The sequence below is a fragment of the Clostridium boliviensis genome, assembly GCF_033342255.1.
Taxonomy (GTDB): domain Bacteria; phylum Bacillota; class Clostridia; order Lachnospirales; family Lachnospiraceae; genus Lacrimispora; species Lacrimispora boliviensis.
The window spans coordinates 115344-173014 of record NZ_JAWONS010000099.1; the positions used below are offsets into that span (position 1 = coordinate 115344).

The following is a 57671-nucleotide window of genomic DNA, read 5'->3' on the forward strand; positions in this document are numbered from 1 at the left end:
CTTGGAACCACACTGCTTGCGGCTGTGAAAGGCAGGGATTATCCATTAATTTCGGCATGTACACTGATTATTACAGTGATGGTTTTACTGGCTAATTTATTCGTGGAACTGATTTATGGAGTCATTGATCCCAGGATCAAGGCTGCTCAGCAGGATTAGGAGGGTGAGTGATGAAAAACCAGATCAGACAGATTTTCCATTCCCCTAAATTTACATTGGGATTTACTATTTTTACATTTTTGTTTCTCCTGACGATTTTCTACCCTTTGATTGTGACGGATGATCCTTTGGAAATGGTTGGACAGGGGAACTTTTTTAAACCAGGAACCTATATTTCTGTTAAAGAAGCTGTGGATACAGATCCGTATACGTTAAATTTACATACGTCAACCAGCAGACTGGAAAAAAATTTAAGCATGGAAGAGCGAATGGCTATGGCAGACTGGCTGAAACAGTTTGCAGGTCTGTCTCCTAAGGAGCTGGATGTGACGGACGCAGATGAGCTTGTATCCCTGTGGAAGGACAATTACGATTCTTCAAGTGAGCAAAAGGGCTTAATTGCAGCCAGAAAAAAATATTTCAGCAGGCTGGATAAAAAGATTCAGGGACTGCTTGAAAACAGCGATGTTCTTGTGGCTGAAAAAAATGAGGAAACAGGGGAAATGTCAGTTAAGAAGACCATTCCATCGACTTCTTATGTGAATGTCTCCGAAGTTGGGAGCAAGCGGGTATTTATTCTTGGGACAGATAATTTTGGACGTGATGTTTTAACGGAGCTGGTGGCAGCCATAAAAACTTCCTTAAAGATTGGTTTCATTGCAGGACTGATCGCCACCACTATCGGGCTTTCTCTCGGTCTTATTGCCGGCTATCTGGGGGGATTTATCGATGACTTAATCCTGTTTATCACTAATTTATTTACTGTGATACCCAGCTTTATCCTGCTTATCCTCATATCCTACAGCATTGGTAAAAATGCCAGAGGGGTAATGATGGTGGCGGTTATTATCGGACTCACCTCCTGGACCTGGACGACAAGATCGGTCCGTTCCCAGGTAATCTCCCTTCGAAACAGAGATCATGTGAATCTGTCAAAGCTTTCGGGACATAGTCTGGTCCGGATTATCCTCACAGATATTCTTCCATATATCGCTTCCTACGTTGTGATGGCACTGATTTTACAGATATCTTCGGGTATACTTGCGGAGGCACAGCTGTCTATGATCGGACTTGGACCTGCCACGACATCGGTATCAACTCTTGGTCTTATGATGAACTGGGCAATGTCTTACAGTGCCCATTTAAATGGAGACTGGTGGGCTTATTTTCCTGTCATTCTTTCCATTGCACTGATTTCATTTTCCTTGAATCTGATGAATACGGGCCTGGATCAGATATTTAATCCGCAGCTAAGAGAGTAAGGGGGATAAAAAGTGGGAAAGACAATGCTGGAAGTGGATCATTTAAAAACAAAATACATAACAAGATTCGGAGAGAATATCTTTGCAGTTGACGGGGTGTCACTTAAAATAGAACAAGGAAAATCTCTTGGAATTGCAGGGGAATCAGGCTGTGGAAAGTCCACACTGGCACTGAGCCTGATGGGGTATTATTTTGCACCTCTTCATTATCAGAGTGGAACCATAAAAGTGGATGGGGTGAATATAACCTCTATGAAGCCGGATGAGATCAGAAAGAATGTCCTTGGGAATGAAATCGCCTATATCCCCCAGGCAGCAATGAATGCCCTGAATCCAACACAGAAGATTATTTCTTTTATTGAGGATGTAGTCCGGGCGCATGATCCCGGAGTCGCCAGAAAAGATATCTATGACCTTGCAAGAGAGCGGTTTGAGGTTCTGGGTCTTCCGGAGAGCGTTTTAAAAAAGCATGCAGTGGAACTGTCCGGGGGCATGAGACAGAGGACAGTCATAGCCATATCCACCATATTATCACCAAAAGTGCTGATTGCCGATGAACCTTCCTCTGCACTTGATGTGACTTCTCAGAAGATGGTAATTAAAATGCTTCGAAGCTTAATGGAAAAGGGGTTTATAAAGTCCATGATATTCATCACTCATGAGCTTCCTCTTCTTTACAATGTTACGGACGAAATCATGGTGATGTATGCTGGACAGATCGTGGAACATGGAACTGCCAGAGAGATGGTTTTTGACCCTCTTCATCCATATTCCAGAGGTTTAATGGGGTCCATTCTGGTACCGGAAGAGGGGGTAAGAGGGGCGAAGCTCACTGCCATACCAGGCACTCCGCCTAACTTAAAAAAACCGCCCAAAGGCTGCCGCTTTGCGGACCGCTGCCGCTACGCAAAGCCTGCCTGTATGCTTCATCAGATAGCGGAGAGCCATCTGGAAAACGGCCGGATGTTCCGCTGTTATCTGGAAGAAAAGGAATTAAGGGAGGTCTGCAAGGATGAATGATGAAACGAAGCAAAAAGAGACCCCTTCCTGTCTGAGCGGCTCCGGTGTAACTAAGATATTTGGAATGGGAAAAGAAAAAACGGTTGCAGTGGACCATGTAGATTTTCAGTTTCAGGAAGGGGAGATTGTATCCATTGTGGGAGAGAGCGGTTCCGGAAAAACCACCCTGTCAAAAATGCTCCTTGGACTCATCAGTGTTACGGAAGGAGAGATTTGTTTTCAGGGAAAGCCCCGGGATATCAAAGGATATAAAAAGAAAAAAGAGTACTGGAAAGGGATCCAGGCGATTTTTCAGGATCCGTTTTCTTCATTTAATGTCTTTTATAAAATAGATCAGGTTCTTTTAGACTGTATTAAAATGAGAGGGGGAGGAAGACTTCCGTATGAAAAGAAAGTGGAGATGATGACGGAGGCTTGCAGCTTTGTAAATCTCAAATTTGAAGAACTGACCAATAAATATCCCTTTGAGCTTTCTGGAGGTCAGATGCAGAGACTGATGATCGCCAGGATTTTTCTTCTGAAGCCGGCAATATTGCTGGCAGATGAGCCCACCTCAATGATAGATGCATGTTCCAGGGCTACCATACTGGATATGCTTTTAAAACTGAGGGATGAGATCAATATGACGATTATTTTTATCACTCATGATATTGGGCTCGCTTTTTATATTTCAGATTCCATCTACATCATGGAGCATGGCAAATTTGTGGAATCTGGTACTGCAGAGTCAGTAATTTTAAATCCCCAAGCGGCCTATACAAAAAGACTTATTAATGATGTACCCAAAATACATGAGGATTGGGATTTGTCGACGGTTTGACGCTGATTAAAGGAGAATAGATGTTAAAAAGGGAAATAGATAAAACTTTTGTAATGCGCATTGTATCAGAAGAGAAATGGTATCCGGCAACAGTACCGGGCAGCGTATATGGAGATCTTCTGGCTAATGGGGCGATGGAAGATCCTTACTGGAAAGATAATGAATTAAAGGCTCTGGAGATTATGAAGGAAGATTTTGAATACGTAGGCGTGTTTGACGGGAATGAAACGATACTTAATCAGGAAAAAGTCTACCTTCACTTTAATGGAATTGACACTCTGGCAGATATTTACTTAAATAACTCAAATCTTGGCAGTGTAAATAATATGCACCGGGAATGGGAGTTTGATGTAACAGATATTATAAGACAGAATGGGAATGAACTCCGGATCCTCTTTCATTCTCCGACCAGATATATAGAGGAAGAATATCAGAAGGAAAAAATCGGCGGTACCGAGGATGCTATGCGCGGGTTTTCTAAACTGAGAAAGGCGCACTGTATGTTTGGCTGGGACTGGGGTCCAAGACTTCCGGATGCGGGGATTTGGAGAGAAATTTACTTAATCGGTGTAACGGGTGCCCGTTTTAACAGCGTTACCGTTACCCAGCGCCATGAGCAGGAAGGGGTATATCTGGGATTTAAGGTTCTTTTGGACCGAATCAGAGATAACAGCCTGATTGATTGGGAAAAGTATGAAAAGGAGCTGAAGGAAGAAGGTTTTTCTCTTCGTATTACGGTTACAGATCTTACAGATGAAAGCTGCAGGACAGTCCGACTCTTTCATGGCAAAACAGATGAGATTCTTATTGAAAACCCGAGGCTATGGTGGCCGAATGGATATGGAGAGCAGAATCTTTATGCAGTCCTGGTTCAATTGCTAAAACATGATGAGGAAATTGATTCCTGGGAAAAGAGGATTGGTCTTCGGACTCTTACGGTGCTAAGAACAAGGGATGAGTTCGGGGAATCATTTGCCCATGAAGTGAATGGAATCACCTTTTTTGCCATGGGGGCAGATTATATTCCGGAGGATTGTATTTTAAGCAGATGCAATGAAAAGAGGACCAGAGACTTACTAAACCAGTGCAGGGAAGCGAATTTTAATGTAATACGCGTCTGGGGAGGCGGTCATTATCCTTATGATTCATTCTGGGATATCTGTGATGAACTGGGTCTGGTGGTATGGCAGGATTTTATGTTTGCCTGTGCGAACTATGACTTGACAGAGGAATTTGAGGAGAATATCCGCAGAGAGCTCATTGATAATATCCGGAGAATCAGACACCACCCCAGTCTTGGGCTTTGGTGCGGCAATAATGAGATGGAGATGTTTGCAGATGCAGGGATCTGGGAGAGTACACCCAGGCATAAAGCCGATTATATCAAGCTGTATGAATATATCATTCCTAAGATATTAAAGGAGGAGGATCCCCAGACCTTTTACTGGCCGGCCAGTCCCTCATCCGGAGGAAGCTTTGATAATCCAAACGATGAAAACAGGGGAGATGTTCATTATTGGGATGTATGGCATGGAAACAAGCCCATTACAGAGTATCGCAAATTTTATTTCCGCTACGTCTCTGAATTCGGATTTCAGTCATTTCCGTCCTTAAAGACAGTGGAAACATTTACGGAGGAAGAGGATAGAAATGTCTTTTCCTACGTTATGGAGAAGCATCAGCGCAATTCCACGGCCAATGGGAAGATTATGAATTACATGGAACAGACCTTTCTCTATCCGGGAGATTTTGATACGCTTCTTTATGCTTCCCAGCTGCTGCAGGCAGAGGCAATCCGTTATGGAGTGGAACACTTTCGAAGAAACAGAGGCCGATGCATGGGAGCTATTGTGTGGCAGCTCAATGACTGCTGGCCGGTTGCGTCCTGGTCCTCCATTGATTACTGCGAAAGATGGAAAGCACTTCATTACTATGAAAAACGTTTTTTTGCTCCTCTTATGATATCCTGCGAAGAAGAGGGAATCCTTACTCAGGATCCCAATCCCAATGCACAGCCGTATGAAGTAATGAAATCCATACGTCTTTGTGTATCGAATGAAAGACGAAAAGATGAAAGAGTGACAGCTATCTGGGAGCTGAGAAAAAATACCGGTGAAATAGTGAGAAGCAGCCAGGAGGAATACATGATTCCAAAGCTTTCTTCTTTGTGGTTTGAAAAAGTTTCCCTTCAGGAAGCAAGTCTATATGAGGATTATGTAAGCTATCAGATGGAGCAGGACGGGGAAATCGTATCTCAGGGGACTGTACTGTTCTGTCCGCCAAAACACTACCATTTTATTGATCCGGAACTGTCTGTCCGTTCAGAAGGGGATAGTCTGGTGGTAACTGCAAAGGCTTATGCCCGTTCTGTGGAGATCAGGAACAAAAAGGATGATCTTGTGCTGAGTGATAATTATTTCGATATGAATCCGGGGGAAAGAAGAGTAAAGATATTGAAGGGACTGCCGGAGGAATTAACTGTGAGAAGTGTTTATAACATCAGATAATTGTTAATCTGAATAGAAGGGATAGATAAAAATGGATATTAAAAAATTGATTGGGGAAATGACACTGGAAGAAAAGGCGGGATTATGTTCAGGAGCAGATTTCTGGCATACAAAAACCGTGGAGCGTCTGGGTATTCCGGCTGCCATGGTGAGTGACGGCCCCCATGGATTAAGAAAGCAGGATGAAAAAAGTGATCACTTAGGAGTGAACGACAGCATAAAGGCAGTCTGCTTTCCTACCGCATGTGCAACCGCATCCTCCTTTGACCGGGAACTGCTTACAAGCCTTGGTGCGGCGTTGGGAGAAGAATGTCAGGCGGAGAATGTCAGTGTCATTCTGGGACCTGCAGTAAATATCAAGCGGTCCCCTCTGTGCGGCAGAAACTTTGAATATTTTTCCGAGGATCCATATCTTGCTGCCCAAATGGCAGGAAGCCATATTAAGGGAGTACAGAGTAAGCAGGTAGGAACCAGCTTAAAGCATTTCCTTGCCAATAATCAGGAACACAGGCGTATGACTTCTGATTCTGTCATAGATGAAAGAACACTTCGGGAGATCTATCTGGCCGCCTTTGAAGGCGCAGTAAAATCAGCAAAGCCCTGGACTGTAATGTGCTCTTACAACAAAATAAACGGAACCTATGCATCGGAAAACAGACGGTATCTGACGGATATACTGAGAGATGAGTGGGGCTTTGACGGTTATGTTATGAGTGACTGGGGAGCGGTCAATGATCGCGTTGCAGGAGTCCAGGCAGGTCTTGATTTAGAGATGCCTTCCTCAGACGGAATCAATGATGCGTTTTTAGTTGAGGCTGTGAAAGAGGGTAAGCTGAAAGAGGAAGTTCTTGATCAGGCAGCAGCCAGAATTCTCAATATAGCAGACCGTTATTTAAAAAACCGGAAGCCTGATGCAAAATGGGATAAGGATGCTCATCATGACCTGGCGAGAAAGATGGAGGGAGAGTGTGCGGTTCTTTTAAAGAATGAGGAAATTCTTCCCCTTACGGATTCCGATGAAGTGGCATTTATCGGTTATTTTGCAGATCAACCCAGATACCAGGGGGGCGGCAGTTCCCATATTAACTCTACAAGAGTGGAGTCTGCAGTGGAGGCGGCCAGAGACAAGAGGGCAATTTATGCCCAGGGATATGAGATTGATGCAGATCAAATCAACAGTGCCTTATTAGAGGAAGCTGTGGAAGCAGCAAAGAAAGTGAAAACAGCTGTTATATTTGCAGGCCTTCCCGATTCCTTTGAGTCAGAGGGGTATGACAGAACCCATATGGCAATGCCGGAATGTCAGAATACCTTAATTGAGGCGGTAGCTGCTGTACAGCCCAATACAGTAGTGGTGCTTCACAATGGTTCACCTGTAGAAATGCCATGGATTGATAAGGTAAAAGGCGTGTTGGAAGCATATTTAGGCGGTCAGGCGGTCGGCGGTGCAATTGTGGATATTTTATATGGTCAGGTAAACCCAAGCGGAAAACTGGCAGAGACGTTTCCTCGTAAACTGGAAGATAATCCGTCCTATCTTTATTATGGAGGAGAAAAGGATGTAACAGAGTACCGGGAAGGCGTATTTGTAGGATACCGGTATTACGATAAAAAACATATGGAAGTGCTGTTCCCGTTTGGTTATGGATTAAGCTATACAACCTTTGAATACAGTAATATGAAAGCAGATAAACTCACGATGAAAGATGACGATACTGTGACCGTTTCTCTTGATGTTACCAATACAGGTAAGGTTAAGGGAAAAGAGGTGGTGCAGATTTACGTGGAAGCACCAGAAAGCCAGGTAATCCGTCCAGTGAGAGAACTGCGGGAATTTACAAAGGTTGAATTAGAGCCGGGAGAGACTAAGACAGTATCCTTTAAACTTGGTAAACGGGCTTTTTCCTACTATCATATGGAGTTGAAAGACTGGTTTGCAGAAACGGGGACTTATCTGATCCATGCAGCATCTTCTTCCAGAGATCTTCGTCAGAAGATAAATGTTAAGGTAGAATCTACGGTGAAAGAACCTGTAGTTTACAATCTGAACAGTATTATAGGGGATATTTTATCAGATCCGGATGCTGCAGACATAATTAAACCCCTGATTGACCGTTATAAAAAAGGAAATGCACTGGGAAATTCAGACGGAGAGGCTGCGAAGTCGGCAATTACACAGCAGATGGATGATGCCATGTTCCGATATATGCCACTTCGCCAGATATTAAGCTTTGCTCCTCAAGTCAGTTCTGTTAAAGAAATGCAGGAACTGGTAGCACGGATTAATGAAAAGAAGTAGTAATTTGGTAAAACTTAGCAAAAGAGCAAACTTAAATAAGCGTTGGATGTTCTTAATGGACATCTTAACGCTTATTTTTTTGTTTTGTCAGATATTCCAGTTAGCATTGAATTGTATAATATGATTTGGTATGCTGATAATGTTATAAGATTGTCAACTCAATCCGTTACGAACGCTTAAATATACAGGTTCGCAGTACGGTGTGGAAGAAGGGAGACTGTTATGGAAAACACGTTATATACGAAAGATAATATGGATTCACCCAATTACGAAGTATTTTATAAGGATAACATCCCCTCAGTGGATCATCCTCTCCATTACCATGATTTCCTTGAAATATATTATCATGCGGAAGGAGACTGCGATTATATCATTGACAGCAGAATCTATACTCTGAAGCATGGCGATATTGTATTGATCAATAATCAGCGTTTGCATCGGGCGGTGATAAAAGACATGACAAAACCGTATCGCCGGTTTGTTCTGTGGCTGGAATATAATTATATTGAAACATTGCTGGGCGGAAAAATTGAATATAATCAGATGATAGGAAGGGAAAGCAGGGCAGAGGTATTCCGGCTTCCCGGACTGCAGAGTGAAGAGATTGAATCCATTTTCAGAAAAATGTGTAAGGAGAGTGAGGGCACTGATTTCGCCAGCACCAGTCTTTTGGAGAACTATATCAGGCAGCTGCTTTTGCTTCTTTGCCGTTACAGTCAGAATTTTCAGTCAGTTGAAGAGACCACTTTTGAAAATGACGAGATGATTCAATCTATTATGGATTATATTGACCAGCATTATATGGAACCTGTCACTCTGGATATGATTGCAAATCATTTTTTTATGAATAAATATCACCTGATGAGAAAATTTAAAAAGCATACGCGGATGACAGTTATGGATTATTGTAAAAAACGTCGTCTGATTATAGCAAGGAATCATCTGATGGAGGGAGCAAGAATACAGGATATCTATAAACTAAGCGGGTTTGATGATTATTCAAATTTTTTCAGAGCATTTAAATCCACCTATCAGATGTCCCCCAGAGATTATAAGAATTATATGATTCAGAACCATAATAGTACGATACAGTTAGCGGTAGATCGTGACCAGATTAATAAGAGACATTAACCGCGTAATTTGTCAACATTTGCAATGTTCACGCCAGTTTTCGTTATTTATTCTCATTTTATAATGTTATAATTTATACAAGAGATGGTGATAGATCTCAAAGAAAAATGGCAATATATACAATGAGAAGGAGGATTATTTATGAAAAAGGTTATTAGTTTTTTATTGGCTGGTGTTATGGCAGCATCATTGACAGCTTGTTCCGGAGCTGCAAAAGAGACTGCTCCTGCAAAACAGGAAGAGACGAAAGCAACTGAACAGGCCAGCGAGAGCAAAGGCAGCGGGGAAAAAGTAGAGATCAGTTTTCTTGTGACAAAACCAGAAATTGTTCCTCAGTTTGAAGAAACATTCAATCGGTACACACAGTCACACCCTAACGTGACAATTACAGCGATTCCACTTTCAGGGCAGACCATATATGAAAAACTCACATCCCTGTATGCATCAGGAAATGCACCTACGATTACTATGGTGGGAGGTCCGGAATTTACATCATTTAAAGATAATTTTTTGGATATTACCGATACAGATTTTGCAAAAAAAGTTTACAGCTGGGCACAGGACAAGACTAAATCAGAAGGAAAAGTTCTTGCAATTCCCACTACAGCAGAAGGCATCGGCATTATGTATAACAAAAAGGTGATTGAAGATGCCACTGGAAAAGAATTTGATCCTTCTTCCATTAAGACAAGAAGTGATTTTGCAAAACTTCTGGAAGAGATTTCAAAGACAAAATACGCACCAGTACAGATCACCAATAAGGACTGGCTGTTAGGTTCTCACTTAACTTCCGTATTATATGGTTCTGTAAGCAAGAACTACGATGAGAGACAGGCTGTTATAGAGGCATGCCGCAAGGGAGAATATGATTTTGCAGGCAGTGAGGTGTTCAACAACTGGATAGATACGTTTGACCTTCTCATGAAATACAACAAGTACGCAAAATCACCTCTTGCCAATGCTTATGAGGATGACCAGCTGATGATGGCAAGTGATGAAGTTGCCTTCTGGCCGATCGGAAATTATATTTATCCAAATATCGTTGATATCAACCCGGATGCAGAGGTTGGTCTGATGCCTTATCCAATGGGAGATGACGAATCAACGGTTGGAAATAAGGAAATCGTATTGTCTTACTCCATGTTTGCCATTGATGCAAAACAGTCAAAACCGGAGCAGCAGGCAGCAGCCATTGATTTCTTTAACTGGCTGATTACTTCAGAAGAGGGCCAGGATTCCTATGTTAATACCCTTATGTTTGTACCGATATTTGAAGGTTTTGGTATTCAGCCAACGAATCCTGTAGCAAAACAGATTGTTTCTTATATGGAGCAGGGAGATACACTGGAGAGAATGAGTGATTATTTCCCAGCCGGTGTTATGAATCAGTTTGGTGCAACGATGCAGCAGTATCTGGCGGGCAAGATTACAAGAGCCGATGTTGCCAGTCAGTTTCAGGAAAAATGGCTGGAATTCTCCAATAAATAAAAGAGGATACGGGAGATATTATGTATAAAGAAAAATCAATTTTGAAAAGTTTTCAGGTATTTGCTACATTTGGGTTAATCCCTCTGTTGGTTTTTGGTATCGTAGTACTCATCCCTTTCTTTTCCGGTCTGTTTTTATCGCTTACGAATTGGAATGGTTCCATAGACGGCAAAATTGAGTTTATTGGAATCGGAAATTATATTTCAGCAGTCAGGGACCCCGCATTCTGGGGGTCCCTGGGTAAAACGTTTTATTATGTTTTCTTTGTTATGATATTAACAAATACATCTGCTTTTTTATTCGGTATGCTGGTAACCAGCGGTATGAAAGGACAGAATTTTTACAGGGCAGGGTATTTTACTCCTAATCTGATCGGCGGTGTAATTTTAGGATATATCTGGCAGTTTATCTTTTCCAGGGTATTTGTATATTTTGGAACGAAGACAGGTATCCCTTTTTTTGAAATGAGCTGGCTGACAGAGCCTCATGCAGCTTTATGGGCCCTGATCATTGTCGGTGTCTGGCAGAATGCTGGTTATATGATGCTGATTTATATTGCGGGATTTGTGGGCATTGATAAAAGTCTGCTTGAAGCAGCACGAATGGATGGAGCAAGTCCCCTTCAGATGCTTCAGAAAATTAAAATTCCAATGATGGTGCCGGCATTTACCATAACGCTGTTTCTCACCTTAAGAAAGGCATTCATGGTTTATGATGTGAACCTCTCTCTGACAAAAGGAGGACCTTACAATACCACAGAGCTGATCTCCATGCATGTGTACAATGAAGCCTTCTTAAACCAGTACATGGGCCCTGGTCAGGCAAAGGCATTTCTGCTGTTTTTACTGGTCGCAGTTATTGCGGTAGCTCAGGTGGCAGCATTAAAGAAGAAGGAGGTTGATGCGATATGATGACACAAAAAAGAATCAACTCCCTGATAAAACAACTATTTGCATTACTGTTCCTGGTTTTTATGCTTTTACCTTTCGGTCTTGTACTGATCAATGCATTAAAACCGAGAATAGAAATTATTAAAAACCCAATGTCCCTTCCTCATGCGTTATCTATGGCCAATTTTACAAAAGCCTGGGTGACAATGAAATTTGGAACTGTACTTTTTAATACCGCTTATATCACTGGCATCTCACAGATCGTGCTGATTATTTTTGGAGCTATGCTTTCTTATATGCTGGTTCGCTGGGATTTTAAAGCAAATAAGATAATATTTACAATATTAATTTGTGCAATGATCATACCGTTTCAGTCATTAATGATTCCATTTGTCAGCTTTTTCGGCAAGCTGGGAATGATGAACAGCCGGACGGCACTGATATTTTTCTACATGGGCTTTGGTATGCCTATGACTACGTTTATGTATCATGGCTTTATGAAGGGGATATCGAAAGAGATGGAGGAAGCGGCACTGATTGATGGCTGCTCGCATTTTTATTGTTTCTGGAAAATAGTATTTCCGAATTTAAAGCCGATCACGACTACTATACTGATTGTTAATATATTATGGATCTGGAATGACTTTCTTCTTCCTTCTTTAGTCCTCATAAAGGATAATAACAGAACAATTCCGCTCTCCACATTCTATTTCTTTGGTGAATATACAGCGGAACTGGGACTGGCAATGGCCGCATTGATTTTAAGCGTTCTCCCGGTTGTTGTGATTTATCTGTTCCTTCAGAAGCAGATTGTGACAGGGGTGATGGATGGGGCTATTAAATAATGGAGGTAAGCCGACTTGAATATATCAAACAAAATAATGCTGATTACTTATCCGGACAGCATTGGAGGTAATCTCCGTACATTAAAAAACGTATTAAATGATTATTTTAAAGATGCCGTAGGAGGGATACATATTCTGCCATTTTTCCCTTCCAGCGGAGATCGGGGATTTTCCCCCATTACCTATGAATGTGTGGAGCCTGCTTTTGGAGACTGGAATGATATAAAATTGCTGTCAGAAGAATATTATCTGATGTGTGATGTGATGGTAAATCATGTATCCAAAAGGAGTAAAGAATTCCTGGACTACCTTGAGAAAGGTGAGGCTTCCCCTTTTGCAGATATGTTTCTTGATTATGAGAAGTTCTGGGGAGAGGGAAGACCGGATGAACGGGACATAAATCTTCTTTATCGGCGAAAGGATGGAGAACCGTATCAAAGCTTTATACGGGATGATGGCAAGACCGTGAAACTTTGGTGCACCTTTACCAATGAGCAGATAGATCTGGATCTTCGGACAGAGACAGCAAAGCAATATCTGAGAGAGAATTTTAATCGTCTTGCGCTAAATGGCATCAGTATTATCCGTCTTGATGCACTGGGCTATGTGGTGAAAAAGAGAGAAACAAGCTGTTTTATGGTTGAACCGGATATCTGGAACGTGATTGAAGAAATTACAGGAATGGCCGGTGATAAGGCATGGCTTCTGCCGGAAATTCATGATACGTGGCAGACAGCTAAGAAGCTGGAGGAGCATCAAGTGTGGAGCTATGATTTTGTACTGCCGTTCCTGATGCTTCATGCCATCTATACCGGGGATACAAATAAGCTGGCAGGCTGGCTTAATGTGGCTCCCCGTACGCAATTTACAGTTTTGGATACTCATGATGGGATTGGTGTTTATGATGCCTATGACTGGGTTGATGAAGAGGAAGCAGCTGCATTAATTGAGCGGATCGAAGACCGTCTCAGCTATCAGTTTAAACCCCTGAATCCGGAAAAGAAACGATTTAAAAAGGCATATCAGCTTTACACAACCTACTTTTCAGCACTTCATGAGAATGATCAGGCATATCTGCTTGCCCGCGCGGTACAGTTCTTTGCGCCGGGAATTCCACAGGTATATTATGTGGGAATGCTGGCAGGGGAAAATGATTACGAAGCTTTGCAGCAGTCAGAAGATCACAGAGCAATTAACCGCCATAATTATACGGTGGAAGAGATCAGAGCCTGCGCTGAGAAAGACGTTGTAAAAAAACTAAGATCCCTGATGAAATTCCGAAATACATTTGGAGCATTTGATGGAGATCTGGAGGTTGCAGTACCGTCAGAGGGGCTGTTAATTATGAGAAGAACTAATAATGATGAGTGGGCGGAGCTGATCTGCAATTTCGCGGTTTTGGATTTTTCCATTTGTTATATGGAACAGGGATCGATTCATACACTTAAGCTGTAATTATATTTTGGGGTATTGCCCCAGACAGGTGAGACCCGGGGAATCCCCCGGGCTTTTACTTAGTTCTGATCTGCCTCATAAAAACCAAACTTATGAAATCTATACCAATTTAAAATCTGGCTTTCTGGCGCGATACTTAATTCCATAAGAACTTCTCTTGCAAATTCCAAAGGCGAAGCTCCATTTGCAGTAATAATTTTTTCGTCCCTTACCGCCGGCTCCACAATATAGTTTTTTTCTCCTGTATAAGCATTTTTCGCCCACTGCTTTAAATTATCGCAGTCATTGCTGGTATGTCTGACGTCATTTAACAGCCCAATAGTACCCAGGAAAGCAGAGGCATCACAGATGCCAGCTAAGATTTTACCATCATGTAAACAGCTTTTAGCAAGCGGGCCAATCTGCTGCGCAGATTCACCTCTCCAGGAGGTTCCGCCGATGAGAATGAGAGCTTCATATTCCTTTGGCATATCATGTATATCATAATCCGGAATAACCCGGAATCCGCCAATGGATTCCACTGCCTTCTTTTCTAAGGACACAGTTTTGACATCGTATTGATTGGTATCAAATGTCCGGATTGCGGAAGATAAATAGGCTGCTTCCCAATCTGCAAAGCCTTCTAAAATTACAAATAATACATTTTTTTTCATAATATTCTCCTTTTTTCTAAAGTATAGCATTCTATTATTGACATCTGTATGTCAATGATTTAAGCTGATCTATAAAATGGGGGTGATGAGATGAAAATTGACAGGCTTATTGCAATAATCATGATTCTTTTAGAACGAGAGAAAGTAACCGCAAAATATTTAGCGGAGATGTTTGAAGTTTCCATGCGTACGATATACAGGGATTTAGATGTGATTAATCAGGCTGGAATTCCAGTCTTTGCCACCTCAGGACCGGGCGGCGGCATTGAAATCATGAAGGAATTTAAAGTGGAAAAACGAATTTTCTCTTCAAACGATATAACTGCACTTATGATGGGATTATCCAGTATTAAAAATAATCTGCCTGGAGAACAGACCCTGGCTGCACTGGCTAAAGTAAAGGGTATGATTCCAAAAGAGCATTATAAGGAATGGGAATATCGTGCCAATCAGATGAAAATAGATGCATTACCCTGGATCAATGCCGGAAATTCATATTCCACAGTAGAAATAATACAAGAAGCGTTAGAACAGCAGAGACTCCTGACATTTGAATACAGGGATATCAGAAATAAAAACAGCAGCAGAGAAGTTGAGCCCTATCGTCTCTTATGGAAGGGGGAGGCATGGTATCTTCAGGGATACTGTCTGTCACGCAGGGATTTTCGTACCTTTAAACTGTTAAGAATGAGTAATCTGTCAAAATCGGATCAGAGATTTGAAATCCGTGATTTTCCCATGGAACGGCTGGATGAGGTACAGGTCAGGGAGAATTCTCTAACAAGGGTAAAGCTAAAGATCCAGGAAGGTGTAAGGGATTTAGTCTTAACGCGTTTTGGGGAAGACTGTCTGACTCCAGATGGTCCGGATCATTATATAGCCGAACTATATATGCCTGTAGATGATCTGGCCTGTGGCTATCTGCTCAGTATGGGAACCAGATGTGTATGCTTAGAACCAGAGGAAATGCGGGAAAAGATGAGACGGCTTTCTTCTGAAATCTGTGGATTTTACCAATCTTCGTAAGCTTCTATGCAGCAGCTTTTCTGCATATAAATAGGATGTACTTTTTTGAAACTGCTAAAGGCGCGTATAATGAAAGGAGTACATCCATGATTGTATCGTGGCTGACAACCAATGAGTGTAATCTGAAATGCAGGCATTGTTATCAGGATGCCGGAAACAGAAAAGCGGAAGAACTGACAACTGCAGAGGCGGAAAAGATGATCGGAGAAATCGCTGAAGCAGGATTTAAAATCATGATTTTCAGTGGGGGAGAGCCACTGATGCGCCCCGATATTTATCATTTGGTTTCCCATGCGGCAAATGCCGGATTGAGGCCTGTCTTTGGAACAAATGGGACACTTTTGACGAAAGAAACGGTGAGAAAGTTAAAAGACTGCGGTGCAGCAGCCATGGGAATCAGTGTGGACAGTTTAAATGAAGAAAAGCATAATGATTTCAGAGGCTGTTCCGATGCATTCCGCTTAACCATGGAGGGAATTGAAAATTGTAAAAAGGCAGGACTGCCATTCCAGATCCATACCACAGTTCTGGACTGGAACCAGGCTGAAGTTAATGATATCATTGATTTCAGCGTAAATGCGGGAGCTGTGGCAAATTACATATTTTTTCTCATTCCTGTGGGGAGAGGAAAATTTCTGGAAGACACATCATTACAGGTCATTGAATATGAAGAGTTATTAAAAACCATTATGGAGAAGCAGACAAAGGTACCCATTGATATAAAACCAACCTGTGCTCCCCAGTTTGTCCGTGTAGCAAAGGAGCTGGGGGTTAGGACTCGTTTTAAAAAGGGTTGCCTTGCCGGCTTGTCTTATTGTGTGATTACTCCGGAGGGATTAGTCAGACCTTGTGCATATATGACAGAAATTGCGGGAGATGTCAGGAAGCAGCCATTTGATAAAATCTGGTCCGAAAGCAGTGTGTTTGAAAGGTTAAGAAGCAGGGAGTATAAGGGTACCTGCAGTACATGCGTTTACAAAGAAGAATGCGGTGGCTGCCGGGCAAGAGCCGGGTATTATCATGACGGTGACTATATGGCGGAGGACAGCTACTGTGCGTTTGGAAAGAAGTGGAAGGAGGGACTGCCTGCAAAATGAATTTCCGCTTGATGAATATAACGGTGTTAATTATGATACTTACCTCCCTCTTATCCGGATGCACAGCACGGATTGTGACTGTTGCCAGAAATGAGACAGAGGATCAGACCGGGTATTATCAATTTACGGATGCGTTAGGACAGGAGATCCGGGTGAAGAATCCCCAACGTGTTGTTGCGCTTATGGGGAGCTTTGCGGATACCTGGCAAAAAGCTGGGGGAGAACTATGCGGAGTGACAGAAGATGCATTTGAAGAAAGAGGTCTTGTACTTCCTGAAAACGTAATCTCTGTGGGGATGTACAACAGTCCCAATCTGGAGAATATCATTGCGCTTAATCCCGATCTTGTCATTTTGTCTTCTGAGACAAAAGAGCACACAGCTCTTAAAGAAGCTTTTAATCAGGCAGGAATTACAGCTGCCTATTTTAATGTAACATACTTTGAGGATTATCTTTCCATGCTGCGAATCTGTACGGAAATAACTGGCAGAGAAGATTTGTATAAGAAAAACGGACTGGATACAAAACAGAAGATTGAAGATGTTATAAAAAAGAGTATCCCGGGAAGTTCTCCAAGAGTTCTTTTTCTTATTACCTATTCCGGAGGCGTCGTTGCGAAAAATTCTGAATGCATGACAGGAAGAATGCTGAGAGACTTAGGCTGTATCAATCTGGCAGATGAGAACAAAAGTCTTTTGAAGGAATTTTCCATGGAAGCCATAATCAAAGAAGATCCGGATTATATCTTTGTTGTCCCCATGGGCAATGACGAAGCCCAGGCAAATAAAAACCTAAAAGAAAGCATAGAAAATAATCCGGCGTGGAATGGTTTGAAAGCGGTTCAGAATCAGCATTATATTCTTCTTTCCAAAGAGAAGTTTTTATATAAGCCCAATGAGAAATGGGGGGAGAGCTATGATTACCTATCTGAAATTCTCAGCGGCAGCAGATAAAAGGGGCTGGCTGCTCCTGACGAGTTCATTTGCGTTTCTTATTATTTTCATTTTACTGGGACTATTTTCTGGCGCTAGCTTTATTGCGCCATCTGCAGTGTTTAAAGTCTTGATTTTCGGCAGAACGCAGGACCCTGTTTATCGTATTTTTATGACTGTGCGCCTGCCAAGGGTTTTGGGTGCGCTGCTTGCAGGAAGCGGCCTTGCTGTTTCAGGATCAATTCTTCAGACAGTGTTTCATAATCCCCTGGCAAGCCCCAATATCATCGGCGTCAATGCGGGGGCAGGGCTGTTTGTACTGATCTGTTCCATTCTATTTCCAGGCGCCCGTGAACTTGTGCCTTTTGCTGCATTTTTAGGCGCGTTGCTTGCATCGGTTCTGATTCTGATCATTGCAATGACAAGCCGGATGTCCCAGTTATTGCTGGTACTGACCGGCTTTGTAATCAACAGCCTGTTTACGGCAGGAATGAATGCAGTACTGATTTTGTTTCCGGATGCTTATGTAGGTGCGGGTAATTTTCTGGCAGGAGGCCTTTCCGGGCTGACCGCTTCTATGTTGATTTATCCCTCTATCGGAATTCTGGGTGGAATTTTGCTTTCCCTGTGCTTCGCAAAAGGACTAAATCATCTGGGACTTGGTGCAGAGCGGGCTGGTTCCTTAGGAATGAACGTACCAGTTATAAGATGTCTTGCTATCGCAATTGCAGCAGCTTTGGCGGGTGCAGCTGTCAGTTTTGCAGGTCTCATTGGTTTTGTGGGTCTTATTATCCCCCACGGAGTGAAGCTTTTAATTGGTACAGATAACCGTTTTGTATTGCCTGACAGCGCACTTCTTGGAGGAATACTTGTTATATTATGTGATCTTCTTGCACGCACTTTATTTGTTCCTTATGAACTCCCTGTAGGGATCTTCCTGTCTGTTATCGGCTGCCCGTTCTTTCTTTACCTGATTCTAAAAAGCAGAAAGGATAGGGATATGGAATGTTGAAAATGGAGGGAGTTTCTTTTTCTTATCATAGAAGTAAACCCACTATTAAGGATTTGGATCTAAGTGTGGAAATGGGGAAAATAACTACCATAGTAGGACCAAACGGCTGTGGCAAAAGTACCGTTTTAAAACTGGCCTCCGGTTTGCTGAAGCCGCAAACTGGCAGAATTCTTTTAAATGGGGAAAATATATCTTACTTAAGCAGGAGATCTGCGGCGAAACAGGTGTCTGTACTCTTTCAGAATAGCCAGATTCCGGATATGACCGCTTTATGTGCAGTGGAGGCAGCCAGATATCCATATCAGTCTCCTTTCGCTGGCTGCACCAAAGAAGAGAAGGAAATGAGCGAATATGCCATGGAGCTGACTGGCTGCAAAGAATATTGGCACAAACACATGGCGGAGCTTTCTGGCGGTGAGCGTCAGAGAGTATTTCTTGCTATGATTTACAATCAGGACACACCTCTGATTCTTCTTGATGAACCGACTACCTATCTGGATATTTATGTAACCTATGAAATAATGGAACTGATTCGATACCTTAACAAAAGAAAGAAAAAAACTGTGGTAATGGTGCTTCATGATCTAAATCTGGCTCTACAGTATTCTGATTCTGTTATTTTAATGAATCAGGGAAGGATTTTTAACATTCATTCGACAGGTGATGATCAAATATTAGAAAGTATCAGGACTCTTTTCGGTGTAGAGGTCCGCAGTTTTAGAGATAACCAGAATTCTTATTATTGTTTTGCCCAATCTGTGGATAATGATAAAATAATACTTGATTAAAGCAAATAAAATACTTGACTAAAGCAAATATAATGGTAAAATATAATTATCATTTACAGCAGGAGGCAAAGTCATGCAGAGTTACCTGAAGAGATATATAGGAATTATCCGCAGTTTCAACCGATATTACACGAATGTTCTCGGACTGCTTAACCAGCATTTTCTTGATAGTTCGTATTCCCTTTCAGAAGTGCGAATCCTTCATGAGATCGAAAAAACAGAGCAATGCACCGCCAGTATGCTGGCAGATACTCTTTCCATGGATGTGGGATACTTAAGCCGAATATTAAAAAAGTTTCAAAAATCCGGATTGATAGAGAAAAAGCGGTCTGCAGAAGATAAACGATCTCAATACCTGACCGTAACCCCATTCGGTAAGGAAAACCAGGACAAGTTTAATGAACGCTCCGATCATCAGATTGAAAAGCTGGTGGAGGCCCTTCCTGAGGAGGAGATTAAGATACTGGCACGGAACATGACTTGCATTGAAACCATATTGACCAAAGGGAAAAATATCAGGCGAAGTGAAGTTACCATACGAGATGATGTAAGACCAGGAGATGCAGGATATCTCACCTATTTACATGGCTGGATTTACAAAAAGGAATATGATTATTCTGTGGCATTTGAGGGATATGTGGCGGAATCCTTTTATCAGTTCCTGGTTCAGTATAATCCTGAGAAAGACAGGCTCTGGTGTGCAGAGCATGAGGGAGAGATCGTTGGCTGTATCGGTATTGTGGGCCACGGGGAGAGGGCGCAGCTTCGGTGGTTCCTTCTGCATCCCAACTACCGGGGAATCGGACTGGGGAAAGATCTTTTTGAGCTGGCTATGTCTTTTGCCAGGAAGAAGGGCTTTAAAAGGGTATACTTAGAGACTACCAATGATTTAACAAGGGCAATTGGAATGTATAGGAAGGCGGGTTTTAGAAAGACGGCAGAGAAGGAGAACCGGGCATGGCGGGATGATCTGCTGGGACTGGAATTTGAACTGGAGATATAATAAATAAGAGCTGCAGAAAACGGATGACAGGTTTTCGGCAGCTCTTATCCCAAGTTTTTTATTATTTTCTATACGGAGTATGTTCTAGCGGAAGACTCTGGCGGAACACTCCGTCCAGCCGATAATATGCATGGGCGCAGGCTGGAGCAGTAGGAATCATACATAATTCACCGCAGCCTTTTGCTCCCAGAGAGTAAGGTAGTTTATCCTTTTCTTCCGGTTGGCACAGGATTACAGAAAGTTCTGGTGCCTCTGAAGCTTTCATAAAGCCAATGGTTCCGAATCTGCTTTTTGGATATCCATCCACACATTCGAATTTTTCTGTTACACCGTAGCCAATGCCCATTATCATACCGCCTTCGATCTGCCCCTCAACCGATTGGATGTTCACTGGTGTACCCACATCGAATGCAGATACAGCTTTGGTAATTTTCCCTTCTTCGTTTAAAATAATTACCTGTGTGCCATAAGAATAGGACACATGGCTGATGGGATTTTCTTTGACAGCTCCCAGAGGATCTGTAATTGCAGAATATTCTCCAAAGAATTCTCTTCCTTCCAGCTCTGCAACCGTCCTTCCTTTGTCCAGCTCATATTTTAGCTTCTCCCCTGCCCGGCGTGCAGCTTCCCCTGTCATGACTGTCTGTCTGGAAGCAGTGGAAGTTCCGGCATCCGGTGTACGGACTGTGTCAGCAGTTTCAAACACAAATAATCCCGGATCTAAGTTGGTCACATGGCAAATTTCCGTAAGAGCCATCTGTCCGATCCCCTGCCCCATGCAGGCAGCAGATGTGCGGATGTGGATTTTACCATTCTCAACTGACAATAAAACGCGGCCTATGTCCTTTTTTCCCATGCCGGTTCCGGCGTTTTTAAAGCCGCATGCAATTCCAGCATAAGGATTAGAATAGAATAAATCTTTTACTGCATCCAGGCAGGCTGTCATGTTGGTATTGGAATCAGCAGTCTGTCCGTTTGGCAGGATGTCTCCTGGTTTTATGGCGTTGCGGCGGCGGAATTCCCATGGATCAATCCCTGCCATTTCAGCAAGAAGATTAATATTCATTTCTGTTGCATAACAGCTTTGCGTTACGCCGAAGCCGCGGAATGCCCCTGAAACCACGTTATTGGTATATACAGACATGCCAAAGATATCTATGTTCTGGTAATTGTAGGGTCCTGCCGCATGGGTGCAGGCCCGGTGAAGGACTGGACCGCCCAGAGAGGCATAAGCACCGGTATCGGCAATAATAACCCCCTTCATACCTGTGAGAATCCCGTTTTCGTCGCAGGCAGTTGTAAATTCCATTTCCATAGGGTGACGCTTGACATGATAGTTTAAGGATTCCTGTCGGGTATACTTCACTTTTACAGGCTTCTTTGTAATCCATGCCATAAGAGCGGCGTATTGCTGCACCGACATATCCTCTTTGCCGCCGAATCCTCCTCCGACCAAGGGGGCGCGGCAGTGCAGCTTTTCTTTTGGAATCTGCAGCATTTTGGCGCATTCCCTCTGGACATCATAGACTGACTGACTGCTTGTATAGATCAGCAGACCATCCTCCTCTTCTGGCATTGCAACACAGCATTCCGGTTCCATAAAACCATGTTCCTGCCATGAAGTCTTATACTTTCGTGTCACTACAAATTTAGAATGACTGAATGCTGCGTCTGCATTGCCTCTCACGAGATTAGCCCGGCTCATCACATTTCCATCCTCATGTATGAGCGGAGCATCTCCCTTTAAGGCATCAAAGGGTGTGGTGACAGGTGGTAATTCTGTATAATCAATCTCCACAAGAGAACAGATTTCTTCCAGCGTATCTTTTCTTCTGGAGGCAACAACTGCCAGAACATTTCCTACATAACGTGTAATATCACCAGGTCCCATCATCACGTCCCAGTCCTGTTTAATGTGACCGATTTTATTGCAGGGAACATCGGATTTTAAAAGAATCTTTTCACAATCGGGGTGAATCAGTGCCTTACTGATATCAATACGCTCAATTTTAGCACGTGGATATTTAGAGTACACCGGTTTTGCATACAGCATTCCATCAACTATGATATCATCAGCAAAAATACCAGTACCGTTTACTTTTTCTTTTGCGTCGATTCGTTTTGCTGTCTCATTCATATGCAGTGAAGAGGGTGCTGGTGGAATCTCCTTCTTCTCCCTGAAAAAATCAGCTGCCATTAATATAGCATCTTCAATTTTCTTATAACCGGTGCACCGGCACAGATTTCCTTTGATAGCTTGTTTCACATCAGAACGGGTTGGATTTAAATTAACATCCAGCAGGCTTTTGGCGGAGATGATCATGCCGGGAATACAAAAGCCGCATTGAACGGCTCCGGCAGCAGCAAAGCAATGCTCATAAACCTTCATTTCTTCCGGAGCAATTCCTTCTACTGTCAATATCTTCTTTCCCTGCAGTTTGCTTAAGGATATCACGCATGCTTTTGTTTTAACGCCATCAACCAAAACCATACAGGTGCCGCAGGCTCCTTCGCTGCAGCCGTCTTTTGTGGCAGTCAAATGAAGATCATCCCTTAAAAAACGAAGCAGTTTTTTGTCATGATCTGAATAGTAATCGTTCCCGTTGATACACAGGGCATAGGGTTGTCTGTTAAGTTCCTTCTCCATAGCTTAAAGTTTACCTCCTGATATTTCATAATTTTGTCTGCAGGTCTGATAATCCTGTCTGGTATCCAAATCGATGGTGACTCCCTCATCATCCACCGGTACCGTGTGAATCAGTTCTTCACGCTGCCTCCATAGCTGGCGGAGACCACCGTTTCCCTGAAAAGAAAGAATATCCGCAATCAGCCTTCCATCGATTAAGGGAGGATGTTTCCGGTATCCGTTTAATGTGGGTATTACCACACCTGGTATATCCGGGCACCGGGCTTTTATTAATTTCTCAAATGTGGAAGGGCATATCATCGGCATGTCACCGGGAAGCAGAAAAAAGGCATCACAGGGCGGCAGAGCATAGCAGCCTGTTTTAATGGATGTCATCATGTCAGTTTCCTTAAAGTGCTGGTTTTTAACCAACAGAATTCGGTTACCATAGCATTTCTTTAAGAAATCTTCCAATTCTTCGCTCTTAAATCCGGTTACAACTACGGCTGTCTGTGCACCGCCTGAGAGTACACTGTCTATGGTGTTTTCGATCAGTGTTTTTTCCCGGAAAGGCATCAGAGGCTTAAAATTTCCCATGCGGGAAGATAAACCTGCGGCCAGGATCAGACTGCTTAGAGTTTGCTGATTGTGCAACAAAAAACCACTCCTTTCATAAGAAAGCAGTTTTCTGAACGAATCAACAGATTACTGCTATTTTTATTGTAAAAGGAGTGGCATTTGTCTGCAAGTTCTTTTAAGAATGAACTTGGGTATGCTGTCACAATAAGTCAGAGGATAGAAATAAATCGTGGAAGCGGCTTTGCGTAAAGTGAAACACCTCTTCTTCAAATTGCTGATAGGTTGACAAAAATGTATAACCCTCTTTCGTCAGAAGGGTGTTGCCTCCCTGTCTGCCTCCCTGCCTTCGCAAAACCACGGAATAACCCAGTTCATTTTCCAGCCGGTTCAACATGTCCCATGCTTTCCCGTAGGAGAGTGACATGGCATTGCATGCCTTTCGGACATTATGCGTATCGGTAATCAGATAGAGAAGAAGTTTGAGGCGAGCATTAAAAAAAGCAGTTTCCCTTTCGATGTTCATATGCAGCATCGGGTGGAGTATGGCATTATTATGCTCTGCCAGCTGTTCCTGCAGTTGCTCCACATTACGGACACTGGTTAAAATACCGGTATCTTCAACCGGCAGCCATAAAGTGTTCTCTTTTAATAACCGAATCGCTCCGCGCAGACCGTCGGTGCCGTTATAGTTTAGAATCTCAGGAAAGATCTGTTCTGACAGTATCACCGGGTGACCACCCTGACCTTGAAAGGCTGGGATTACGATATCGGCATTGGTATTTTTCAGACGAATCAGTGTATCAGGCGTAAACATGGGGACATTTACAGGAGTAAAAGCAACCCGCTCACACTTTCCCTGCAGATACCGCAGTCCATGCTTAATGCAGTCCAGCATCTCAAGCTGTTCCGTCTGCTCATAGGGAAGGAAGATGACCCCATAATTGCTCAGCTGATATTTTACTTCATCTTCGTCTGCTCCGGTAATGACGACAATAGGGAAAATGCCTGCCTGCTGAAAGGAAATAACAATTCGTTTGATAATCGTAATTGATCCGACTTTCAGCATTGGAAGAGCCGCCTTTTTGCTGGCTGCTGCAATCAATCCGCCAAATTTGCTTATTTTCATACAGGAAACCTCGTTTCTCCAAATAATGAATGATATGATAAGAGCATACGTTAGATTATGGTTAAGTGCAAGTTTCATTCGTAAATTTATCAGTATAAACAAAAAAACTTATTAATACAATGTTATAAATGCAAAAAAGAAGAGGTATTACAGAATGAATTATGATGGGATAATCATTGGAATAGGGACGTTTCTTATTATTGGGCTTTTGCATCCGGTTGTGATTAAGGCAGAGTATTATTTCACTGTTAAAATATGGCCGCTATTTCTGATATTCGGAGTTTTGTGCATGGCAATCTCTCTTGTGTCACCTTCCCCAACGGAACGGTCACTGTCTGCAGTACTTGGCTGTTCACTATTGTGGAGTATAAAAGAGATTTTTGAGCAGAAGAAACGGGTGGAAAAGGGCTGGTTTCCTGAAAATCCAAATAGAAAAATATACAGGGCTGCGGAAATAGGCGGTGAGGATAAATAGAAGGTATATTATGGTAAAAGGCGGGACAATGTCCCGCCTTTTGTTTATCTCCAATATCCCCCAATCATCAATCCCATTGCCGCTCCATATAGAATCGTTAGATAGCGGTTGGAGGTGATGGGACATGCCCCACTGGGGCAGCCTATTTTTTTATAATAAAGATATCCGGCAAAACCGCCGATTACAGTACCGATCAGTTGACTCCATATCATGGTATATTCCTCCGTTTTTTTTAATGATAGTCTTTTTATTATTGCAGTTCAGTAATAATGTCACAGAAGTTCTGGGTTCTTCCAGTCTAAAAAATGGATAAAACGAGTTAAAAAACAGAAAGAATCTCAGGAAAGCATCTGCTATACTTAGGTCATACCGGATAAAAAACGGAAAAAACATTTAATTGGGAGGTGCTTATGGAAAACAGAAAAATCAAGCAGCTGACTATGAAAGAGAAAGTTTCCTATGGCCTGGGTGACTGCAGTGCCAATGTAGCGGTTGCAATGTGCTCCACCTTTTTAACTGCATACTATACAGATACGGTGGGAATTGCAGCTGCAGCTGTGGGAACTATGATGCTGCTGACACGAATTTTTGACGGAATAACCGATATTTTCATGGGAATCGTCGTAGACAGAACCAGCACAAGGTGGGGAAAGGCCAGACCCTGGCTGCTTTGGACGGCTCCTTTTATGGCATTGGCGCTGATTTTACTGTTTCATGTGCCTGCCGGGTTAAGCAGTGGAGGTAAGCTGCTGTATATCTATCTGACTTACATATTTCAAAGCTGTATTGTGTATACAGCCAACAATCTGCCCTATAATGCACTTCTGTCCCGTATGACACTGAATGTCAATGACCGAGCCTCTGCTGCATCTATCCGCTTTGTCATGACTCAGATCACCACTCTCATAATTAATGCGGTAACTGCTGGTTTTCTGGCGACTGTGGGCTGGTTTGCTTTATCTGCAGTTTATGGTATTATAATTATGGTTTTACTTCTTATCTGCTTCTGGGGAGTGAAGGAACATCTTGATGAAGACGAAGAAACCGGAACGGTGAAAGTAGAAAAAGTTCCTCTTAATCTGGCTCTTCCCGCTTTGTTGAAGAACAGATATTTTTATATCCAGAGCCTGCTTTTCCTTTTCTTATATATTGCAATTGCCAGTACGGGTTCCACAACATTTTATTTCTGTAATATTGTACTTGGAAATATTGGGATGATTACTCTGATCAGCATAGCTTCCACAATTCCTGCCATGATTGTAAATCTGATTATGCCACAATTGGTTAAGAAATATGGAAAATGGAAGCTGATGATATCAGGTGCTGTTCTCATGATCATTGGTTATATAATTATTGGAGCGGCAGGATCGAATGTGACAGTTGTTATGATTGGTGTGGCAGTAAAAGGCTTTGGCATGGGGCCTATTATGTCAGGACTCTTTGCAATGACTGCCGATGTAGTCGACTATGGTGAGTGGAAGACCGGGGTACGCTCCGAGGGACTTGTCAACAGCTGTACCTCCTTTGGCATGAAGGTAGGCATCGGGGTTGGAGCGGCTGTCTGCACCTGGATCATTGCATTGGGCGGTTATAATGGAACCGCCGCAGTTCAATCTGCTTCAGCGGTTAATATGATTCGTTTTGGATTTGGTTATAATGGTGCAATTATTTCAGCAATTTGTCTTATTCTTTGTATTATGATGAATATAGACCGATATATTGTCCAGATACAGAACGATCTTGAGAATAAACGAGATATTAATAGAAAAGTGGGTGAATGATATGTCAGAGACAAGTGATATGATACGTAAGACATTCCGGGAGGGAGATCAAAAACGGGATGCGGGCTTAAAAACGCCTGACACCATACAACGATACGATGATATTGTGTATGGGACTGATACAAAGTGGCAGGTTCTGGATGTATACCGGCCAAAGGCTGCAGAAGATAAGAAACTTCCAGTAATCGTCAGCGTACACGGCGGAGGCTGGGTATATGGAGATAAAGAAACTTACCAGTTTTACTGTATGGATCTGGCAGAGCGCGGGTTTGCAGTGGTTAACTTTACTTACCGGCTGGCTCCGGAACATAAATTTCCGGCTTCCATAGAAGATACAAATCTGGTGTTTTCCTGGGTACTGGAACATTCGGAAACCTATGGCTTTGACAGGAATCATATTTTTGCAGTGGGTGATTCCGCAGGAGCACATATTCTGGGGCTGTATACGGCAATCTGCACCAACCCCGCCTATGCAGCACGATATTCGTTTCAGGTATCAGACGGTTTTGTGCCAAAGGCAATTGCATTAAACTGCGGCGCATTTCATATGGAAGACAGCCAGGATACCGGTGATAACACCCAGTCTCTGATGAGAGATTTTCTTCCCATGGGAGGAACGCCCAAAGAGCTTGAAAATATCAGTGTGGATCACTATGTAACATCAAAATTTCCACCAGTGTTTCTTATGACTGCAGTGGGAGATTTTCTGAAAGATCAGGCACCTGTTATGGCTGAGGTACTGGCAGAATGTAATGTTGAGTTCATCTACCGGCTTTACGGCATTGATTGAGTCATTTAAGAAACGATATAACATCACACCGCTGCAGTTCAGGAAAAGAGAGTCCGGTATTTCAGGAATGAAAAAAATGATTGACAATAAGTGAATGATCGTTTATTATAGAACCATAGAGGTGATGGAATGAGAAGAAAAGACGACGAAAAGGTGAAGAATATCAAGGAAGCAGTAATAAAACTGATCCTGCAGGAGGGGTTTCATGGCACTTCTGTCTCTAAAATCGCCAGATTGGCAGGGGTTTCGCCGGCAACGGTCTACATCTATTATGAGAATAAGGATGTGATGCTGCATGACATTTACCTGGAATATTCAGAAGAGATTTACGACTACTTATTAGACAGCATGAAGCAGGAGATGGAAGGCCGCAGGCAGATTGAGTTACTCATCCGAAGCTATTATAACTACATTTTGGAGAATAAGGAAATTTTCAGTTTTGTGGAACAGTTTTCCAACTGCCCGTCTTTAGCAAACAGCTGTTCTGGTAAACAGGGAATCTGCAAGATTTATCATATGATGGCTGAGATGAAACAGAATCATATCTTAAGAGATTACAAGGATGATAATTTACTGGCAATTATTTTCCAGCCGGTGAAGGCGATCGCTGTTGATAACCGGAAGAATGCAGCCCAGAAAGAAGATTTACTCACAGAGCTGATTGTAATGATACAAAATGCAATTATGATGTGAGAATGATATGCGGGATTCTTTTACTGATGTGGTAAAAGGTATCTCGCAAATAAAAAAATGATTGTTAAATGAACATTCACTTAAAAAACGCACAGAAAGGATAAAACTATGAAAAATTATAATGATAATCAACTTGGTATAATTGTTCCGGTTTTTAATAAAGTTTTATTGCCTGGTGTCGCGACAATAATACATCTGGAACATTTAAATGAAAGTCAGATCAGGAGTCTGTCAGAGGAAGAAATCGTAAAGATTGCCCTTCCGCTGAAACAGGACTCCACGATAAGGGAAAGGCTGGAAGAAGATTTTCACCGGATCGGTGTAACTTTCTCTATAAACTCAGTGGAGCAGACTGAAAAAGGGGTCCGCCTGTCGGTAGAACTTGGCGGCAGAATCCTGGTAAATCAAATCAGTGAAGAGAAAGGTGTTTTCTATGCATCATTTGAAGAGACACCGGATTTTGCAGATTTAGATGAGTCAAGCCTTAAGGAGATGCTAGGATACATTAAAAAAGTCAGCAATGATATCAGCAGTAAATTTACAGGTGGTGAACAGTATCAGAGAATCGTTAACGGATTTCATGATATCAATAGACTTATCATGTATTTATCCCAGTTTATACAGATATCTCCGGAGGAACGTTATCAGCTGTTAGAGATCCAGTCTTTAAAGGAAAGAAGCCTCCGTTTCATGGATCATATGCTGAAGCAGAAGGAAATGATCGAGCTGCAGATGCAGGTAACTGAGAAGTTCTCTGAAAGAGCTAATAAAAACTACCGGGAAGCAGTTTTAAGAGAGCAGTTAAAAGCGATTCAGGAGGAATTAAACGAGGGAAAGGAAGACGGTAAGAAAGAGAACGACTTCCGCACCAGGATTGAGGAAGCCGGTATGCCGGATGATATAAAGGAATCAGCCCTGGAAGAATATGAAAAGATGGAAGAGCAGGGACCTAACCAGCCGGATTATAAGGTGATGCGCAATTATCTGGATTTACTGGTTAAACTGCCATGGAAAAAGCAGCCTGCCAAATCCGTGGATTTAGATGGGGCAAGAAAAATACTGAATGAAAGGCATTACGGCCTTGATAAAGTAAAGGACAGAATCATACAGCATCTGGCTGTTATGGAGCTGAACAAAGAAAAGAAAGGCTCCATATTATTACTCGTAGGTCCTCCCGGAACAGGTAAAACCAGTCTTGGCAAAAGCATTGCAGAGGCTCTTGACAGACCTTATGCACGATTAAGCCTTGGCGGAGTCAGGGATGAATCAGAGATCAGAGGACACCGGAGAACTTATGTGGGGGCTATGCCTGGAAGAATCATTCAAAGCATGAAAAAAGCCGGATCTACCAATCCGGTAATGGTACTGGATGAAGTGGATAAACTGATGGCAGGAGGATACAGCGGAGATCCTGCCAGTGCACTTTTAGAAGTACTTGATCCGGAACAGAATAACACATTTACGGATCATTATCTGGATGTGCCCTACGATTTATCCGACGTGTTTTTCATTGCTACGGCAAACTCCTTAGAGACCATACCGGGACCGCTGCTTGACAGAATGGAAGTCATCAGTATCACCAGCTATACGGCAGATGAAAAGTTTCATATTGGAAAAGACCATCTGATTCCGGAAGTATTAAAAGAGCATGGTCTGACTTTTAAAGATCTTGTGATTGCAGATGAGGTGCTCAGAGCAGTCATAAACGATTATACTATGGAAGCCGGAGTCAGGGGCCTCAAAAAGCAGCTGTCATCTCTTGCAAGAACTGCTGCAGAAAAAATTGTTTCCAAAAAGGCAGAGACACCAGTTGATATAAAGACCAAAGATCTGGAAGAACTCCTTGGCAGAAAAGTATCCCGGCATGAGAAAGCTCAGCAGGATAACCCGCCTGGCGTGGTAACAGGACTTGCCTGGACACCGGTAGGAGGGGAGATTTTATTCATCGAAGCGGCGGATATGCCGGGAAGCGGCAACATCATATTAACCGGAAAGCTGGGAGATGTGATGAAGGAATCCGCCAGAATTTCCTTAAGCCTGTTAAAGTCCAGACTGCCTATGAGTACCTTTAATTTTAAAGAAAGAGACCTTCATATTCATGTTCCGTCAGGAGCAGTGCCAAAGGACGGTCCTTCCGCAGGAATTGCACTCTTTACCGCACTGGCATCTTTAGTCACAGGTGCTAAAGTAGACTCCAGACTTGCAATGACTGGTGAAATTACCTTAAGAGGAGCGGTATTACCAATCGGCGGACTGAAAGAAAAGCTTTTAGGAGCCCAGAGAGCCGGAATTAAGAAAGTTCTGATTCCTCAGGATAATGTGATTGATTTAAAGGAGGTGCCGGAAGAAACAAAAGAGGGACTTACCATCATCACGGTAGAAACCATTGAAGATGTAATAAGAGAAACCGTAGGAATTGCGCTGCCCCGGATGGAGCAGGTACTTCTGCAAAGTGAAGGAGCAGGGCGGCTCTTTGAAACGATTGAGCCAAAGAAAAACAATATCAGAAGAGAGGTAATTTAAATGAATCTTACAGTGACAAAGGAAACATTAATCGGAGAAATCTTAGAAGCAGACAGTACCACAGCATCTTACTTTTTTGAAATGGGAATGCATTGCCTCGGCTGTCCTTCCTCCACGATGGAAAGCCTGGGAGAAGCCTGTATGGTACACGGAGTTCCTGTTGAGGAGCTGGTAGAAAAATTAAACGGACATTTGTCCAGATAAAATTGTAAGCCCCCGATATGCATCAAAATGTACATCGGGGGCTTTGCAGTTACATATCACTGTCTCCAAGCATTGCTTCTGCCATGCTTTCATATCCATAGAGACCTGCTACATAGCGGAGTCCGTCTGATATCTCAGATTTGGAAAAATCATGGTTGTCTAAAAAGTCGCTATCCTTATCATTTAACGTGTAATAGAACATCAAAGCCAGCTTTAAGTATTCCATATTCTCCGGTTCCAGCTCCTCTAACAGAGTATTTTCTGCGTCATTAATGGATCCGTTCTCAATCAGCTTTTTCAGTTCCTCAAATTTTTCTTTCATCTCCAGACTTTTGAAAGCCCTGTCGTCATTTTTCCCCAGCTCTATGTTAAAAATCAGCTTTAACAGCGTACTTACCATTCCGTTGTTGATCCGGGTAGCATAATCATCCGTCAGCATAATATTCTCCTATTCTGATTCTACGTTTTCTGATTCTACGTTCGTATATTTAGATTTACAGATAAGAAATACTTTATCATAACAGATTATAAAAGTAAAGAATATCAATGCTATTGCTTATCCTGATCAGTTACCAGCTGGAATTTTCCTACCAGAGATTTCAAATTCATCGCCTGTGCAGACAGTTCTTCTGAGGTAGCAGCACTTTCTTCCGAAGTTGCGGAGGTCGTCTGAACAACAGCAGAGATCTGGTCAATTCCGGTTGTGATCTGTGTAATGGCATCAGCCTGCACGTTGGAGGCTTCCGCTATTTCCGCGATTTTACCGGTGGAAATCTGTGATTTCTGAACTACCATACCAAGTGCCCTGGCAGTTTCATCGGCAATTTTTGTTCCGGTGCCAATTGCGGAGATGGCATTTTCAATCAGAGAGGTGGTATTTCTAGCCGCTTCTGCTGATTTGCCTGCCAGGTTTCGTACTTCATCAGCAACTACAGCAAATCCCTTGCCTGCAGATCCGGCCCTTGCTGCTTCCACTGCCGCGTTGAGTGCAAGAATATTCGTCTGAAACGCAATATCATCAATGGTTTTAATGATTTTGCCGATTTCATTGGAGGTATTGGCAATTTCATTCATCGCTTCCGTCATTTCGCTCATTTTCTGGTTGCTTTCGGAAATTCCTTTCCCCGCTTCCTGTGAAAGGGTGTTTGCCTCAGCTGCATTTGCTGCGTTTTGTTTTACGCGTTGGGAGATTTCCGTAATTGTCGCAGACAGTTCCTCTATGGAAGAGGCCTGCTCAGTCGCTCCCTGGCTCAGTGCCTGAGAAGCATCTGCCACCTGGGAAGCGCCAGTGGAAACCTGTTCGGAGGCCTCATCAATCTCCAGAAGTGTGCTGCTTAGATTCATGCGGATGCTGCGCATTGCCTCATAAATATAGTGGTATTCGCCGGTATATTGATCCTGGCAGCCGGAAACGGCTTTAAAGTTGCCCTGGCTCATCTCTCCAAGCAGATTATTAATGTCCTGTATAATGAGCTTTAAGTTTTCTGCCATATGGAGGAACGCTTTTGAAAGCAGTCCGATTTCATCATTGCTCTTTACTGTCAGATCAACCTCTAAGTTCCCTGCTGCAATATTCTGTGCTGCAGTGACTACCCCATCAATTGGCTTTAATGTCCGGCGTAAAAATACAGAAATTACAGTATTAATAAAAATAAGGGATAAAACGGCCAGCACGATCATAACAATCACGCTTCTTACCACATCCTTATTCAGATCACTTCTGTCAAGGCTGCTGGAAGCCCACCATGTCTGTGTTCCGCAGGTGATGGGGTAGAAATGGCTGATTACGTATGTACCATCCCCTTTTTTCATTGTAACGTGGAATTCCTTTTTAGCTTCCTGCATCTTTACGATCTTAGCATATTCTGAGGAAGGTATTAAGTCTACCAGATTTTTGGCTATATTATCACTTGATTTACTATCGTAAGCGATCATATTTCCCTGTGTATAGATATCCACATACATGGTGGGATATTTTGCATCAGAAGTTTTAATTCTGTTAAAATTGGAGACATTGATATCTGCCAGAATCACGCCGATCACTTTGTCACCATGATTGATTGGAAATGCAATGGTACTCATCATAGTACCCTTGTAATCGAAGGGATCTGTCATATAAGGGGCTTTCGTTTCTTTTGCAACACGGTAATAATCCTGATTGGAGTATTCACTGTAAGCACCAAGAGACTGGGCTGTATTGTTTTTGGCATTATCACGGTCAACATATACAGAATAATCTTTGACTGCCGGATCGAACTGTCCAGGCTCAAAAAACGCGCCCACTCCATATAAGGAATCATTGTTGTTTACCGCCGCCCAGGCTGAATTCGTAATATAGTTCTCGATTTCGTAATTGACTTCTTTCAGCTGTGCATTGTACAGCTTACTTCTCCTGTTGATGTTTTTCCAGTCACCGGCAGCTTCTTCCGTGTTATATGCGCGGTTTAAGTAATCCTGCAGATCCTTGGCAGTACCAGATGCATCATTGATAATTGATTGAACCATGAGACCATTCTGAGCAGCAATTCCTGTAAATTCGCCATTGATCGCTTTGGATATTGCATTGCTGGCAAGTATTGCGGAGATAGTAATTAATAGGGTTAAACTCATCATCAGTATGACAGCTGTGGTTAAGGAAGTCTTAGCCGCAAGCTTCATATCATTAAAATTAAATATTTTCTTGTTTTTCATCTTAATGCTCCCTCAAATTAATAAATAGTGAAAAATCTCTGACCATCAACTATTATTCGACATAATGCGACAATTTGATAATAGAATATCTAAAAAAATAGTTACTGTAATTATGAAGGATTTGAACATTAAGTTAATTATAACGTTTAAATACATAATTTGAACGTGTAAAATAAGAAAAAAGACTTCATACACCAGGCATGACAAGCTGAACTGCCATTTCAGCAATACCACACAGAACCATTACTATAATGGGATCTTTCCTTTTACGGAGAAGAAAAATGGCAACTACAAAATAGATCACTGGGCGAAGTTTCCATTGACCTGTCAAAAATGCGATGGAGCCGGAAGGAAAAATTGCAGGAAGAAGAATATCAATTCCGGCAACTGCGATCATGGATACCACGGCAGGGCGCAGACTTCCCAGAATATCCTGCATAAGACTTAAATTCCGGTACCGGTTATACGCCCAGGATAAGACGGTGACAAACAAACAGGAGGGAAGAAGACAGCCTAAAGTTGCAAAAAAAGCCCCGGGTATTCCGGCAATCTGGTTTCCAACAAAGGTCGCAGAATTAATGGCAATGGGTCCGGGTGTCATCTGGGATATGGTAATTAAATCCGTGAAATCATTGAATGTAAGCCACTGATTTTGGACGATGATCTGTTGCTTAATTAACGGCATGGCAGCATAGCCGCCTCCGAAGCTGAACGCTCCGATATTAAAAAATGCCCAGAATAGTTTGATAAAAATCATAATCTTGCCCCTCTTCTAAATTTTCGTACGATTGTTTTGCATATGCCTGCCAGTGCGGCAGCCAGAATAATGAAAATAACATTGACATGATAAAAATAAGCGGCAATAAATGAGGCAGCCATCAGGAACAGAAGCATAGGATCTTTCTCTTTTACCACATCGCTCCCCATATCGTATACGACGGATAGAATAACAGCACCAACTCCTGCTTTCATTCCGTTTAACATTGCCTGTATTAAAAGGTTTTCTTTAAATGAATTGTAAAAAAACGAAATAACGGTTAAAAGAACAAATGGCGGGATCACGGCTCCGGCAACTGCGCAGAGGATACCAGGGATCCCAGCCAGTTTATAACCAACCACTACAGCGCCGTTGACAGCAATTGCTCCGGGGGCAGACTGTGCAATGGCTACCAGGTCAAGCATCTCCTGCTGGTCGATCCAGTGAAGCTCATCAACAAATTTCTTCTTCAGCAGCGAGACAATTACATAGCCGCCTCCAAAGGTAAAGGCACTTAAATATAACGTGGATAAGAATATTTTACACAATTTTTTTTTATTCATCTGAGTGATTCTCCAATTCTGTCAGAAATTCATTGTTTTTATCTAGGTATCTGCAAAAAATAAATATTCCCATTAAAATAAATGGAGTAAATACCGGGTCTGATTCCACAAGCCACCCGCCGCCCTTTGGGTTGTGCTCCAGTCTGGCCGCTACGCAGCTGTTTTCATCCATGATGCAGTATTCCTGACAGCTCTTCATGTATAGATTATAAGGTCTGTGGTCCATGGTGAGTTTGATTTGATTAGCCGCTATCCCGCCCAGTAATAATAATTCTCTGTTGTACACAGGGCTGCCGGATAAAATGGTCTGGTTCAGGGAATCAGAAAGGATATAGAGCTGATCCCGGATTCTTTCGCTGCCCTTACAGCTTTTAATATCTGCATATAATTTAATTCTGCCGTCAGGGGAAAGAATGGTTTTCTTTACAGGATAATACGGTGGTTTTAAGCAGGCCAGCTTTGCGCCGGGTCTTCCGTTGTCGATCTGATAAAGTTTTCCTGTCTTAATTAAATATTTCATAAATATTCCTTTCCGTGCACATAGGAGTTGATAACAAGTGGAAATTTATCTGTTACAAGTATAGCACTTGCTTGTTTATAATTAAAATAGTATAATTTTATCAAAAACATATGAAAATAACTATGATGTATAGGAGGTATATTCATGTCCATTCGACACCTTCGCATATTCCTGACCGTATGTGAATGCAATAACAGTATAACCAGAGCAGCAAAAAAATTGTATATGACACAACCGTCAGTTTCTGTGGCAATCCAGGAGCTGGAAAAGTATTATGGAATAATTTTATTTGACCGCATATCCAGAAGGCTGTATCTGACTGAGGCGGGAAGACAGTTTTTAGAATATGCCCAGCGTATATTTGCTTTGCTTGATGATATGGAAAAAGGGATCAGAAACTGGGATACTATCGGGGTTTTACGCATAGGTGCAAGCATTACGATTGGTTCTCAATTTATGCCTAGCTATGTGGAAGCATTTTCTGTCATGTATCCGGAAGCCGAAGTACAGGTATTTATAGGAACATCCCATCAGTTGGAGCAGAAGATTTTAAACAATGAACTGGATTTTGCGCTGGTGGAACGTCCGGTCCGCGAAAATCCTTTGGTTGAGGAGCCATATATGGAGGACTCACTTGCTGTGATCGCCCCGGCTCGTCCACCCTATTACCCAGGCCAGATATTAAAAAAAGAGGAGTTAAGCGGCCAGAAATTTCTTTTGCGTGAACATGGGAGCGGAACCAGGGAGGTGTTTGAAGAGGTTATGGCTAAAGAGGAAATTTCCATTAAGCCAATATGGGAGGGAATGAGCACAACTGCACTGGTAAATGCAGTAATTCATGGATTGGGCATTGCAGTGGTGCCAAGGCGCATGGTATCCGGTCCACTGGAGAAAAAACTGGTTTATCTGCTGGAGATAGAAGGAATAGAATTCAAAAGATATTTCTACATTGTACATCATAAAGACAAGCTTTTAACGAGAACGTTCCAGGAGTTTATTGATTTATGCAGGTGTTATGAACTGGACTATCCACTGCCAAAATATAATGGTCTCTTCTGAAAAATCACTAATATATGCAATAATTTGCAGGAATAATTAGTTATATTTACAATGATATTTTTGAGTGATATAATCTATTTCACAATATACAAACGTTTGTATTAAAAATTAATTGTATATTATGCTCGCCTGGGCAGCAAAATGGAACCATATGCACCGCGCAATGCATGTGAAAATGAACCGATTACATTCTTACATCAAAAGGAGATCAAAAATGTCAAAAGTAAAAAATTGGAAAACAATATTCCCTGCAATCTGCGTACCTATGAACGATGACTACAGCATTAATGAGGGGGAACTCAGAAAATATGTCAGCTGGCTTGCCGGCTTTGATGAAATTGAGGGCCTTGTGTGCAATGGACATACTGGAGAGGTCACTGGCTTAACCAGACAGGAAAGAAAAAAAGTTGTGGAAATTGTGGCCGATGAGGTAGGAGACAGACTGACCATCATTTCCGGAATTAACTGTGAGAATACGGCTGAGTCCATTGAGATGGCAAAGGAAGTAAAAGAGGCAGGTGCTGACGGGATTCTGCTTATGCCTCCTCATATGTGGCTGCGTTTTGGAATGCATCCAGATGCACCCTTTAACTACATAAAAGACGTGGCAGACGGTGCGGATATTGATATTATTATTCATTTATATCCAGCCATCAGCAAGGCATTCTATCCGGTTGATACGCTGGTTAAGATGTGTAAAGAAATCGATCATGTAAAGGCGATTAAGATGGGAACCAGAGTAACGCCATTATATGAAAACGATGTCCGTGTTCTGCGCAGAGAAGCACCTTACGTATCGCTTATTACCTGTCATGATGAAAGCCTTATGTCTTCTTTGACATTCCCAGGCATGGATGGCGCATTAATTGGTTTTGCGGCATGTATCCCGGAATTGATCACCCAGGCATTCAAAGCTTATAAGGCAGGAGATTTCAAAAAAATCCATGAATATGATAACAAGATATTCCCTATCTCCAGAGCAATTTACGGCGGAGGGCAGCCTTCAGGAGAAGCTCACGCCAGAATGAAAGAAGCACTTTTCCAGAGAGGCATCTTTTCTTCCGCACTTATGCGCCGGCCGGTGCTTCCATTAACAAAAGAAGAGAAGGAACAGGTGTCAGAGGGTTTGAAAGGAAGCGGCTATACATCTAAAATAACTCTGTAAAGAGTTGACTCGGAGAAGGTGACTGTTTTGGTTCCGTTTATAAGAGGGGATATTAAACGGAACCTCTTAAAGTGGAGGTCAGTTTATGGGAGAAACGATTGGTACAGCAGCAGGATCATCAGATGCAGCGTTTGACAGCTCAGCAGTAGAAACTCTGCCATTTCTTAAGTTAGTGAAAAGAATCGGTCCGGGACTGGTTCTTACGGGAATTGTATTAGGTCCGGGTGCCATTACAACTGCAGCTATGCTGGGGGCAAGATATGGTTATGGGATAATATGGCTGTTTATTCCCATTCTGTTTATGGGGGTTACTTTTTTACTTACCAACTATCGGATTGCATTGCTTACCGGAAAGCCAATTATCCATGCGATCCGGCATTACTACGGAGGAGGGGCAGCAGCCTTTGTAGGAGTCGCGTCCTTTTTATCATGTATGTTTTTCACAATGGGAAATATATCAGGGTCAGGATCAGGCATGAATCTGATTTTTGGTATAAACTGGAAATTAGGTGCAATTATTATGATTACTGTCACTATATTCTGTTACCTGACAAAAGGCGTTTATTCCAAAGTGGAAAAAGGCATTACCATCTGTATTATCGGTATGATAATTGCTTACTATGCAACGCTGGTAACTGCAGGAGGACCATCCTGGGGAGAGTTTGGGAGCGGACTTATTCATTGGTCATTTCCAGCAGGCAGCCTTGCAGCTGCTCTGGGGTTTATCAGCACCAGTGCATCTGTTACCACAGGTTTATATGGAACGTATCTTGGGAAAGAAAAGAAATGGGACAAAGAGGATTTGTTTAATGGCGCTATGATGGTTGATTCAATTACTCATATTGCAGGGGTTATCCTTATAAGCGGAGCTGTTATGCTGGTTGGTGTAATTGTACTGCATCCGGCAGGAATTATAATTAAAAATCCGGCTGAATTAGGAGAGATGATGGTACCGCTTCTGGGTAAAGCAGCTTATACAGTCATGGGGATTGCACTTCTTGCGGCGGCATTTTCCTCACTACTGGGAAACACCCACCGTACAGTTGTTTTACTGAATGCAGGTTTTGATAAACCGACGAATCTGGATCACAAAAGTATAAAAATTGGTTCTATGGTTGTACTTGCAATTGCTGCGGTTATTTGCTTTTCTTATAATGGATCACCGACTCAGCTGATTTTATTTGCCAATATCATGACAGCTGTGGCGACTCCGGTATCAGGATTCTTTGTATGTATGCTGATCTGGAATAAGGATGTGAATAAAGGGGTAAAGCAACCAAAAATATTAGGGATATGCATGATAATCAGCTATCTGTTTTGTCTGGTTCTGACTGTTTCAGCTCTTAAAACAGTCATTCCAAAGTTCGCTGATTCCATTATGAAATTATTTACATGATTTGTAGAATCATTTTAAAAGTCTTCAGAGGGCAGTATTGCCTCTGAGGACTTTTTATTACAAAACAATCTGACTGGTTGACAGGAATCTTCTGTGTGGTATAAAAGAATAGAAGGCAATTGATTATATATGGAAAGAAGATGATTTATTGGCAACATTAAAAGATGTAGCAAGGCTGGCAAATGTAGACGTAAGCACGGTATCAAGAGCTCTGAACAATACTTCATACGTACACCCCGAGACGAAGAAAAAAATTTATGCTGCAGTAGAACAGTTAAGCTATAAACCTAATCTACTGGCAAAGGGGCTGAGGCAGGGAAAAAGACATACGATAGGTGTTGTTATCCCTGAAATCAATTTTTCCATATTTGGTGAAATGGTACAGGGTATAGAAATGCAGGCAAGAAAAATGGGGTACAGCATCATTATATGCAACACAAAAGATAAGCAGGATGCGGAAGAAGAATGCTTAAGCAGACTGAGAAACGGGCTGGTAGACGGAATATTAATTGCTGCAACCGGACAGAACGGCAGGCTTTTGAGAGATATAAAAAGCAGCGGAATTTCTGTGATGCAGATAGTAAGAAATCAGGACAGCTTACTCAGCAGTGTTGTGGCAGATTATTATGCCTGCGGTTATGAAGCGGTTAAATACCTGTATGGTAAGGGGTGCAGGCATATTGGGTTTATTAATGGATCAATGGAAATAATCCCTTATAAAGAGCGGTACAAGGGATACCGAAAAGCCATTCGGGAGCTTTCTGCAGAAGAATATGTTGCTTGTACTGCGTACTCGCAAAGAGATTATTTTAAAGGTGGTTATAATGGAATCCTGGAGCTGATAGAGAATGGGGATGAACTGGACGGTCTTATGGTAGCTGTGGATATGCAGGGGCTTGGCGCGATCAGAGCGTTAAAGGAGCGGGGAATAAAAGTTCCTGAGGAGATCAAGGTCATCAGTCTGACCGGACACTCCATCGGAGGGATGCTAGAGACTGCAATGATTTCCATGGAGGTTCCGGCAAAAGAGATGGGAGAAGAGGTGACAAAGATGATTATCTCTGATATTGAATCGGAACCGGATAAAAAAAACAGCCCGTTTCATAAGGTATTTGAAGCTTCGCTCATAGAGAGGGAAACGACTTAGACCTTTAAACGGGCCAATGGATAAATTATTGGAGTTCGTTCTTTTTCTTTCCTGATTTCCATAAAAGAATGAACCCTGCAAAAGCTACAAACAGCGAGATGAACTGGGAGGTGGATAAGCTTCCCACAGATCCTCTTATTAAATCGCCTCTGTAAAATTCAATAACAAACCGACCCAGGCTGTAAAAGATCAGATAGAAAGCACTGATTCTTCCTGCAGGCGGATTCTTCCGTGCCAGAATCAGAAGAACGAAGAAGTTGACGAAATCAAAGACACTGGATACAATCTGCGTAGGAAGCAGGGGGATTCCATTAGGAGCAAACTGGGATCGGCTGAAAGTAATGGAGAATGGACCGGAGGTTTCCCGTCCATAACAGCATCCGGCAAGGAGACAGCCGATTCGGCCAAAGCCCTGTGCAAGGGCAATGGATGGGACTACCAGATCCAGATAGCGGATTGCACTGATTTTTTTAATCCTGCAGTAAACAAATCCGGCGGCAATTCCACCAATAATTCCTCCATATACCACAAATCCGGCGGAGATATCAAGTAAAAGTCTGGGGTTTCTTCTGATATCGTCAAAGATAGTGATATAATAAAGCAGTTTGGCGCAGACCAGACCGCCTCCGGCTCCTAAAATAAGCAGATAGAATAAATGATCCGGTTCAAGTCCTGCCTTTTTGGCACGGTATTCGGCAGTAAAATATGCGGCAGCAATTCCAATTCCAATCATCAGACCATATCCGTGGACCGTTAAGCTGCCGATAGAGAACAAATCGTTATGCATGGTTATCTTCCTTCTTTTATCTTTAGAATAAAAACGAAATCATTATATCACATCTTATACTGCATTGCAAAAAAAGCAGTAAGATTTCTGTTTTCAGACTATATACAAAATGGTCATCTCTTTTAATTTCTCATTCAGCTGCTGTCTTAAATACAGTTCACCTTCTTCTCTTAAATCATTTTTGTAACAGTATTTTCCCCTGCCTCTTCCAGTCATCAGTTCTTTGTCATACAACTGGTCCGCATCCGGAAATGCCTCGCTGTTTATGGCATTATGGACATAGCTGTAGGTCATAAAAATAACTTCAATCAGGGCAGTTCTTTTCACTTTTTCACTTAGCTGCATGGATAGTATTGAAATCAGTTCAGAATAAAGCTGCTTCCAGTCTTCCGTTAATATTACAGGTGCGATAAGAATTCCCACCCGGTAACCGGCATCACACATCTTGTTTAACGCGGTAATTCTGGCGTTTAATCCGGAAGTACCTGGTTCAAATCTGGTTATTATGGATTGTGGATTTACGCTCATGCGCATAATGATACGCCCCCCGTGGTTGAGAGACAAGAGAGGATCCACCTGATTAAATTTGGTTGGAAATGTTAAAAAGCCTTTATTTGTTTTTCCAAACTGTTCAATGGTCCATGATAAATTACCGGTAATGGTGTTTTCCAGGACCAGATCGCTGTTGCTTCCGATTTCATAAGTATAATCCCGGACTGATTTCCCCTGATGGGTGATGATTTTATTCAACATCTGTTCCCGGTTTACAAACAGGCGCAAATAAGCACATTTGTTATAGTTGCACACCAGATAACAGTAGTGGCACATGGCGGTGCAGCCTGAAGAAGTATAAGGGACAAGAAAGTCAGATACTTTGTGGTTGGGAACATAGTGATGCGTTTTTCTGACTCCTATTACCAACAAACGCTTCAATGAGGGAAAATCCTTGTTGGGGCGTGTGCGCAGCTCGTCTATTTTGTTATGGCTTTCTATGGGTATCCATGGAATATCTTTATATTTCTCTTTTAACAATCCGCCAAGTTCATAGTTAAGAGAATCTGGTTCATAATAAATTTTATCCGGAATCATGCTGATTTACCTCCTGTTTCAAATTAGTATGCGGAGAATGGAAGATGATAACCCATGTAAATATGCACAAAAAAACGACCAAAATCTGTAGGATATTACAAAAATATGATAATGAACATATAAAACAAAAACGAACATATATGGCTATTGAAAATCCATATTAATCATGTTAATATGGCATTACAGAAACAAAACGAACATAAAAAACAGGCATTAAGATCAAAGGAGAAGTAAGTATGAGCAAGGTGAGCGAAACGACCAGAGAATCATGGATCATGAACACGTTTCCGGAGTGGGGAACCTGGCTGAATGAAGAGATTGAAAGTGAGGAAGTAAAACCCGGCACTGTGGCAATGTGGTGGTTAGGCTGTACCGGAATCTGGTTTAAAACTCCGGGTGGATGCAATTTAACCATCGATTTATGGTGCGGCAACGGAAAGCGGACCCATGGAGACGGTAAGATGGCGGCGGGACATCAGATGGCCAATATGTGCGGTGCCAGAAAAATGCAGCCCAACTTAAGAGCTGTACCCTTTGTCATTGACCCATTTGCCATCCGAAAGGTGGATGGAGTTTTAGCAACACATTACCACCAGGATCATATGAGCGCAGAATATGCAGCTCACGTGATTCAAAGCGGCATGACGACAACCGATGATAAGGGAAATGAAATCCCGGTCCCGTTTATCGGTCCTCTGAAATCAGTGGAGACCTGGATTAAATGGGGCGTTCCGAAAGAACGGTGCAAAGTTGTGCGTCCCGGCGACACCATTAAGATTAAGGATGTGGAGATCGTAGTCCTTGATTCCTTTGACAGAACCTGCCTTGTAACAACGGATTCCACAGGTGAAGACAGAGAAGAGCTGACTGGAGTCTGTCCTGTTGATATGGATGACAAGGCAGTCAATTACTTAATTAAAACTCCGGGAGGAAACATCTATCACAGCGGTGATTCCCATTATTCCATTTATTTTGCAAAGCATGGCAAAGATCATAAGGTGGATGTCGCTTTTGGCTCCTATGGTGAGAATCCAGTGGGAATGGCAGATAAGATGACTTCCTGCGATGTGCTTAGAATGGCGGAGGCTTTAAAGTGTGATGTGGTGATACCCATTCATTACGATGTATGGAGCAACTTTATGGCAGATGTCAATGAGATAAGGGTGCTTTATGACATGAAAAAGGACCGATTGGATTACCGTTTTCACCCATTCTTCTGGGAAGTAGGCGGAAAATACATTTACCCGGCAGACAGGGAGAAAAAGGCTTATCATCACCCCAGAGGTTTTGAAGACTGCTTTGAAGCTCCGCAGAACATACCATTTCGGTCCTGCCTGTAGGCGATTGGGGAGGGGGCAGTCATGCTGTTAAAAGAATTTGTAGAACTGGGGCATTATAAATTTGCTGAGGAAGCCGCAGACTGGGAGGAGGCGGTCCGGATGAGCTGTGAAACCTTAGAAGCGGACGGAACAGTGGAGGCAGATTATAAGGAGGAGATTATCGAATGTATCAGAAAGTATGGACCTTATATTATTATCATGCCTGATGTTGCCATGCCGCATTCGCAGGAAGGTGCAAAAGGGGTGCACAAGACTGCTATCGGTTTTATGAAGCTGAATAAGCCGGTCAGCTTTGATCCAGGTGATAAGGAAAAGGATGCCAGACTGTTCTTTACGCTGGCTTCCTGTGATCCGAAACAGCATCTGGAAAATATGTCAAGGCTGTCGGAATTGTTGATGAATGAAGGGGCGGTGGAAGCACTTTTAAGTGCCGGTACACCGGAAGACTTGTTAAGGATCCAGAGAAAATATCTGGATTAAAATGGGGAGGTTTCTTATGGATATTTTATTAAAAATCTGGTCGTATTTTGCAGTTAATGTATTACAGCAGCCGGCATTTATGATTGGCCTGATCGTTATGATCGGTTATGTGCTGTTAGGAAAGCCCTGGTATGATGTTCTTGCAGGAGTGATTAAAGCTATCGTTGGATACTTGATTCTGACCGTTGGTTCAGGCGGTCTGGTCAGCAATTTCCGCCCGGTACTTGTAGGTTTAAAAGACCGTTTCAATATGAATGCCATGGTAATTGATCCCTACTTTGGACAGAATGCGGTAACAGCTGGTGTGGAAGAGGTGTTTGGCAAGGTATTTGGTAATGCCATGATTTTACTTTTAATCGCATTTATCGTAAACATCCTCCTGGTCCGATTCAGCAGGGTGACAAAGTTAAGAGCACTGTTTACTACCGGCCATGTTCAGGTACAGCAGGCAGCAACTGCTTACTGGCTGATCCTATTTGCCTGTCCGTTCTTATTAAACAATAATGCCTCCCTTCTGGTGGTGATGGCACTGATACTGGGAGCGTACTGGGCGGTTGGATCTAACCTTACCATTAAGCCCTGTCAGGAACTGACGGATGGTGCAGGTTTTTGTCTGGCCCATCAGCAGATGTTTGGAATTGCGATTAACACCTGGCTGGCAGAGAAGCTGTTTGGTAAAAAGAAGAACGGAAAAGAAGTGAGAAAGATTGACGAGATCGAGCTTCCTGGTTTTATGTCTATCTTTAATGAAAACATGGTATGTACCTCCATTTTGATGATCGTTTTCTTCGGAGCTATCCTCTGCATTTTGGGGAAAGACTATCTGGTGGAACAAAAGTTCATGAAAGAAGGAGCCAGCATGTTCTTTTATGTGATCCAGACCTGTCTTTATTTCTCTGTTTACTTAGCAATCCTTCAGCTGGGCGTAAGAACCTTTGTTACCGAACTGACTGCTTCCTTCCAGGGAATCGCAGATAAACTTCTTCCCGGCTCCCTTCCTGGAGTTGATTGTGCAGTTGTATTCGGATTTGGTTCTGCCAATGCCGTACCTCTTGGTTTCCTCGCAGGCTTTGCAGGTCAGATTCTTGCAATTGTGGCACTGATTTTACTAAAGAGTCCTGTGCTTGTTATCTGCGGTTTCGTTCCTGTATTTTTTGATAATGCAACCATCGCTGTATTTGCCAATGAAAAAGGCGGAATCAAGGCAGCTCTCATCTTGCCGTTCTTTTCCGGCATCTGCCAGGTATTCGGATCTGCAATCATCGCAGGCTGGGTTGGCATGGCAGCTTACGGCGGGTATTTAGGAATGTGGGACTGGGCGGTTGTATGGCCGGTCATGACTGCAGTCATGAAGTTCTTAAGCTATGCCGGAGTGGTGATCGTGGTAGCTGTTTTGCTTGCTATTCCCCAGATCCAGTACCGCAGGGACAAAAAAGGTTATTTCTTAATTACAGAAAATTACGAAGCTTATAAGGAATTAAAGGGAATTAAATAAAAGTCAGGAGAATGATTATGTCAAAAGAAAATATGAGTTTTATGGTATGCTGCGCCAATGGGGCCGGCTCCAGTCTGATGATGAAAATGACGATGCAGAAGGTACTTGATAAGGCGGGAATTAAGCCGTCAAAGGTTCATCACTGCGCCTTATCGGAAGGGAAAACTGCAGCTGCCCAGTATGATGTTGTCTTTTGCGCACAGAACTTCGCCGGCATGTTTCAGAGTGCCAAAGAAAAAGGAACCCTGGTGATTGGTCTGAGAAATATCATGTCTCCACAGGAGATGGAACAAAAAATGAAGGAAAATGGAATTCTTTAATTTCAATCAAAACGAACATAAAACAAGTGACACAGGCATCTGAACAGGCTATAATGAGGATAAAGAATCATATCTTTATAAGTTGAGAGGGAAAAAATGAAAAAGGACAGAGCTTGTGTTGAAAACAGAAGGAACCGCATCCTGGAAATCATGGAGAAAAACCCCAGGGTGCGGGTGGATGAACTGGCGGAAGCGTTAGAGGTTTCTCTTATCACCATACGCAGAGATTTACAGTATCTGGAAGATAAGAAACTTTTGGTACGAACCCACGGGGGAGCCGTCGCTTCCAACAGTCCCGCAGATGAAGTATCCTTATACAGGAGACTGATTGCTGAATTTGCTGCTAAATTTGTGTCAGATAATGATACGCTTTTCATCAATACCAGCAGCAATGCATTAAAAATACTGGAACACATTACCTGTTCTAATGTAACCGTTATAACTAATAATGGAAAAGCCATTCACTGTGAGCATTCCCAGGAAGTTAATGTGGTGCTGACAGGCGGTGAACTGCGCTATCCCAAAGAGGCTATGGTGGGGGATTTTGCGCTTCGAAACTTACAGACAATTTATGCAAAAAAAGCATTCATTGGCTGCTCCGGAATCAGCGGGGAAAACGGCATGACAACGGAGATTTTTAATGAGGTCAGCATCAACGAAATGATGGTGGGACATGCAACTCAGGATGTGTACGTCCTGGCTGACCATACAAAGATCGGAAAAAACAGCAGCTTTGTAAGCTGTCCTATTGAAAAAATTAAATATTTAATTACCGACGAAAAAGCACCTTTGGAAGCTTTAGATTTAATCAGGGAAAAAGGGGTGGAAGTTTTTGTGGTCCGCCGGTCGGATTTATGAATCAATCATAGTGGAACAATGCCCGGGCTTCCATGTTGATTGCATCGTTTGGAGGCAAATTTTATGGAAAAGGCATATACCCTTGGATTATATGAGAAATCCATGCCTGCAGGGCTTGGATGGAAAGAAAAGCTGGAAGCGGCAAAAACTGCCGGTTACGATTTTGTGGAAATCAGCATTGATGAAACCGAAGAGAAATTAAACCGCTTATGCATGTCACAGGCGGAACGGCTGGAACTGATCAGTATGATGAAGATTGTGGGGCTGCCTATCCGCACCATGTGCTTAAGCGGCCACCGCAAATACCCCCTTGGAAGCCATGATCCGGCTGTAAGGGAAAAAGGGATGGATATAATGAAGAAAGCAATCCAGCTGGCAGACGATCTGGGGGTCAGGATCATCCAGCTGGCAGGCTATGATGTATATTATGAGGATTCCAGTGAAATAACCAGACAGTATTTTCTGGAAAATTTAAAAATAGCAACAGAGATTGCAGCACGCGCCGGTGTTGTACTGGGATTTGAAACCATGGAAACGGAATTTATGAATACTGTGGAAAAATCCATGGAATATGTAAAGCTGGTAGCATCAACGTACTTAAATGTCTATCCGGATATCGGAAATATAACAAACGCTGCTAAAACATACGGTATTAACGCATTGGATGACTTACGTGCAGGAAAAGGTCATCTGGTTGCCATGCACTTAAAGGAAACCGTTCCCGGAAAGTTCCGTGAGATACCCTTTGGAACGGGGCATGTGGATTTTGAAAGCGCAATTAAAACAGCATGGGAGCTGGGTATACGAAAATACGTGACGGAATTCTGGTATAGTGGGAATTCCCAGTGGATGCTTGATCTTTACGATGCCAACAAACGGATGACGGAGATACTGGATAAACAGTGCTGAAAGGAGATTGGGATGAGAGCGGAGAAAAAGGTGGTGGGGCATCTGACAAAATGTTATTCAGTTGCTCCGCTTTTTTATAAAGGAAACGATTATTTTCTGGCAGCGGCAGAAAAAGAAGATCCCTGCCTGCTGTTTGATATGGATGGCAATAAAGTGGAAACGGTCTGGGAAGGACCTGGCGGTACTATGTCCATGGTACAGGTACCGGATACAAACGGCCAGTTTCTGGCTACGCAGAAATTTTATTCTCCCAATGATTCCAAAGAGGCAAAAATTGTCCTGGTAACTCCCGATGAAGCGGGAAACTGGCAGGTTAAGACCATAGCAGTGCTTCCTCATATACACCGCTTTGACCTGTTAACAAGAGGGAAAACCCGGTATCTTATTGCCTGCACCTTAAAATCCGGTCATGAGTATAAGGAAGACTGGTCAAGTCCCGGTAAGGTTTATGCCGCAGTGCTTCCAGAAGATCTTTCCGGACTTTGTGAAAAAAATCCGTTACAGCTTGAAGTCATACAGGAGGGAATGCTTAAAAATCATGGCTATTACAGGGTGGAAGAAAATGGGATGGATACAGGGCTGATTTCCTTTGAAGGAGGAGTCTGCCAGTTTATACCGCCAGCAGGGCAGGGAGAGCCGTGGGAAGTGCGCATGCTTCTTGACACACCTGCCAGTGATGCGGTATTGGTGGATTTTGATCAGGATGGGGAAAGGGAGCTTGCAGTTTTATCTCCGTTTCATGGTGAATGCATCTCTATCTACAAAAATTACGGGGGCAGTTATCGGAAAGTATATGAATATGAGAAGCCGGCGGAATTTTCCCATGCTATATATGGCGGCAGCTTATGCGGGCGGCCGGCTCTGGTGGTGGGTCACAGACAGGGAAACCGGAATCTCATCTGCTTTACCTGGAACAAAGAAAAGCAGACGTATCAGTGGGAGGTTTTTGATCAGGACTGCGGACCGGCCAATGTCCTGCATATAAGAAGAAATGGGCAAGACTGGTTAATCAGCACAAACCGGGAGATAGATGAAATCGCCATGTACCGTATTACACCATAAGTGAACATATATATTCCCTGGAATGACTGCGTTTCGAAAAGAGAAATGGACAATGATACCTTTGTGAAGTATACTGATAGTAAGTTAATAAGCAGATTTAAGAATAACTTCTGCTGAATTACAAAGGAGGAATTGTTATGAAGAGCATAAAAGCTAAGATATTTTTATATATGGCTTGCACTGTTTTTTTCTCTCTTGCCGCATTAGGCGGTATCAGTATCTTTTTAAATTATTTCAGTATGACGGCGACCATGGACCAGTCCATGACGGAGCTGGCAGTGACTGCTTCCCAGCGTGTTGAAAAGGAACTGGATATTTATAAAAACCTGGCTTATGAGGCAGGGAGCATTGCCAGACTGGCAAATTCTGAGACAAGCATTGATGAGAAAAAATCCATTATTGACCAGAGAGCCCAGACACACGATTTCCAGAGAGGGAATATTATTGGCGTCGACGGCGTCAGTATTTTTGATGGTAAGGATTATTCAGACAGAGATTATTTTAAACGCTCCATTAAAGGTGAGATGGCGGTATCAGAGCCTTTAATCAGTAAGATTACAGGACAGATGACGATCATCATATCGGCTCCTCTGTGGGAGAAGGGAATACCCGGAACGAAAGTGGTGGGAGTGGTTTATTTTGTTCCCAGGGAGACCTTTTTAAATGATATCACCGCTTCCATACAGGTCAGCAAACATTCTAACGCCTATCTCCTCAATCAGTCCGGTAAGGTGATTGCAGATCCTGATATGAAAAAAGTCTCTGATGGCATAAATGTCCAGGAGAATGCGGCAAAGGACCCCGGGCTGGCGGGGCTTGCAGCAGTGGAAGCCAGGATGACACAGGGGAAAAGCGGATTCGACCGTTATAAAAGTGATGGAAAAGAGATGTTTGTTTCCTATGCTCCTGTTGCGGGAACCGATGGCTGGAGCCTGGGAATCAGTGCCCCCATGGGAGATTTTATGGGATCGACCAAAACTGCCAGCGCTGTTACTGTGGTACTAATCGCAGTATTTCTTGGAATTGCAGCAGTGGTATCAGCGGTTCTGGCCGGAAGGATAGGAGGCCCCATTACTGTATGCGCTGACCGGTTAAAGCTTCTGGCAGAGGGAGATCTGGAGTCCCCTGTATCAGATATTAAAAACAAAGACGAAACGGGGATACTGGCTGATGCCACACGGGATCTTGTCCGTAAACTGGGTTTAATAATCGGAGATGTGGATTACCTTCTTCATGAGATGGCAGGAGGTAACTTAACTGTAAGCAGCACTTGTGATTATGCGTATGCAGGCGGTTTTCAGGGAATCCATGAGTCGATGCACCAGTTAAAAACCCAGCTTGGGGATACTCTTACTGATATCAGCCGTTCTTCCGGGGAAGTCGCAGCAGGAGCGGATCAGGTATCTGCAGGAGCCCAGGCACTTTCCCAGGGAGCTACAGAGCAGGCGGGCTCGATACAGGAACTGGCTGCTGCAATAGGAGGAATTTCATTGCAGGTAGAGGGAAATGCGAAACATGCTAAGGAGGCCAGTCTGCAGGCAGAGGAAACTGCGCAGGAACTGAAGAATGGTAACGCTCAGATGAATAAGATGACAAAAGCCATGGAAGAGATTTCACAGGCATCGGGTGAGATTGGAAAAATAATTAAAACAATTGAGGACATCGCATTTCAGACCAATATTCTGGCACTGAATGCCGCGGTGGAGGCTGCACGGGCAGGGGAAGCGGGAAAAGGCTTCGCAGTCGTAGCAGATGAAGTGCGCAATCTTGCTTCTAAAAGTGCGGAGGCATCTAAAAATACCTCTGTTCTGATAACTAATTCCGATCAGTCCGTGGAACAGGGTACGCGTATTGCGGCGGAGACAAAAGAATTGCTGGACCGCATTGCTGCTTCCTCTGAAAGAACCGTAACGCTGATCAATGAGATATCCAAAGCATCCGGAGAACAGGCACTTTCCATAAGCCAGGTCAATGAGGGTATAGACCAGATTTCAAGTGTGGTTCAGACAAATTCGGCAACAGCGGAAGAAAGTGCGGCAACCAGTGAAGAACTTTCCGGACAGGCTCAGATTCTAAAGGACTTAATCGACCGGTTTCGACTGTAATCGAGTTAATAAAAATTCCCTTTTTAGATGAAATAAAGAAATAAGCAGGCACCGGTAAAACCTGATATCAGGGAACTGGGTGCCTGCTTTTCTATAATACAAAAGAAGATCAGAGATTTGTAAGCCGTTCAAATAAGTTATTCACGTTGATGGTACCATATCCCCATACATTATTGGGGTAGACATCCGAAGTGCTTCTTTGTGCTCCCCGGATGAGCAGCCGGTTGACGTCATATCCGGTCAGAGTGGTATAATTTCTTCTTGTTATGCCCCATTCAAGCACCATTGCTATGATTCCTGCAGAATGTGCACTGGCTGCTCCGGTGCCGGTTGCAGTTCCATACTGATTACCGGGAACGGCGCATGGAATCTGATAGCCAGGAGCTGCGATATCCGGTTTTACCAGTCCGGTTCTTGTATAGCCCCTGCTGGACTCAGGAAGAATGCTGTCCGTAAACTGATTATAGGCAGTGACTGTCAGCTGGCTGACGCCATTTCCCGGAGATGTGATGGTGGTATCCGGATTAGGAACCAAAAAAAACGTATTATCAGAGATGAGGTTCCCGTTTGGAAGCCAGCAGTGAAAAGAAAATGGTTCGTCTTCAAGGCTCTGGGCACGGAAATACCAAACACCGGGCTGGGGATTGAGAAAACGGATCAGGATAAGCTGATCCCCGGTTTCTTCCTCGAATATAATATTGTTCACCCAGACAACGCTCTGGGTAAATATGAAGTTGAACCTACGGCAATCTGCAATAGAAGGATAAATACGCTGGGTGGATTCTCTGTTTGGGGTAGAAATATCAATGGAAATCCTTTCCGGAGCATAGGGCCAGATTTCCATCCAGAATTCTTTGTCATCTTCCCCAATTCTCAGTTCAAAATCATTGTAAAAGGGGATAACAGAGGTACTGTTAAAATAGTGCCTCTGTTTATTTCCTTCATTTCCGGCAGACACGGAAATGCCGACTCCGGGAAGCTGTACGAGATAGGTTAAATAACTGCTTAATACCCCCTTGCCGTCATGGCTTCCCTGGCTTGTGCCGAGTGCAATGCAGATGACGAGGGGGAGACTGAGTTTCTGTGCAGTTAAAAGAAGATACCTGATGCCCAGTATGATATCAGACTCCTGGAAGCAGTAGGCATCTTCGGGGATTAAAAAAATGTTTTTTAAGTTATTCTTAGCCTCTTTTAATTTCACAATAATAATCTGGGAACTGGGTACTATGCCAGTAAAAGTCTGATCTGCAGTATAGCTTCCGGCTGCAATGCTTGCCATGGCAGTTCCGTGTCCATTGGTATCCACTGTCGGAACAATGGAAAGAGGATCCTCTGATGATAAAGCCAGATTAATGGTTTCGCTGTTATATTCGCTGCCAAAGGTAAAACCCTCCGGAATGGTACCTGTCTGCACGGTCTGATCCCATATGGATACAATACGGGTGGTTCCGTCAGCGTTTCGGAAAGCGTTATGCAGATAATCGATTCCGGTATCCACAAACCCCATTAAGACACCCTGACCGTTCAGGTTTAAAAATGGATTTCTCTGTACCGTCCCAATGCCTGATTTTTCTATACTGATGGTGGATTCAGGGGTATACAGGGAGGGAAAGGTACTATAGGGGCGGACCCCTAAATCACAAGGCTCTGCTTCCGCCGTTGGGATATGAAGCAGGGAGCTGCGTTCTGTTAACAGAGTGATATTATCTCCTGTATCGTAGGAGGGGACTGATATAGTATTAATAATCAGGTCGTAATAGTCATTGTCCAGTATTTTAAGCAAAATCAGACCTCCTTATGCAGAATTAATGGATTATATATTGGTCAGCCTCCTAAACAGGTTATTTACATCCAGCCTGCCATAGCCCCAGATATTGTTTGGATAAATGATAGAACTATCACGTGCAGCACCCCGGATGAGCAGGCGGTTAACGTCATTTCCTGTCATGGAAGTGTAGTTTCCCCTGGGAATTGCCCATTCCAGAATCATGGCAATTGCACCGGCAGTATGAGCGGCGGCTGCCCCGGTTCCAGTCATGGTTCCGTAAAGATTGCCTGGCAGTGCACAGGGAATCTGATAACCGGGAGCTGCAATGTCTGGCTTCACTAATCCGTTTCTGGTATATCCTCTGCTGGATTCGATAAGGATACTGTCATTAAACTGGTTATAGGCAGTGACCGTCAGCTGACTGGGAGCATTTCCCGGTGCGGTAATCGTAGTGTCCGGATTTGGGTTTAAAAAAAAGGTGTCATTTGAAATGATGCCACCGGAAGGAAGCCAGGAATGGAATGACAGAGCCTCGTTATCAATACTCTGCACCCGGATGTTCCAGACGCCTGGCAGGGGATTGCGAAAACGGAGAAGAACCAGCTGGTCGCCGGTCTCTTCTTCAAATGTAAAATTATTTACCCATATTGTGCTGCCCGTAAAAATAAAATCAAACTTTCTGCAGGAATTGATCGTGGGAGAAACCGGCTGGGTTGATTCCCTGTTTGGAGTGGATACATCTACGGAAATGCGGCCAGGTGCATATGGCCAGATTTCCATAAAAAACGTAGGATCATTTTCTCCGATCCGTAATTCAATATTATCATAAAATGGCGGTTCTGTTATACTTCTGAAATAATGACGTCTGTCATTGCCTTCATTTCCTGCTGAAACAGAAATTCCGATTCCTGTCAGTCTCGCCAGATAGTTTAAATAATTACTTAATGCGCCTGTTCCGTCATGACCGCCCTGACTGCTCCCAAGAGCAATGCAGATGACCAGTGGACGGTTGGCTTTCTGGGCGTATTCTTCCAGGTAGCGGAGCCCCAGCATAATGTCCGATTCCTGATAGCATATTACATCCGGCGGCACAAATTGGATTTCTTTTAAGATTGGTTTGGGCTCTTTCAGCTTCACAACTACCAATTCTGCTTCCGGTACGACCCCGGAAAAAGAATTTTCCGGATTTTCCCTGCCTGCAATAATACTGGCAACCGAAGTCCCGTGCCCTATGGGATCTGTAGTTGGAACAATTGATAAGGGATCATCGGATCGTAAGGCAATGTTAATGGACTCTCTGCTGTATTCGGTACCGAAGGTAAAGCCTGCAGGCGGATTACCACTCTGAATGGTCTGATCCCAGATGGAGAGAATCCGGGTTGTATTGTCATTGTACAAAAATGCCTCATGCCTGTAATCAATTCCTGTGTCAATGATTCCGATAATGATACCTCTGCCCGTCAGATTCAGAAACGGATTCCTCTGAACAGCACCGATTCCTGACTTTTCTATGCTGATTGTAGAATTCAGCGTATAGAGAGACGGAAAGTTGTGGTATGGATATTCTCCTAACAGGCAGGGGGTGGAACCGGCTGCCTGTATGTGAAGCAGGGAATGCCTGAAATTAATCATGGTTATATTTTCTGAACCATAGACAGGGATAGAAATATTATTAATTATCAGATCATAATAATCGTTATCCAGAATCTTTTCCAAAAGACAGTCCCCCGGTCTGTTTTGTCTTATTTTGCTGATCACATGTTCGTAAGCTGTTTAAATACATGTTCGATGTCAAGCCGGCCGTAGCCCCACAGGTTATTGGGATACACATCGCTTGTTGAGCGATTTGCTGCTCTCATTATCAGTCGGTTAATATCATACCCGGTTAAATTCGGGTAATTTTCTTTGGAGACTCCCCATTGCATCACCATGACTGCAGCACCAGCCGCATGAGCGGCTGCGGCTGCAGTTCCGGAAATATTGCCGAATGAATTTCCGGGAAGTGCACAGGGAAGATGAAATCCGGGTGCGGCAATATCGGGTTTGACCATATTTATCCGGGTATAACCTCTGCTGGCTTGTGGAAGAACACTGTCATTATACTGGTTGTAAGCAGTAACCGTTAATTGACGTATACCATTTCCTGGCGAGGTTATGGTTACAGAAGCATCCGGATTCAGAAAGTAGGTATCATCGGAAAGGAAGGGGCCATTAGGAAGCCAGCAGTGAAAGGAGATCGGCTCTCCCTTTATGCTTTGTGCCCGCAGATACCATACTCCGGGCATTGGATCCTTCCACCGGATCAGAATAACCTGATTCCCTGTTTCTTCTTCAAAAACAATATTATTAACCCATATGGTGCTTTGTGTAAAGATAAAATTAAATTTTCTGCATTCATTAATAGCAGGATAAATTCTTTGTGTGGATTCTCTGTTTGGAGAGGAGATATCAATGGATATCCTGCTGGGTGCATAGGGCCAGATTTCCATCCAGAACTGTTTGTCTTTTTCGCTGATTTTCAGTTCAAAATCGTTATAAAAGGGAATGTTCGCTGTATTATTGTAATAATGCCTGGCTTTGTTACCTTCATTGCCGGCGGCTGTCACAAAGCAGATTCCCGGATTCCGGATTTTGGCAGTCATATAGCTGCTGATTGCACCGTTGCCGTCATGGCCTCCCTGGCTGCTTCCAAGACAGATACAAACTACAATGGGTTTAGCTGCGCGTTTGGATACAGACAGCATATAGGTCAGTGCCAGATAGATATCTGATTCCTGAAAACAATAGGCTTCTTCCGGAACTAAGAAAATATTTTTCAGATTGTTTTTTGCTTCCTTCAGCTTGACGATAACAAGCTCTGAGGAAGAAGCAATTCCGGTAAAAGCAGGATCCGCCGTGGTGGAACCTGCGGCAATGCTGGCAATGGCAGTACCATGACCGTTGCTGTCAATAGATGGAACGATGGAGAGCGGCTGAGGAGCTTTTAAAGCTTCATTAATCTGATCCTTATTATATTCACTTCCAAAGGTGAAGCCGTCCGGAACCGTTCCTTCCTGTATGGTTTGATCCCAGATGGAATAGATGCGGCTGGTACCATCAGAATTACGAAATACCATGTGCGAATAGTCGATTCCTGTATCAATAAAACCAACCAGTACACCCTCCCCTGTAAGATTTAAATTACTGTTTTGCTGAACGGAACTCATCTCTGTTTTTTCAAGGCTTACTGCAGATTCCAGTGTATATAAGGAAGGAAAGAAATTGTAAGGACGGGTTCCTAAATCACAGGGATCCTGGGATACTACGGGTATATGGAGCAGGGAGAAGCGTTCACTTACCGGGGTTACATTATCCCCGGTATTAAAAGAGGATATGAGTGTATTGCTGATAATCAGATCATAGTAATTATTGTCCAGTATTTTATTCAACAGAGGTCCTCCTATCTTTTGCTGAGGGCATATATGATATGTTTATGCAGAAGGAGTTCTATTATGAAAAGGGGAGACGGAATGAAAAATAGTTACACGGTCAGATGATGGTAAGCCGTTGAAACAGTTCGCTGATATCTAACATACCGTATCCCCAGACATTATTTGGATAGATTATGGATGACTCCCTTCTTGAACCGCGGGTAATCAGGCTGTTAACCGTATTTCCGGACAAGGTGGTGTAATGTCCCCTGGGAATTCCCCATTCCAAAATCATGGCGATGGCACCGGTGGTATGAGCAGCGGCAGCGCCTGTGCCCGTCAGCGTTCCATAGCTGTTTTTGGGTAATGCACAGGGGATCTGATAGCCGGGAGCACTGATATCTGGTTTTACCAGGTTGTTTCTGGCGTAGCCTCTGCTGGATTCAATCAGTATGCTGTCATTAAACTGGTTATAAGCTGTGACGGTCAGCTGGTGCATTCCATTTCCCGGACTCATGATGGTAGTATCAGGATTGGCATTCAAAAAAAAGGTCTCATTACTGATAAGATCGCCGGAAGGCAGCCAGGAATTAAAGGATATGGCTTCGTTTTCCAGACTCTGTATATCAAAGGACCAGATTCCTGGCATTGCGTTCTGATACCGGATTAAAATCAGCTGGTCACCGCTATCCTCTTCAAAGGACAGATTATTTACCCATAAAACAGTAGGAGTGAAGACAAACTTAAACTTTCTGCAATCCTTAAGACCAGGACGGACAAGCTTGGTTGATTCCCGGTTTGGGGTGGTAATATTGATGGATAGTCTGCTGAGAGCAGAGGGCCAGATTTCCATGGAAAACATGGGGTCTTTTTCGCCGATTCTTAGTTCAAAATGATTGGAAAAGGGGACCTGTTGTGTGGAGTTAAAGTAATGTCTTCTCAGATTGCCCTCATTTCCTGCTGAAACAGCGATTCCAATTCCTGGCATACGCACCAGGTAATTTAAGTAATAGCTGAGAGCACCGCTGCCGTCATGCGATCCCTGACTGCTTCCAAGAGCAATACAGACAGCGAGGGGACGGTTAGCCTTTTGCGCATAATCTACCAGATAAGTAAGGCCCAGGATAATATCGCTTTCCTGATAGCAGAGCTTATCCTCTGGGACAAAATATATATTTTTTAAATTTGTCTTCCCCTCTTTTAGCTTGACAATTACAAGTTCGGCATGAGGAACAATACCGGAAAAGTTTTTTTCATCCTCAGGTGTGCCTGCAATAATACTGGCAATCGCGGTTCCGTGTCCATTGGTATCTTGAGAGGGAACGATGGATAAAGGGTTATCTGAAGCCAAGGCCAGATTAATCATGCCCCTTGTGTATTCCGTTCCGAAAGTAAAAGCGCCAGGAGGTTCTCCATCCTGGATGGATTGGTCCCATATAGATAAAATTCGTGTAGTTCTGTCATGAAAGAGAAATGAAGGATGCTGGTAATCAATGCCTGTGTCTATGACACCGATAATAATTCCTCTACCATTCAGATTTAAGAAGGGATTGCGCTGTACAGCAC

Annotated in this window: 51 protein-coding genes (2 of these 51 cut by a window edge); 35 read left to right on the plus strand and 16 right to left on the minus strand. The window is 43.0% G+C overall.

Annotated features, from left to right (window positions below; all coding sequences use genetic code 11):
• The 11 genes from RZO55_RS04160 to gtfA form a co-directional block, all read left to right on the plus strand.
• A protein-coding gene (locus RZO55_RS04160; protein WP_318063030.1) for an ABC transporter permease crosses the window boundary here: on the plus strand, window positions 1-159 show its end. It extends 846 nt beyond the left edge of the window; 159 of the gene's 1005 nt are visible here — the last part of the coding sequence; the start codon falls outside the window, past its left edge; its stop codon occupies window positions 157-159.
• A gap of 11 nt (window positions 160-170) precedes the next feature.
• Window positions 171-1421 carry an ABC transporter permease gene (locus tag RZO55_RS04165; protein WP_318063031.1) on the plus strand — a complete coding sequence of 417 codons (1251 nt, stop codon included), beginning with the start codon at window positions 171-173 and terminating at the stop codon, window positions 1419-1421.
• Between the two features lie 12 nt (window positions 1422-1433).
• Entirely contained in the window at window positions 1434-2441 is a 1008-nt protein-coding gene (locus RZO55_RS04170) for an ABC transporter ATP-binding protein (RefSeq protein ID WP_318063032.1), read from the plus strand.
• Window positions 2434-3261: an ABC transporter ATP-binding protein gene (locus tag RZO55_RS04175; protein ID WP_318063033.1), complete on the plus strand. Its 828-nt coding sequence runs from the start codon at window positions 2434-2436 to the stop codon at window positions 3259-3261. Before RZO55_RS04170 ends, RZO55_RS04175 begins: the two co-directional genes overlap by 8 nt.
• A 20-nt stretch (window positions 3262-3281) precedes the next feature.
• Window positions 3282-5768 carry a beta-mannosidase gene (locus RZO55_RS04180; protein WP_318063034.1) on the plus strand — a complete coding sequence of 829 codons (2487 nt, stop codon included), beginning with the start codon at window positions 3282-3284 and terminating at the stop codon, window positions 5766-5768.
• 31 nt (window positions 5769-5799) lie between these two features.
• Entirely contained in the window at window positions 5800-8067 is a 2268-nt protein-coding gene (locus RZO55_RS04185) for a glycoside hydrolase family 3 C-terminal domain-containing protein (protein WP_318063035.1), read from the plus strand.
• Window positions 8068-8289: 222 nt separating this feature from the next.
• Window positions 8290-9198, plus strand: coding sequence for a helix-turn-helix transcriptional regulator (locus RZO55_RS04190; protein ID WP_318063036.1), 909 nt, complete (start codon window positions 8290-8292; stop codon window positions 9196-9198).
• A gap of 141 nt (window positions 9199-9339) precedes the next feature.
• A complete protein-coding gene (locus RZO55_RS04195; RefSeq protein WP_318063037.1) occupies window positions 9340-10686 on the plus strand; it encodes an ABC transporter substrate-binding protein in 1347 nt (448 codons plus the stop codon).
• A 20-nt stretch (window positions 10687-10706) separates the two neighbouring features.
• On the plus strand, window positions 10707-11597 hold the full coding sequence (locus tag RZO55_RS04200; RefSeq protein ID WP_318063038.1) for a carbohydrate ABC transporter permease: 891 nt from the start codon (window positions 10707-10709) through the stop codon (window positions 11595-11597).
• Entirely contained in the window at window positions 11594-12421 is an 828-nt protein-coding gene (locus tag RZO55_RS04205) for a carbohydrate ABC transporter permease (protein WP_318063039.1), read from the plus strand. Before RZO55_RS04200 ends, RZO55_RS04205 begins: the two co-directional genes overlap by 4 nt.
• Window positions 12422-12436: 15 nt before the next feature.
• Window positions 12437-13876, plus strand: a complete 1440-nt coding sequence (gene gtfA / locus RZO55_RS04210) for a sucrose phosphorylase (protein WP_318063040.1) — start codon at window positions 12437-12439, stop codon at window positions 13874-13876.
• Between the two features lie 59 nt (window positions 13877-13935).
• Here the strand turns inward: gtfA and RZO55_RS04215 are convergent, their stop codons facing one another.
• A complete protein-coding gene (locus RZO55_RS04215) occupies window positions 13936-14529 on the minus strand; it encodes a type 1 glutamine amidotransferase family protein (protein WP_318063041.1) in 594 nt (197 codons plus the stop codon).
• Between the two features lie 90 nt (window positions 14530-14619).
• Here RZO55_RS04215 and RZO55_RS04220 point away from each other — a divergent pair, with 90 nt between their 5' ends.
• The 6 genes from RZO55_RS04220 (at window position 14620) to RZO55_RS04245 (ending at window position 20387) form a co-directional block, all read left to right on the plus strand.
• Complete coding sequence (locus tag RZO55_RS04220) at window positions 14620-15555, plus strand: helix-turn-helix transcriptional regulator (RefSeq protein ID WP_318063042.1); 936 nt, start codon at window positions 14620-14622, stop codon at window positions 15553-15555.
• 86 nt (window positions 15556-15641) lie between these two features.
• On the plus strand, window positions 15642-16652 hold the full coding sequence (gene nirJ2 / locus RZO55_RS04225; RefSeq protein WP_318063043.1) for a putative heme d1 biosynthesis radical SAM protein NirJ2: 1011 nt from the start codon (window positions 15642-15644) through the stop codon (window positions 16650-16652).
• Entirely contained in the window at window positions 16649-17605 is a 957-nt protein-coding gene (locus tag RZO55_RS04230) for an ABC transporter substrate-binding protein (RefSeq protein ID WP_318063044.1), read from the plus strand. Before nirJ2 ends, RZO55_RS04230 begins: the two co-directional genes overlap by 4 nt.
• Entirely contained in the window at window positions 17568-18596 is a 1029-nt protein-coding gene (locus RZO55_RS04235) for a FecCD family ABC transporter permease (RefSeq protein ID WP_318063045.1), read from the plus strand. The genes RZO55_RS04230 and RZO55_RS04235 overlap by 38 nt, the downstream gene beginning before the upstream one ends.
• A complete protein-coding gene (locus tag RZO55_RS04240) occupies window positions 18590-19384 on the plus strand; it encodes an ABC transporter ATP-binding protein (protein ID WP_318063046.1) in 795 nt (264 codons plus the stop codon). The genes RZO55_RS04235 and RZO55_RS04240 overlap by 7 nt, the downstream gene beginning before the upstream one ends.
• Window positions 19385-19457: 73 nt before the next feature.
• Window positions 19458-20387, plus strand: coding sequence for a bifunctional helix-turn-helix transcriptional regulator/GNAT family N-acetyltransferase (locus RZO55_RS04245; protein WP_318063047.1), 930 nt, complete (start codon window positions 19458-19460; stop codon window positions 20385-20387).
• Window positions 20388-20448: 61 nt separating this feature from the next.
• On the opposite strand, the gene xdh is transcribed toward RZO55_RS04245, so the two are convergent.
• The 3 genes from xdh to RZO55_RS04260 form a co-directional block, all read right to left on the minus strand.
• Window positions 20449-23034, minus strand: a complete 2586-nt coding sequence (xdh, locus tag RZO55_RS04250; RefSeq protein WP_318063048.1) for a selenium-dependent xanthine dehydrogenase — start codon at window positions 23032-23034, stop codon at window positions 20449-20451.
• A gap of 3 nt (window positions 23035-23037) precedes the next feature.
• The gene (locus tag RZO55_RS04255) at window positions 23038-23667 is read right to left on the minus strand and encodes a nucleotidyltransferase family protein (RefSeq protein ID WP_318063049.1); all 630 of its coding nucleotides are present in this window, start codon (window positions 23665-23667) and stop codon (window positions 23038-23040) included.
• 124 nt (window positions 23668-23791) lie between these two features.
• Window positions 23792-24718 carry an NTP transferase domain-containing protein gene (locus RZO55_RS04260; protein ID WP_318063050.1) on the minus strand — a complete coding sequence of 309 codons (927 nt, stop codon included), beginning with the start codon at window positions 24716-24718 and terminating at the stop codon, window positions 23792-23794.
• A 154-nt stretch (window positions 24719-24872) separates the two neighbouring features.
• Between RZO55_RS04260 and RZO55_RS04265 the strand changes: the two genes are divergently transcribed.
• Entirely contained in the window at window positions 24873-25193 is a 321-nt protein-coding gene (locus RZO55_RS04265) for a DUF4491 family protein (RefSeq protein WP_318063051.1), read from the plus strand.
• A gap of 44 nt (window positions 25194-25237) precedes the next feature.
• On the opposite strand, the gene RZO55_RS04270 is transcribed toward RZO55_RS04265, so the two are convergent.
• The gene (locus RZO55_RS04270) at window positions 25238-25405 is read right to left on the minus strand and encodes a DUF6132 family protein (protein WP_318063052.1); all 168 of its coding nucleotides are present in this window, start codon (window positions 25403-25405) and stop codon (window positions 25238-25240) included.
• Window positions 25406-25603: 198 nt separating this feature from the next.
• Between RZO55_RS04270 and RZO55_RS04275 the strand changes: the two genes are divergently transcribed.
• The 5 genes from RZO55_RS04275 to RZO55_RS04295 all read left to right on the plus strand — a co-directional run bounded on the left by RZO55_RS04275 (window position 25604) and on the right by RZO55_RS04295 (window position 31184).
• Window positions 25604-26974, plus strand: coding sequence for an MFS transporter (locus RZO55_RS04275; protein ID WP_318063053.1), 1371 nt, complete (start codon window positions 25604-25606; stop codon window positions 26972-26974).
• 1 nt (window position 26975) lies between these two features.
• On the plus strand, window positions 26976-27764 hold the full coding sequence (locus tag RZO55_RS04280; protein ID WP_318063054.1) for an alpha/beta hydrolase: 789 nt from the start codon (window positions 26976-26978) through the stop codon (window positions 27762-27764).
• A 129-nt stretch (window positions 27765-27893) separates the two neighbouring features.
• Window positions 27894-28457 carry a TetR/AcrR family transcriptional regulator gene (locus RZO55_RS04285; RefSeq protein ID WP_318063055.1) on the plus strand — a complete coding sequence of 188 codons (564 nt, stop codon included), beginning with the start codon at window positions 27894-27896 and terminating at the stop codon, window positions 28455-28457.
• A gap of 108 nt (window positions 28458-28565) precedes the next feature.
• Window positions 28566-30980, plus strand: coding sequence for an endopeptidase La (gene lon, locus RZO55_RS04290; protein ID WP_318063056.1), 2415 nt, complete (start codon window positions 28566-28568; stop codon window positions 30978-30980).
• Window positions 30981-31184 carry a DUF1858 domain-containing protein gene (locus RZO55_RS04295; protein ID WP_318063057.1) on the plus strand — a complete coding sequence of 68 codons (204 nt, stop codon included), beginning with the start codon at window positions 30981-30983 and terminating at the stop codon, window positions 31182-31184. It begins immediately after the preceding gene.
• Between the two features lie 49 nt (window positions 31185-31233).
• Here the strand turns inward: RZO55_RS04295 and RZO55_RS04300 are convergent, their stop codons facing one another.
• The 5 genes from RZO55_RS04300 to RZO55_RS04320 form a co-directional block, all read right to left on the minus strand.
• Window positions 31234-31623 carry a DUF6483 family protein gene (locus tag RZO55_RS04300; RefSeq protein WP_318063058.1) on the minus strand — a complete coding sequence of 130 codons (390 nt, stop codon included), beginning with the start codon at window positions 31621-31623 and terminating at the stop codon, window positions 31234-31236.
• Window positions 31624-31733: 110 nt separating this feature from the next.
• On the minus strand, window positions 31734-33875 hold the full coding sequence (locus RZO55_RS04305) for a methyl-accepting chemotaxis protein (RefSeq protein WP_318063059.1): 2142 nt from the start codon (window positions 33873-33875) through the stop codon (window positions 31734-31736).
• A 187-nt stretch (window positions 33876-34062) separates the two neighbouring features.
• Window positions 34063-34632, minus strand: coding sequence for a chromate transporter (locus RZO55_RS04310; protein ID WP_318063060.1), 570 nt, complete (start codon window positions 34630-34632; stop codon window positions 34063-34065).
• Entirely contained in the window at window positions 34629-35195 is a 567-nt protein-coding gene (locus RZO55_RS04315; protein WP_318063061.1) for a chromate transporter, read from the minus strand. Before RZO55_RS04315 ends, RZO55_RS04310 begins: the two co-directional genes overlap by 4 nt.
• Window positions 35188-35715 carry a hypothetical protein gene (locus RZO55_RS04320; RefSeq protein WP_318063062.1) on the minus strand — a complete coding sequence of 176 codons (528 nt, stop codon included), beginning with the start codon at window positions 35713-35715 and terminating at the stop codon, window positions 35188-35190. Before RZO55_RS04320 ends, RZO55_RS04315 begins: the two co-directional genes overlap by 8 nt.
• 144 nt (window positions 35716-35859) lie before the next feature.
• Between RZO55_RS04320 and RZO55_RS04325 the strand changes: the two genes are divergently transcribed.
• From RZO55_RS04325 to RZO55_RS04340, 4 genes are all read left to right on the plus strand, one after another.
• Window positions 35860-36774 (plus strand): LysR family transcriptional regulator, encoded by a 915-nt coding sequence (locus tag RZO55_RS04325; protein ID WP_318063063.1) that lies wholly within the window; start codon window positions 35860-35862, stop codon window positions 36772-36774.
• Between the two features lie 214 nt (window positions 36775-36988).
• On the plus strand, window positions 36989-37939 hold the full coding sequence (locus RZO55_RS04330) for a dihydrodipicolinate synthase family protein (protein WP_318063065.1): 951 nt from the start codon (window positions 36989-36991) through the stop codon (window positions 37937-37939).
• A gap of 85 nt (window positions 37940-38024) precedes the next feature.
• Entirely contained in the window at window positions 38025-39335 is a 1311-nt protein-coding gene (locus RZO55_RS04335) for an Nramp family divalent metal transporter (RefSeq protein WP_318063066.1), read from the plus strand.
• A 148-nt stretch (window positions 39336-39483) separates the two neighbouring features.
• Entirely contained in the window at window positions 39484-40482 is a 999-nt protein-coding gene (locus RZO55_RS04340) for a LacI family DNA-binding transcriptional regulator (RefSeq protein WP_318063067.1), read from the plus strand.
• A 25-nt stretch (window positions 40483-40507) separates the two neighbouring features.
• On the opposite strand, the gene RZO55_RS04345 is transcribed toward RZO55_RS04340, so the two are convergent.
• Together RZO55_RS04345 and RZO55_RS04350 are read right to left on the minus strand one after the other, a co-directional pair.
• Entirely contained in the window at window positions 40508-41269 is a 762-nt protein-coding gene (locus RZO55_RS04345) for a prolipoprotein diacylglyceryl transferase (RefSeq protein ID WP_318063068.1), read from the minus strand.
• 93 nt (window positions 41270-41362) lie between these two features.
• Window positions 41363-42358, minus strand: coding sequence for an SPL family radical SAM protein (locus tag RZO55_RS04350; protein ID WP_318063069.1), 996 nt, complete (start codon window positions 42356-42358; stop codon window positions 41363-41365).
• A 236-nt stretch (window positions 42359-42594) separates the two neighbouring features.
• Between RZO55_RS04350 and ulaG the strand changes: the two genes are divergently transcribed.
• From ulaG to RZO55_RS04390, 8 genes are all read left to right on the plus strand, one after another.
• Window positions 42595-43698, plus strand: a complete 1104-nt coding sequence (gene ulaG, locus RZO55_RS04355; protein ID WP_318063070.1) for an L-ascorbate 6-phosphate lactonase — start codon at window positions 42595-42597, stop codon at window positions 43696-43698.
• Between the two features lie 21 nt (window positions 43699-43719).
• Window positions 43720-44178 carry a PTS sugar transporter subunit IIA gene (locus tag RZO55_RS04360; RefSeq protein WP_318063071.1) on the plus strand — a complete coding sequence of 153 codons (459 nt, stop codon included), beginning with the start codon at window positions 43720-43722 and terminating at the stop codon, window positions 44176-44178.
• Between the two features lie 16 nt (window positions 44179-44194).
• Window positions 44195-45673 carry a PTS ascorbate transporter subunit IIC gene (gene ulaA, locus RZO55_RS04365; RefSeq protein ID WP_318063072.1) on the plus strand — a complete coding sequence of 493 codons (1479 nt, stop codon included), beginning with the start codon at window positions 44195-44197 and terminating at the stop codon, window positions 45671-45673.
• A gap of 17 nt (window positions 45674-45690) precedes the next feature.
• Complete coding sequence (locus RZO55_RS04370) at window positions 45691-45993, plus strand: PTS sugar transporter subunit IIB (protein WP_318063073.1); 303 nt, start codon at window positions 45691-45693, stop codon at window positions 45991-45993.
• A gap of 96 nt (window positions 45994-46089) precedes the next feature.
• Window positions 46090-46851, plus strand: a complete 762-nt coding sequence (locus RZO55_RS04375) for a DeoR/GlpR family DNA-binding transcription regulator (protein ID WP_318063074.1) — start codon at window positions 46090-46092, stop codon at window positions 46849-46851.
• Between the two features lie 63 nt (window positions 46852-46914).
• Window positions 46915-47760 carry an L-ribulose-5-phosphate 3-epimerase gene (locus RZO55_RS04380; protein WP_318063075.1) on the plus strand — a complete coding sequence of 282 codons (846 nt, stop codon included), beginning with the start codon at window positions 46915-46917 and terminating at the stop codon, window positions 47758-47760.
• 12 nt (window positions 47761-47772) lie between these two features.
• Window positions 47773-48822, plus strand: coding sequence for a hypothetical protein (locus tag RZO55_RS04385; RefSeq protein ID WP_318063076.1), 1050 nt, complete (start codon window positions 47773-47775; stop codon window positions 48820-48822).
• A 137-nt stretch (window positions 48823-48959) separates the two neighbouring features.
• Window positions 48960-50927, plus strand: coding sequence for a methyl-accepting chemotaxis protein (locus RZO55_RS04390; protein WP_318063077.1), 1968 nt, complete (start codon window positions 48960-48962; stop codon window positions 50925-50927).
• 109 nt (window positions 50928-51036) lie between these two features.
• Here the strand turns inward: RZO55_RS04390 and RZO55_RS04395 are convergent, their stop codons facing one another.
• From RZO55_RS04395 to RZO55_RS04410, 4 genes are all read right to left on the minus strand, one after another.
• Entirely contained in the window at window positions 51037-52710 is a 1674-nt protein-coding gene (locus RZO55_RS04395; RefSeq protein WP_318063078.1) for a S8 family peptidase, read from the minus strand.
• Window positions 52711-52740: 30 nt separating this feature from the next.
• Entirely contained in the window at window positions 52741-54411 is a 1671-nt protein-coding gene (locus RZO55_RS04400) for a S8 family peptidase (RefSeq protein ID WP_318063079.1), read from the minus strand.
• Window positions 54412-54449: 38 nt separating this feature from the next.
• The gene (locus RZO55_RS04405; protein WP_318063080.1) at window positions 54450-56123 is read right to left on the minus strand and encodes a S8 family peptidase; all 1674 of its coding nucleotides are present in this window, start codon (window positions 56121-56123) and stop codon (window positions 54450-54452) included.
• A 100-nt stretch (window positions 56124-56223) separates the two neighbouring features.
• Window positions 56224-57671, minus strand: partial view of a S8 family peptidase gene (locus RZO55_RS04410; RefSeq protein WP_318063081.1) — the 3' portion only. The gene runs 226 nt beyond the window's last position; only the last 1448 of its 1674 coding nucleotides appear in the window; its start codon lies beyond the right edge, outside the window; the stop codon is at window positions 56224-56226.

What these genes read in the sequence shown, in the direction of transcription:
- RZO55_RS04165 (WP_318063031.1), top strand. Translation starts at nt 171, where the DNA reads ATGAAAAACCAGATCAGACAGATTTTCCATTCCCCTAAATTTACATTG.
- RZO55_RS04175 (WP_318063033.1), top strand. Translation starts at nt 2,434, where the DNA reads ATGAATGATGAAACGAAGCAAAAAGAGACCCCTTCCTGTCTGAGCGGC.
- RZO55_RS04180 (WP_318063034.1), top strand. Translation starts at nt 3,282, where the DNA reads ATGTTAAAAAGGGAAATAGATAAAACTTTTGTAATGCGCATTGTATCA.
- RZO55_RS04185 (WP_318063035.1), top strand. Translation starts at nt 5,800, where the DNA reads ATGGATATTAAAAAATTGATTGGGGAAATGACACTGGAAGAAAAGGCG.
- RZO55_RS04190 (WP_318063036.1), top strand. Translation starts at nt 8,290, where the DNA reads ATGGAAAACACGTTATATACGAAAGATAATATGGATTCACCCAATTAC.
- RZO55_RS04195 (WP_318063037.1), top strand. Translation starts at nt 9,340, where the DNA reads ATGAAAAAGGTTATTAGTTTTTTATTGGCTGGTGTTATGGCAGCATCA.
- RZO55_RS04200 (WP_318063038.1), top strand. Translation starts at nt 10,707, where the DNA reads ATGTATAAAGAAAAATCAATTTTGAAAAGTTTTCAGGTATTTGCTACA.
- RZO55_RS04205 (WP_318063039.1), top strand. Translation starts at nt 11,594, where the DNA reads ATGATGACACAAAAAAGAATCAACTCCCTGATAAAACAACTATTTGCA.
- RZO55_RS04215 (WP_318063041.1), bottom strand. Translation starts at nt 14,529, where the DNA reads ATGAAAAAAAATGTATTATTTGTAATTTTAGAAGGCTTTGCAGATTGG.
- RZO55_RS04220 (WP_318063042.1), top strand. Translation starts at nt 14,620, where the DNA reads ATGAAAATTGACAGGCTTATTGCAATAATCATGATTCTTTTAGAACGA.
- nirJ2 (WP_318063043.1), top strand. Translation starts at nt 15,642, where the DNA reads ATGATTGTATCGTGGCTGACAACCAATGAGTGTAATCTGAAATGCAGG.
- RZO55_RS04230 (WP_318063044.1), top strand. Translation starts at nt 16,649, where the DNA reads ATGAATTTCCGCTTGATGAATATAACGGTGTTAATTATGATACTTACC.
- RZO55_RS04235 (WP_318063045.1), top strand. Translation starts at nt 17,568, where the DNA reads ATGATTACCTATCTGAAATTCTCAGCGGCAGCAGATAAAAGGGGCTGG.
- RZO55_RS04240 (WP_318063046.1), top strand. Translation starts at nt 18,590, where the DNA reads ATGTTGAAAATGGAGGGAGTTTCTTTTTCTTATCATAGAAGTAAACCC.
- RZO55_RS04245 (WP_318063047.1), top strand. Translation starts at nt 19,458, where the DNA reads ATGCAGAGTTACCTGAAGAGATATATAGGAATTATCCGCAGTTTCAAC.
- xdh (WP_318063048.1), bottom strand. Translation starts at nt 23,034, where the DNA reads ATGGAGAAGGAACTTAACAGACAACCCTATGCCCTGTGTATCAACGGG.
- RZO55_RS04260 (WP_318063050.1), bottom strand. Translation starts at nt 24,718, where the DNA reads ATGAAAATAAGCAAATTTGGCGGATTGATTGCAGCAGCCAGCAAAAAG.
- RZO55_RS04265 (WP_318063051.1), top strand. Translation starts at nt 24,873, where the DNA reads ATGAATTATGATGGGATAATCATTGGAATAGGGACGTTTCTTATTATT.
- RZO55_RS04270 (WP_318063052.1), bottom strand. Translation starts at nt 25,405, where the DNA reads ATGATATGGAGTCAACTGATCGGTACTGTAATCGGCGGTTTTGCCGGA.
- RZO55_RS04275 (WP_318063053.1), top strand. Translation starts at nt 25,604, where the DNA reads ATGGAAAACAGAAAAATCAAGCAGCTGACTATGAAAGAGAAAGTTTCC.
- RZO55_RS04280 (WP_318063054.1), top strand. Translation starts at nt 26,976, where the DNA reads ATGTCAGAGACAAGTGATATGATACGTAAGACATTCCGGGAGGGAGAT.
- RZO55_RS04285 (WP_318063055.1), top strand. Translation starts at nt 27,894, where the DNA reads ATGAGAAGAAAAGACGACGAAAAGGTGAAGAATATCAAGGAAGCAGTA.
- lon (WP_318063056.1), top strand. Translation starts at nt 28,566, where the DNA reads ATGAAAAATTATAATGATAATCAACTTGGTATAATTGTTCCGGTTTTT.
- RZO55_RS04295 (WP_318063057.1), top strand. Translation starts at nt 30,981, where the DNA reads ATGAATCTTACAGTGACAAAGGAAACATTAATCGGAGAAATCTTAGAA.
- RZO55_RS04300 (WP_318063058.1), bottom strand. Translation starts at nt 31,623, where the DNA reads ATGCTGACGGATGATTATGCTACCCGGATCAACAACGGAATGGTAAGT.
- RZO55_RS04305 (WP_318063059.1), bottom strand. Translation starts at nt 33,875, where the DNA reads ATGAAAAACAAGAAAATATTTAATTTTAATGATATGAAGCTTGCGGCT.
- RZO55_RS04310 (WP_318063060.1), bottom strand. Translation starts at nt 34,632, where the DNA reads ATGATTTTTATCAAACTATTCTGGGCATTTTTTAATATCGGAGCGTTC.
- RZO55_RS04315 (WP_318063061.1), bottom strand. Translation starts at nt 35,195, where the DNA reads ATGAATAAAAAAAAATTGTGTAAAATATTCTTATCCACGTTATATTTA.
- RZO55_RS04320 (WP_318063062.1), bottom strand. Translation starts at nt 35,715, where the DNA reads ATGAAATATTTAATTAAGACAGGAAAACTTTATCAGATCGACAACGGA.
- RZO55_RS04325 (WP_318063063.1), top strand. Translation starts at nt 35,860, where the DNA reads ATGTCCATTCGACACCTTCGCATATTCCTGACCGTATGTGAATGCAAT.
- RZO55_RS04330 (WP_318063065.1), top strand. Translation starts at nt 36,989, where the DNA reads ATGTCAAAAGTAAAAAATTGGAAAACAATATTCCCTGCAATCTGCGTA.
- RZO55_RS04335 (WP_318063066.1), top strand. Translation starts at nt 38,025, where the DNA reads ATGGGAGAAACGATTGGTACAGCAGCAGGATCATCAGATGCAGCGTTT.
- RZO55_RS04345 (WP_318063068.1), bottom strand. Translation starts at nt 41,269, where the DNA reads ATGCATAACGATTTGTTCTCTATCGGCAGCTTAACGGTCCACGGATAT.
- RZO55_RS04350 (WP_318063069.1), bottom strand. Translation starts at nt 42,358, where the DNA reads ATGATTCCGGATAAAATTTATTATGAACCAGATTCTCTTAACTATGAA.
- ulaG (WP_318063070.1), top strand. Translation starts at nt 42,595, where the DNA reads ATGAGCAAGGTGAGCGAAACGACCAGAGAATCATGGATCATGAACACG.
- RZO55_RS04360 (WP_318063071.1), top strand. Translation starts at nt 43,720, where the DNA reads ATGCTGTTAAAAGAATTTGTAGAACTGGGGCATTATAAATTTGCTGAG.
- ulaA (WP_318063072.1), top strand. Translation starts at nt 44,195, where the DNA reads ATGGATATTTTATTAAAAATCTGGTCGTATTTTGCAGTTAATGTATTA.
- RZO55_RS04370 (WP_318063073.1), top strand. Translation starts at nt 45,691, where the DNA reads ATGTCAAAAGAAAATATGAGTTTTATGGTATGCTGCGCCAATGGGGCC.
- RZO55_RS04375 (WP_318063074.1), top strand. Translation starts at nt 46,090, where the DNA reads ATGAAAAAGGACAGAGCTTGTGTTGAAAACAGAAGGAACCGCATCCTG.
- RZO55_RS04380 (WP_318063075.1), top strand. Translation starts at nt 46,915, where the DNA reads ATGGAAAAGGCATATACCCTTGGATTATATGAGAAATCCATGCCTGCA.
- RZO55_RS04385 (WP_318063076.1), top strand. Translation starts at nt 47,773, where the DNA reads ATGAGAGCGGAGAAAAAGGTGGTGGGGCATCTGACAAAATGTTATTCA.
- RZO55_RS04390 (WP_318063077.1), top strand. Translation starts at nt 48,960, where the DNA reads ATGAAGAGCATAAAAGCTAAGATATTTTTATATATGGCTTGCACTGTT.